Here is a 57255-nt window from a genome sequence, read left to right on the forward strand (position 1 = left end):
TCATATCGTCAGGCCCGCATCAACAGTGGCCTGCTTTTACTCCGCCCCGATGGCCTGGAATCTGACCGCCGTTGACACCCATCACATCGCGCGGACGGAATGCCCTAAGAGTTGCGGCGTTTTGTGCGCGATTGCGCCACCCAGATAGCCGAGACCAATCGGCTCCTTTCGCGCCACGTCACCCCCACACCCCTCTTGCTCCCCCGCTCCCGTCCGCTATGGCGCTCCGCATGGGTCGGCTTATCCGCATCGTCAGGGGCTTGGGGGTCGCGCTGTTGTTCGCGGTGGTGGCGCTGTGCCTGGCGATCACCATCGTTCCGCCCTTCCTCGACCGCATCTATTATGACGGGCCGGTCAGCCGCCATTATGATGGCACGCATTTCTTCAATCCCGATGGCGCGATCGACGTGCCTGCGCCGCCCGGCACCAGTCGGCAGGGGTTCATCCTGCGCTGGCTGCTGGGCGATGACGATCGACCGCAATGGCCGGTCGGAATTGCGGTCAAGCCCGCCAAGCCTGCGCCCTTCGCCGCGCCGCGCGGCATGGTGGCGACCTGGGTCGGGCATGCGAGCGTGCTGGTGCAGGCGGCGGGGCTGAACATATTGACCGATCCGATCTGGTCGGATCATGCCAGCCCCCTGCCCCCCTTTGGCCCCAAGCGGGTGGCCGAGCCGGGCATCCGCTTCGATGATCTGCCCAAGATCGACCTGATCGTCATCAGCCATAATCATTACGACCATCTCGACCTGCCGACGCTCAAGCGCCTATGGGAACGGGACAAGCCCAAGATCGTCACCAGCCTTGGCAATGACGCGCTGCTCCGCGCGCATGGCATTCCGGCGACTGCGCTCGATTGGGGCCAGTCGGTCAGCGGCGCGGCGCTCAACGGGCTGGCGCCGGGCGCGGTAATCCAGTGCGGCAATTACGAACATTGCCCCGATTATCGCGTCCATGTGACCCGCAACCATCATTGGAGCAGCCGCTGGGGCAGCGACCGCAACCGGGCGCTGTGGTCGAGCTTCGTCATCGCGACGCGGGCGGGCAATATCTTCTTTGCGGGCGACACGGGCGCGGGCGACATGGGCTGGCCGATCGAGGCGGCGCGGATCGGGCCGATCCGGCTGGCGCTGATCCCGATCGGCGCGTTCCGCTTCTGGAAGGGGCAGATGCAGTCGGACGCGCATGTCGGGCCGATCCAGGCGGTGGAGATGTTCAAGCGGCTGGGCGCGTCGACCGCCATCCCCATTCATTGGGGCACGTTCCGCCTGTCCTACGAACAATGGGATACGCCGCCGCGCATGCTGGAACTGGCGCTGCGGTGCCAGGGGATTGCGCGCAAGCGGTTCGCGCCGCTGCGCATCGGGCAATCGCTGCAGGTGCCCGGCATCAGTCCGGTCGAGCGGGTCACGCCCACTTGCGACGAACGGGCGATCCGCCGGCTGGAGTGAGGCGCGGCCTTTCCATTTGCAAAAGGCGGCCGAAATGGGGAGAGCGGGGGCATGAAATCTCTCCCCCTTCCCGCCATCCTGTTCTTCCTGCCGACCGTCGCGCTGGCGCAACCGGCGGCGGGTGATCCGGCTACCATCGTCGTGACCGGCGCGGGGCTGGACCTGCCGCCCGGCACGCCCGCCTATGGATCCGTGGTGATTGATCGCCAGCGCCTGCAGGACAGCGCATCGGGCCGGATCGAAAGCGTGTTGGGCGATGTCGCGGGCTTCCAGCAATTCCGTCGGTCCGACAGCCGGTCGGCTAATCCTTCGGCGCAGGGGGCGACGCTGCGCGCGCTGGGCGGCAATGCGTCGAGCCGGACGCTCGTGCTGCTCGACGGTGTGCCGATGGCGGACCCGTTTTTCGGTTATATCCCGTTCAGCGCGCTGGTGCCTGATCGCCTCTCGGTGGTGCGGGTGACGCGCGGCGGCGGCATCGGCGCGTTCGGCGCAGGCGCAGTGGCAGGGACGATCGAACTGGCGAGCGCGACGCGCGACCAGTTGCCTGGCTTTGCCGCCAGCGCCTTCTATGGCAGCCGCGATTCGACCGAGCTGTCCGCCAGCGTCACGCCAGACCTTGGCAGCGGCTATGTCTCGCTGTCGGGGCGGTGGGACCGGGGCGACGGGTTCCAGACCACGCCCAGGGACCAGCGTGTCGCCGCGACCGTGCCCGCCGCCTATGATGGCTGGTCCACCAACCTGCGCGCGGTCGCGCCGGTCTCCGCCACGTCGGAGGTGCAATTTCGCGCCACCCTGTTCGAGGATAAGCGGACGCTGCGCTTTGCCGGGGCCGACAATAGCAGCCAGGGGCAGGACGCCAGCATCCGCTATATCGATCGCGGCCGGTGGCAGGTCGATGCGCTCGCCTATGTGCAGGTGCGCAATTTCTCGAACATCGTCATCTCCTCCTCCACCTTCCGCCGGACGTTGGACCAGCGCAACACGCCCTCGACCGGGATCGGCGGCAAGATCGAGCTGCGCCCGCCGGTGGGGGACGCGCATGTGCTGCGCGTGGGCGTCGACAGCCGCTTTGCCAGCGGCGACATGTTCGAGGACGCCTATAATGCGAACAGCGCCAGCAATCCCGCGACTTTCCGTCGCCATGCCGGGGGCCAGCAATGGACGCGCGGGATTTTCGTGGAGGATGACTGGACGCCAGCCGGGCCGGACGGGCGGCTGGTGCTGACCGGCGGCGTGCGGGCCGACCGCTGGTCGATCAGCGACGGTTTCTACCGGCAGGTCAGCGCGACCAGCGGCGTCGGCACGTCGAGCGACTATGCCGATCGGTCGGACTGGGAAGTGTCGGGCCGGGCGGGTGCGCTCTATCGGGCGAGCGACGTGATCGCGCTGCGCGGCGCGGCCTATAGCGGCTTCCGCCTGCCGACGCTCAACGAACTCTATCGCCCCTTCGTGGTCTTTCCGATCACGACGCAGGCCAATGACGCGCTGACGCCGGAAAAGCTGAAAGGCGCGGAGGTCGGCATCGACCTGACCCCGGCACCGGGCATCAGCCTGTCGGCGACCGGCTTCATCAACCGGCTGGACGATGCGGTCGCCAATGTGACGCTGACCGCCACCACGCGCCAGCGCCGCAATATCGACCGGATCGTCGCCAAGGGGGTGGAATTGACGGCGGACGCGACGCTGGGCACCATGCGCCTGTCGGCCTCCTATGCCTATAGCCGCAGCCGCGTGCATGCGCCGGGCGAGGCGTTCGATGGCCTCACCCCGGCGCAAAGCCCGCGCCATGCCGCCAGCGCGACCATCGCCTACAGCCCGGCGCAGGGGCCGACGCTGTCGACCACGCTGCGCTATGTCGCGAAACAATATGAGGATGATCTGCAAAGCGACGTCCTGCCGCGTGCGATCACCGTCGATGCCATCGCGCGGCTGCCGCTGGCGGGCGGCGTGACGCTGGTGGCGCGGGGCGAAAATCTGCTGGACGAGACGGTCGTGACGCGCAATGCGGGCGGATCGATGGATCTGGGCACGCCACGCACTTTATGGATCGGCGTCAGCTTCGGCGGTTAGAAACGGATCAGAGCGGAGGACGGGCCTTATGGCGATCGCTTATCTGAACGGTGCCTTCTTGCCGCTGGACGAGGCGCGCATTTCGCCGCTCGATCGCGGCTTCCTCTTCGCCGATGGCGTCTATGAGGTCGCGGCGGTGATCGACGGGCGGCTGGTGGACAGCGCCAGCCATCTCGCGCGACTGGAGCGCTCAGCGGACGCGCTCGGCATCCGCCTGCCCGTGTCGCTGGCGCAGGTGGAGGCGGTGCAGAAGCAACTGATCGCGCGCAACGGCGTGAGCGAGGGGCTGGTCTATCTCCAACTCACGCGCGGGGCGGAGGCAGGCCGCGATTTTCTCGCCGCGCCCGATATCGAACCCACGCTTTTCCTGTTCGTTGCGGACAAGCCGGTGCTGGACGTGCCCGCCGCCCGCACCGGCATCAGCGTCGCCACCATGGCCGACCTGCGCTGGGCGCGGCGCGACATCAAGAGCGTCGGGCTGCTCGCCCAGGTCATGGCCAAACAGGCCGCGCGCGACGCAGGCGCGCAGGAGGCGTGGATGGTGGAAGATGGCTTCGTCACCGAAGGCGCATCCTCGACCGCCTTCATCGTCACTGACCAAGGCATCGTCACCCGCCCCTATAGCCAGGCGGTGCTGGCGGGTTGCACCGGCGCGGCACTGACCGCCTTGGCGCAGGAAAGCGGCATCGCGGTGGTGCATCGACCCTTCACCGTGGCGGAGGCCCTTGCCGCGCGGGAGGCGTTCATCGCCAGCGCCTCGACCCTGTGCCAATCAGTGGTGCGGATCGACGGACAGAGGATCGGCGACGGCACCCCCGGCCCGGTCGCGATGCGGCTGCGCGCGCTCTACATCGCCTTCGCGCGCGCCACCGCCGCCTGACAAATGACTCCATAATGGAGGGATAGGGCGGCACGCCCACCCGTCCCGCCAGATCGGCGCGAACATGGTGGAAAAACACCCGCCCAGGGCCGGTATCCCGCCCCTTTGCACCAGATTATCGTCACTATGGCGACAGATGCGGCTGCTTTGATCCGTTCTTGCTTTATTCCCAGGAACGAAGCTAGAACGGAGCGGGGCAACAATGGAAGATTTTTCCTACAACATGGGCAGGGCGGATCCTTTGCGGCGCGATCATCGGGCAGGCCTGCTCGTCATCGCTGACCGAATCGATGTGGCGGACCTGACGCCGGTGGCCGATGCCGCCGGGTTGCGGCTGCTGGGCGTCGCGCCGCTCGCCGATGCCTCGGCCCGGCTGGATGGCCAGTTGCAGTGCGATGTGCTGCTGCTTTTCTGTCCCGCAGCGACCCCCGCGCTGGAATCCCTCTTGGCGCAAGTGGAGGCGCAGGCGGTCGGGCAGGGCATGGCCGTCATCCTGGTCGCGGGATGGGAGACGATCGATCTGGCCTTTGCGGCCGCCCACGGATCGCACACCCAATTGCTGTGCGATCCCGACCATAGCGACCTGGCCGCGGCCCTGGTGACCGCAGGCGAAGAACGCCCTGCCCCCGGTCAGGTCCATGACCGGGATCAGGACAGTAGCCGGCTGGAACAGTTAAGCGCGGAGGTCAGCCGCCTCGCCCGCACGCTCGACGCGCTGACGCAGCGGTCCCACTTTGCCGCGCCCTCCTTCGACCCCGGCCCGCGCATTGCCGACCGGCCGAGCGACTATATCGGCATGCCCGCGCTCGCGCCGATCGGTGCCGCCGCGCCCAAAGCCTATGCCCAGACGCCAACACTCAGCGCGACGCAGGTGCGCGACCTCCTGCGCGCGCGCCGTATCCGTGCCGACTTCCTGCCCGGCGACCTGTTCGCCGACCCCGCCTGGGACATGCTGCTCGACCTGCTCGCCGCCCGGCTGGAACAGGAGCGCGTTTCCGTTTCCAGCCTGTGCATCGCCGCCGCCGTGCCGCCGACCACGGCGCTGCGCTGGATTCGCACCCTGACCGCCAAGGGTCTGGTGGAACGACAGGCCGACCCGCAGGATGGCCGCCGCATCTTCATCGCGCTGGCGCAGGACGCCGCCGACGCGATGATCCGCTGGTTCGGGGCCAGCCGCCGCCTGCTGGCGAGTTGACGATCACGACGTTTTCACAGGCCATCGCCTATTGAATTGCTTGCACTGGCTTTCACTAACTGATCCAATGGCAAGGCGAGCAGGGATCGTCATACAGACGTGTGCATGATAGAAATATATCCGTATGGGCGTTATATCACTATGTATAAATTTTCATTTTATAGACAAAACAATATTTCTATCACAATAGTTTAATTTAATTAAACTTATGATCTCACAGGGGAAAATCTATGCTTGAATTAGTAAGGAAACTTTTCCTATCCACGTGCGAACATGTCATGGAAGTATACCCATTCGGAGAAATTGACGTCGGGCAAATTCCAAGTGGCGGCACCCCCAAAGTTGTCGATGGAGCAGATTATCGCCGTGCCACAAATAAGGGGGCTGTCATCGCACTCGATTCTTCCGCCATATGTTTGCGCGGGTTAAACAAAACCGCAGCAGTAGGCTCCGAAAGTGTTATTTCTGTCGGAGCAAATAGCATATTAGAAAACTGCACTTTTACAATTAATGGTGATAATTCTGCAATTATAATTGGAGAAAACTGCCGCTTACGTGGCTTGATGATTAAAGTTAGTTTTTCAAATTCCGTAGTTGTGATCGGTTCTCATACGACATGGGAAGGTGGCGTGATATTTTCGGAGAGTGGTAATATTGTTGCCATTGGAAACGATTGCATGGCATCGAGTGGAGTTATGATACGAACGACTGATGGCCATGCCATCTTCGATGCAAAGACACGAAAGCCACTCAACATGGCTAAAGATGTATTTGTTGGACATCATGTCTGGCTTGGCAATAGTTCGCGCATTCACAAAGGAGCAAAAATAGGGTCCGGGACTGTTCTAGGACAGTCTTCGATTGCATCGGCTGCATTGAAGAGCAATGCAATTTATGCGGGCGCACCTGCTCGAAAAATTCGGGACGATATTGCTTGGTCCCGCAGCGCAAACTATGCTGATATTCCTGCTATGTACATACCCGACATGCCATAACTTGCGCCTTTCGTCACCACAGTAATACAGCACAATGGTCGCTGCCTGTAAGTAAGAGAATCCCCCATCGTTCCTGAGCCAGGACTATGTCGAGATGCTCGATACGCGCATGTTCTGGTTGCTGTCGTTTTGTTCGGCGCGCCCTGTTGACGAATGAAAAAACTCGCGTAGAAGCGCAAAATTCCCTGAGGGGGCGATTAGCTCAGTTGGTAGAGCGTCTCGTTTACACCGAGAATGTCGGCGGTTCGAGCCCGTCATCGCCCACCAGTTTTGCCGAACAGAAACCGTCCGGGGGACGGTTTCCGGCAAAACTCCCGAACAGTCATGCTGCGAGGTCGCCACCAATCCAAACCGCCTGCGTAACGTTCATCGCGCAGCAAGTATGGATGCGGCATCTATTTCCCATGCCCAATCCCATCTTCCTCGGCAGCACTCTCGCGCCTGCCCTGCTGATGCTGTCGCCGCTCGCGGTGATGGCGGCCAAGGATTGCACCGACTGGCAACCCGCCGTCAAGGCCCGGAAAGGCGACGCCTCGACCCCATGCAAGGCACCACCGCTACCTTTGATGTAGCGGCATATTGCGGCGCAGCGTCCGCACTGCTAATTCCCCCGATCATGATCCAGCCGCCAGAAATCCTCCGAGTCTCCAAAACCCGCGTTTCTTGTGACGGATCGGGCGACATTCCCGCCGCGCTCGGCCATCCGCGCGTCTTTCTGGAGATTGACGAACATGGCTATGTCGATTGCGGCTATTGCGACCGGCGCTTCGTGCTGATCGGCGGCGTGGCCGACACGGCGGACATTGGCGACAAGCCCGACATCGCATCCGGGGCAAGCCTCTAACTTTTCCGTTGGGCTTGGGTGATGCCGTCCCTATATCGGATGGCATGACCGATATTTCCGCGCACTTTACCGACGCCCGTGGCCTGCTCTATCGTCCGGGCCTGCTTGACCCCGATGGCGCCCGCCGCCTGACCGCCGATGCGCTCAAAAGCTGCGACGATGGCGAACTCTACCTGCAATATCGCGCCAGCGAGAGTTTCGGCTTCGATGACGGGCGGCTGAAGACCGCCGATTATTCGACCGATGCCGGTTTCGGCCTGCGCGGCGTGTCGGGCGAAATGACCGGCTTTGCTCATGCCAACGACATCAGCGAAGCGGCGATCCGCAAGGCGGCGCAGACGCTGACCCTGCTCGATCCCGCCGCCGCGCCGCCCGCCCCACCACCGCAGCGCACCAACCGCCATCTCTATACCGACGCCAATCCGCTGGAGATCGTCCCCTTCGCCGAAAAGGTGACGCTGTGCGCCGCGATCGACGCCGCCGCCCGCGCCCGCGATCCGCGCGTCGCGCAGGTGTCGGTCAATCTGGCAGGCAGCTGGTCGGTGGTCGAAATCGTCCGCGCCGACGGCTTTACCGCCACCGACATCCGCCCGCTCGTGCGCCTCAACGTCTCGGTGATCCTCGAAGACAATGGCCGCCGCGAAACCGGCAGCTTTGGCATTGGCGGACGCTATCTCTACGATCAGGTCATGGACCCGGTCGTGTGGAGCCGCGCGATCGACGAAGCGCTGGCCCAGGCGCGCGTCAATATGCGCTCGGTCGCTGCGCCTGCGGGCGAGATGACCGTGCTGCTCGGCCCCGGCTGGCCCGGCGTGCTGGTGCATGAAGCCATCGGTCATGGTCTGGAGGGCGATTTCAACCGCAAGGGCACCAGCGCCTTTTCCGGCCGCATTGGCGAGCGCGTCGCTGCGCCCGGCGTCACTGTCGTTGATGACGGCGCGATCGCCGACCGCCGCGGGTCGCTGTCGATCGACGATGAAGGCACGCCGACGCGCGAAAATATCCTGATCGAGGATGGCATCTTGCGCGGCTACATGCAGGACCGGCTCAATGCCCGGCTGATGGGGGTCGAACCCACCGGCAACGGCCGCCGCGAAAGCTATGCCCATGGCCCCATGCCGCGCATGACCAACACCTTCATCAAGGGCGGCAATGACGATCCCGAAGAGCTGCTGTCGCGCATGAAGACCGGCATCTTCGCCAAGAGCTTTGGCGGGGGGCAGGTCGACATCGTGTCGGGCAAGTTCGTCTTCTCCTGCACCGAGGCCTATAAGGTCGAGAATGGCAAGCTGGGCGACCCGATCAAGGGCGCGACGCTGATCGGCGATGGCCCCACGGCGCTGACCAAGGTGGTCGGCATCGGCAACGACTGGGCGCTGGACGAGGGTATCGGCATGTGCGGCAAGGGCGGGCAGAGCGTGCCCGCGGGCGTTGGCCAGCCGACATTGTTGATGCAGGGGCTGACGGTGGGCGGCACGGCGACCTGATCGCCGTAAGCGGTCTATGGTGGAACCGGATCGGCCGCTCGTCTGTATAGGTCGGTATGAACATGCTCACCGACAGCCATGATGCCGTGACCGCCGACTGGGCCGCGGCCCTGCTCGACTTCTGGTTCAACGAGGTCGGCGAGACCGGATGGTGGGATAAAGACCCCGCGTTGGACCAGCGCTGCATCGCCCGTTTCGGCGATCTGTGGCAGGAAAAGCAGGGCTTGCCACCCGAAGCCTTCCTTGATCGCGCCGATGAGGCCTTGGCCGCGATCCTGTTGTTCGACCAACTGCCCCGCAACATGTTCCGCGATACCGCCCAGGCCTTCGCCAGCGATGGATTGGCCCGCGATGTCGCGCGCGGCGCAATCGCCCATGGCTACGACATCCAGATCGGCGGGACCGGGCGGCTCCTCTTCTACATGCCCTTCATGCATAGCGAAGCGCTGGAAGATCAAGAGATGGCGCTCACCCTGTTTGAAGGCGCCGGCGATGACCATTGGCTCGGCTTTGCGCGTGATCACCACGCGGTCATCGCCCGTTTCGGCCGTTTCCCGCACCGCAACGCCGCCCTAGGCCGCACGACGCTGCCCGATGAAGAGGCAGCTATCGCGGAAGGCGGCCAATGGTAGGCTGATGCTGCCTGTTTTTTGAGCAGGCGCGCGCCGCTGCTCAATTTTTCGGCGCTGCTTCTCGTCGCGCCGCAGGCTAAGCCCGTATTAACGCGCCATTAGCAAATTGGCACGCCTCTTGCTGAGTAAGTCCCCGCACACCAGTAACAGGGGGCGACATGAAACTTGTCATGGCTATCATCAAGCCGTTCAAGCTCGACGATGTTCGCGAGGCACTATCCTCGCTCGGCATCGCAGGCATGACGGTCAGCGAAGTGAAGGGCTTTGGTCGCCAAAAGGGGCAGACCGAAATTTACCGCGGCGCGGAATATTCCACCAACATGGTTCCCAAGATCAAGGTCGAGGTCGTTTGCGACGACGACCTGGCACCGCGCGTCGTGGAAGCGACGCAGGCAGCGGCCAATTCGGGTGCCATCGGCGATGGCAAGATCTTCGTCCTCGATGTCGGTCAGGCCGTGCGCATCCGCACCGGCGAGACCGGCGAAACCGCGCTGTAAGAAGGGGGAAATGATGACCTTTTCCAAGAAACTTTGCGGGATGGCGGGGGCAGCGGGGCTGTCGCTCTTCGCCGCCCTGCCTGCCTGGGCGCAGGAAGCCGCCGAAGCGGCACCCGCCGCCGCCGTCCCCAATCCCGGCAACAACGCCTGGATGATGACCTCGACCGTCCTGGTTCTGCTCATGATCCTGCCCGGCCTAGCGCTGTTCTACGGCGGCCTGACCCGGTCGAAAAATATGCTGGCGACGATGACGCAGATCGGCGCGGCCGCCTGCCTCGCCATGCTCATCTGGGTCATGTACGGCTATGGTCTGGCCTTTGGCCCTGAAGGCAATGCCTTCATTTCATGGGGCAAATGGTTCCTGGCTGGTGTCACCACCGACAGCACGGCGGCCACCTTCTCCGACGAAGTCATCTCCGAATATGTGTTCATCAGCTTCCAGATGACCTTTGCCGCCATCACGGCTGCGCTGGTCCTGGGTTCTGTGGTCGAGCGCATGAAATTTTCGGCGGTCATGCTGTTCACCGCCATCTGGCTGACGATCGTCTACTTCCCGATCGCGCACATGGTTTGGGCGGGCGGCGGTCTGCTGTTCGAAATGGGCGCGCTGGACTTTGCCGGCGGCACCGTGGTTCACATCAACGCTGGCGTGTCCGCTCTGGTCGCCTGCCTCATCCTGGGCAAGCGTATCGGCTACCCCAAGGAGCCGATGGCACCGCACAGCATGACGATGACGATGATCGGCACCGGCATGCTCTGGGTTGGCTGGTTCGGCTTCAACGCGGGTTCCGAACTGGAAGCCGACGGCACGGCCGCGCTCGCCATGATCAACACCTTCGTCGCCACCGCGTCGGGTGCGTTGTTCTGGATGCTCGCTGAAAAGGCGAATGGCCACAAAGCGTCGGCTCTCGGCTTCTGCTCCGGCGTGATCGCCGGTCTGGTCGCCGTCACCCCGGCTGCGGGCAATTCCGGCCCCTTCGGTGCCATCGTGCTTGGTGCCCTCGCTTCGATCATCTGCTTCTACTTCGTGTCGGTCATCAAGCCGAAGCTCGGCTATGACGACAGCCTGGACGCCTTCGGCATCCATGGTGTGGGCGGCATCGTCGGCGCCATCGGCACCGGCATCGTCTACCAGCCCTTCCTGGGTGGCCCCGGCGACGGTTCGACCGCCATGGGTGCCCAGGTGATGACGCAGATCATCGCTGTGCTGGTCTCCATTGTGTGGGCCACAGTCGGCACCGCCATCGCCATCTTCATTGCCAAGGCCGTCACTGGTCTGCGGGTCAGCGAAGAAGTTGAGCAGCAGGGTCTCGACCTCGGCGAGCACGGCGAGCGCGCCTACAATATGTAAGTTTGGCAGGGCGGGCCGCCCGACCGGGACATGGCCCGCCCGCCCCACCTTGTTCCTCCTGCGAACAGCCCTGGGGCCGGTGCGAAAGCATCGGCCCTTTTTTTCGGGCTGCAATCAGGCGGTCGGGCGCGTCCATAAATGCGCGGGCCGGGGCGCATCGGCAGGCCAACGCCTGGCGCGACCGATCACCTGCATGCCCGCCCGCGCAAGCCAGCCCAATTTCGCCGCCTTGGTCGTGATTACGCGCCCGTCCCAGGCCTGTTCGCCCCGGCGCGCGACTTCGCGGGCGATGTCGCCATAGATGCCCGCCGCCGCCAGCACCGCCCAGGCCGCTCGTGGCGGCAGCGCGCCAGTGCCATGACGCGCGCTGTCCTCATAGGCCGCCGCCATGTCCGCCATGCGCCGCGCCAATATGGCCAGGCGGGGCCGGACCCAGGGCTTCATATGTTCGCCGGGCGGCATATCCATTTCGGCCAGCCACTCCTGCGGCAGGTAGCAGCGGTCGGCGGCCTCATCCTCGCTGATGTCGCGGGCGATATTGGCGAGCTGGAACGCAAGGCCCAGGTCGCAGGCCCGGTCGAGCGTCGCCTGATCATCGGGATCGACCCCCATTAGCACGGCCATCATGCAGCCAACCGCGCCCGCGACATGATAGCAATAGCGCAGCATATCGTCCTGGCTGCGCGGCCGCCATTCGCGCGCATCGAGCGCAAAGCCCTCGATCAGATCATGGGCATAGCGGGCGGGAATGGCGCATTCGCGCATCACCACGCCAAAGCCGTCAAAGGCCGGATCGCCAGTCGGTTCGCCGCGCAGCGCGCTATCGGTCATCACCCGGATGGTCGACAGCCGCGCCTGCCCGTCCACAACGCCCTGCAATGTCCCGCCATGGTCCTGCCCATCGGCGATATCGTCGCATTTGCGGCACCAGGCATAGAGCAGCCAGGCGCGCTCGCGGGTTTGCGGATCGAACAGGGTCGATGCCATGGCAAAGGATTTGGAGCCGCGCGCAATGCTCTGTCTGGCATGGGCGACGAGCGCGGGGCGGTCGAATATGGGCAGGTCGGTCATGTCATCGCCATGCCCTGCCCGCCTGCCCAAGTCATCCCCTATCCCTAAGCTTGCGCTACAGTATGATGACCTGAGGTTCATTCTCGTCGTCATTGCGAGCGGGGCGAAGCAATCCATTAAGATGCCTATGGATTGCTTCGCTGCGCTCGCAATGACGATTCAACTTCAAGTCATTCGGCCCTAAAGGATCAGAGCCGACCCGCCTTCATCGCGAAGATGGTCTCGTGCGGCTGATAGGCGGCCAGCGCATCCAGCAATTCGTCGATCCCCTCGGCATGGATCAAAATCCCAGCATGTTGCGGCCGGATGAAGCCCGCTGCCACCATCTCCCGGTTGAAGCCGATCAACTGGTCATAAAAGCCTGCGACATTGAGCAACCCGACCGGCTTTTGATGATAGCCAAGCTGTGCCCAACTGATCGCCTCCCACAATTCGTCCATCGTGCCGACCCCGCCGGGCAGCGTGATGAAGCCGTCCGACAGGTCGGTGAAGAGCTGCTTGCGCTGGTGCATCGTCTGGACGACGTGCAACTCCGTGCAGCCGCGATGGGCGACTTCCGCGCCGACCAGGGCTTCGGGGATCACCCCGATCACCTCGCCGCCCGCCTCCAGCGCCGCATCGGCGACCGCGCCCATCAGGCCCAGCCGCCCGCCGCCATAGACGACGCCGATGCCCCGCTCCGCCAGCGTTCGGCCCACCATGCGCGCCGCGTCGATATAGGTCAGGTCGGCCGGCGTCGCCGAACCGCAATAGACCGCCAGTTTCTTCATCGTCTCTAACCCAGATCTTCCAGCATCAGCGCGGCGGTTGCCTTGGCGCTGCCCACCACGCCGGGGATGCCCGCGCCGGGATGGGTGCCGGCCCCTACCAGATAGAGATTGGGAATGACATCGTCGCGATTATGCGCCCGGAACCAGGCGCTCTGCGTCAGCAACGGCTCCAGGCTGAAGGCGCTGCCCAGATGCGCGTTGAGGTCACGGCCGAAATCGGTCGGCGCATAATGGAATTGCGTGACGATGCGCGAGCGGATGTCGGGGATCAACCGATGCTGGATCTCGTCCAAGATGCGCTCGGCATAGGCTGGCGCAAACTGGTCCCAGTCGATCGGCAGCTTGCCCATATGCGGCACCGGGGCGAGCGCATAGAAGGTCGAATGGCCTTCGGGCGCCATCGACGGATCGGTGACGGTCGGGTGGTGCAGATAGAGCGAGAAATCCTCCGGCAGCACGCCATGATCGTAAATGTCGGTGAGCAATCCTTCATAGCGTGGCCCGAACAGGATCATATGATGCGGGATGCCGGGCCAACTGCCCTTGATGCCGAAATGCAGCACGAACAGGCTGGGCGACCAGCGCTTGCTGGCAAGCTTCTGCCCCTGCTTTTCCCCACGCGGATGATGGCCCAGCAGGTCGCGATAGCTGTGCATCAGGTCGGCATTGCTGGCAACGGCATCCGCCTCCCCGCGCCAGCCCGACGCGGTGTGGACGGCGGTGACCTTGTCGCCATAGGTTTCGATGCGCGTGACCTTGTCGCCCAGCCGCAACGTGCCGCCCAGCCGCTCGAAATGAGTCGCCATCCCCTCGACCAGCTTGTTGGTGCCGCCCTTGGCGAACCAGACGCCACCATCCTTTTCCAGCTTGTGGATCAGGGCATAGATGGCACTGGTCTTCATCGGATTGCCGCCGACCAGCAGCGTGTGGAAGGACAGCGCCTCGCGCAGCTTCTCATTCTTCACATAGGAAGACACGACCGAATAGACCGACCGCCACGCCTGATAGCGAGCCAGCGCCGGAGCGGCCTTGATCATCGAGGCGAAGTCGAGGAACGCGACCGATCCGAGCTTGCGATAGCCTTCTTCGAACACGCCCGCGGCATAATCGAGGAAGCGCTCATAGCCCGCGACATCGCCCGGATCGAGCTTGGCGATCTCGGCGCGCAGCGACACTTCGTCATTGCTATAGTCGAAATTGGTGCCGTCGCGCCAGTTGAGCCGATAGAAGGGGCTGACTGGCATCAACGTCACGTCCTGCGCCATGTCATGGCCGGACAGGCGCCACAACTCGTTCAGGCAATCGGGGTCGGTGATGACCGTCGGCCCGGCGTCGAAGGTGAAGCCATCCTTCTGCCACATATAGGCCCGGCCGCCGGGGCGATCGCGCGCCTCGACCAGCGTGGTGTCGATACCTGCGGATTGCAGGCGGATGGCCAGCGCCAGGCCGCCAAAGCCCGCGCCGATGATTATCGCTTTCCTGGTCATCAGGCGGGCGGATTCAGCAATGTTCGCATGGCATCCCTTATGGGCACGGGGGGGCGTCCGCACAAGATGCGGACACGGTCAGTAATGGTGGAACGTCCGGCGTAGAAACGCTGGATGAGAGGCGCGCGCAGGCCATAGAAGCGCGCGAAGATACGCCAGCGCTGATCGGGCACTGCCGCACCGAACAGCATCTTGCCAAGCAGTCGATAATAGCCGCCGCTGCGCCAATGTGCCGCCGCATGGGCGCGCGTGACGGTCGCCAACTGGTCAAGCGGCTGATCGACCAGCCAGGTCGCGAAACGCACCGCGTCGGGCAGCGAATAGCCGGTCATCGGCTGAAACAGCCCGGCCCGCACACCCGCGCGCGCGACCGGATCATCCTTGGGCCAGTAGCGATCGAAATCGCCGCCATGAACCACGGGCAACACCCCTTGTTCGCGGTGGATCAGCGTGCCGGTCCAGCCCTTGTCACTGGCATAGGCGGCGATGCGTGCGTCGATGGCGGGCACGTCCAGGTCGGGCGTGTCGCTATAATAAGTATCCTCGACGAAGATGGTGTGGTCGTCCCAGGGCAGCAGATAGACGAAGCGATAGCCGTCCATCTGCTCGACCGTCGCATCCATGATCACCGGCCGGTCAATGCCATGCGGCGCATCGAGCCGCAGCGCATGGCCGACGAATTTCTGCCAGCCACAGCGCAGCGGCGACAGGTCGGCCGCGCCGCGCGCATCGATCACAGCCCCCGCGTCGATCTCCCGTTCGTCGGTCAGGCGGACGATGGTCGGCGTGACGGCGGCGACGCTCGCGCCGGTCATCGTCACATCGCCCAGCGTCGCGCGGACGTGGGCGTCGAGCCGGGGCGAGGCGATGCTGTTATAGGGCGTATCAAGACGGCGATGATGGCCGGGAAAGCGGACCTCATGCCCCCGTTCCCAGCGATGGGTAACAAGCGGATCAATGAGCCAGCGGTCCTGCGCGGCCACGTCGCCATCGAAAAAGGACCAGATATGATTGCCGCCAATCTCTGCGCCGCTTTCGATCAACCGAATGCGGACATCGGGCCGCTTTGCCGCGAAGGCAAGCGCGATCAGGCTGCCGGACAGGCCGCCGCCAAGGATCGCCAGATCGCAGTCCAACCGGTTCGTCATCGCTTCCTGTTAGGCGAGGGGGGCTGGCAAAGCCATGGCCGAAGTGGAGGCAAGCTATGGTTTTTGGGGCAGGTGATGGGCCTTGTCGCGACCGCGCCTATAGTATAGGGGGCTACCCTATGCATATCGTAGCGGATCGAGACAAATTACTGGCGCGGGTGCGCCGGATCGCGGGGCAGGTCGCTGCCGTCGAGCGTCAATTGACGGGCGACGCGGGCTGCTCGGAAACATTGCAACTGGTCGCCTCCGTGCGCGGCGCGGTCGGCAGCCTGATGGAGGAACTGATCGAGCAGCATATGCGCGAACATGTCGCCTGCCCCGGCCTGTCCGACGAAGCGCGCGCGGCGGCCGCCGAAGAAATGCTGGCGTTGATCCGCCGCTACGGGAAATGACGATGCACGACGATCACTCTCACGGCACCGGGCACGGCCACGCCCATCACGACCACGCGCCATCGCCTGCCAGCAAGGATGGCGAGGACAGCCATTATTTCGACCATATCTATCTGTCCGACGGACATGATAAAAATGCCAAACGGACGCTGTGGGTCGTCTGGCTGACTGCCGCGACGATGGTGGTGGAGATCGTCGCGGGCTGGATGACCGGCTCTATGGCGCTGCTGGCCGATGGTTTTCACATGGCGACCCATGCCGGCGCGCTCGCCGTGGCGGCGGCGGCCTATGGCTATGCGCGGCGGCATGCGCGCAACCCGCGCTTCACCTTCGGCACGGGCAAGGTCGGCGACCTGTCGGGCTTCGCCTCCGCACTGCTGCTCGGCGTCATGGCGCTGTTCATCGCGATCGAATCGGGGATGCGCTTCCTGGAGCCGGTACAGGTCGCGTTCGGCGAAGCGACGCTGGTGGCGATCGTCGGCCTCATCATCAACATCATCAGCGCGTTTTTGCTGGGGCATGACCATAGCCATGATCACGGACATGGCGACGACCATCAGCACGGCCATGCCGACAACAACCTGCGCGCCGCCTATGTCCATGTGCTGACCGACGCGCTGACATCGGTGCTGGCGATCGCCGCGCTGCTCGCCGGGCGCTATCTCGGCTGGTGGTGGCTCGACCCGGCGGTCGGCATATTGGGGTCGATCGTCATCGCGCGCTGGGCCTGGGGCCTGATGAAGGACACCGCCGCCATCCTGCTCGACACCGCCGAACCAGCGCTGACGGCCAAGGTCCGCGCGCTGGCGGAAGCCGAAGGCGCCACCATCCGCGACCTCCACGTCTGGCGCATCGGCCCCCACGCCCACGCCGTCATCCTCAGCCTCGCCCCCGGCGCGAACGGCCCGGCCGTCCGCGCACGCCTCAACGCGCTCCCCCGCATGGCGCATGTAACGGTGGAGTGCGGGTAGGCCTCGCCGCCCCTTCTCCCCAGCGGGGAGAAGGATAGGAGCCTTGGTGCCAAAGGCACCTAGGCGCAGTTGGAAGAGGGGGCTCGACGCTGATGTAGCGCGCTATTGGGGATCAAAACTGATGGTCGAGAGGATCGACTGAATTTCCGCCCGCGTGCCATTGGCTTCGTCCTGCCGCGTCCCTGCACCGATCATGAAAAAATAGCTGCCCTTTGGAATGATCCACAGTTCGGATGTCGTGGGCAGAGATACATCGGCGGTTTTGAGCGTATAAGTAAAACGCGCATAGCTGCCTGCCTGTCCCGCAATCACTGTTTCCATCGGGGCCTGCTCTATCGTCATGTCCGGAAACACTCGGAGCATGGCAGGCAGCACAACCTGCAATATGTCACTCGCGGATCGACCCGCCAAAGCGCCGAGCGGACGAATGTTGATTTTGAAACTGGGATTGAGGTCAGGATAGGGTTCAACATATTTGCTGAACGCGATTACGGGGGCGTTGCCATATCGGGCAGCCGCCTCCTGAAATTCCTTATCATCAGGCCCCACTCGACGCAGATTGTCGAGATTGGCCTCGGCGCTCAGATGATGCCAGCCCTCCGGTTTGACGACTTCGATCCCGATTGTCCGATTGGTGATCTTTTCTACGGTCTGCCCCTGGGCAGCTTGACCCAGACCCAGCAAAAGTAAAGCAAACAAAAAGCGTTTCACAATCCAGCCCCTCTCACTGCCCCTTCACCGCATCCATGATCTGCCGCACCGGCGCGATGTCATAGCCGGCCGCCGCTGCCTGCGCCGCCAGCACGTCGCCATCGTCACCGGCGCGCGCGCGGGTCAGTGCCCAGAGCAAGGTGCTGCGCGTGCCCGACCGGCAATAAGCGAGCATCTTGCCGCCTGCCTCCGTCTGTTCCAACGCGCTCGCCATCCCGTCCAATTGCCATGGTGCAAAACCGCCATGCGCCACCGGCACCGCGACATAGGCGATGCCCGCCGCCTTGGCCGCAGCTTCGATCTCCGCGCCATTGACCTGTCCCGGCTCCTCGTCGTCGGGGCGGTTGTTGACGATGATCGTCACGCCCTGCGCCTTGGCGTCGGCCACCTGATCCAGCGTGATCTGCGGCGAAACAAGGATGCGGTCGGTCAATTTGCGGAACATGGGGCTTCTCCTTTGGCACAGGCCATGCTCCGCCGCAAAAAGGGATTCAAGGATAAACCCTCAAACCGTTCAGGCTGAGCTTGTCGAAGCCCTGTCCTTACTTGCAAAGAAGTACGGCCCTTCGACAAGCTCAGGGCGAACGGAAGGGAGATATGGATTCTACAGAAACGGCCGAATCGCCGCCAGAAAGGCATCGCCCCAGGCATCCAGCTTCTTCTGCCCCACGCCGCTGATCGTGCCCAGATCGCGGATCGAGGACGGCCGCTGTTCGGCCATTTCACGCAGCGTCGAATCATGGAAGATCACATAGGGCGGCACGCCCGCCTCCTGCGCCAGTTCGCGGCGGCAGGCGCGCAGCGCGTCGAACAGCGGATCGCCGACCGGGTTCGCATCGGCCCCGTTGCGGGCATTGCGGGACCGCCGCTCGCGTTTGGGCGGCACCAGGATGCGGACTTCTTCCTCCCCGCGCAGGATGGGCCGCGCATTGGGACCAAGCATCAGCCCGCCATGCTCGGTGGTCTCCAGCGCGTCGCGCACCAGCAGCGCGCGCGACACGGGACGCAGCAGCACGACCTCGTCCCCCGACACGATGCCATGGACCGAAATCTTGTCATGGCCGCGCTCGCGCACCTTGTCGTTGGGCGCGCCGGTCAGCACCGCCTCGATATGGCCGGACCCGAAACTCTGGCCGGTGCGATAGACGGCGGACAGATATTTGCGCGCCGTCTCGGTCGCGTCGATGCTGGCGGGCGGCGAGAGGCAATTGTCGCAATTGCCGCAGGTGGCGGGCGGATTTTCGCCGAAATGGCGCAGCAATATGGCGCGGCGGCAGGTCGCCGTCTCGACCAGCGCGCCCAGCGCCGCGATCCGCGTGCGCTCGCCCTGCTGGCGGCTCTGCTCCAATTCCGTGATCCGCTGCCGGGCGCGGGCGAAATCCTCCGCCCCCCAGAACAGATGCGCGACCGCCGGTTCGCCGTCGCGGCCCGCGCGGCCCGATTCCTGATAATAGCCCTCGATCGACTTGGGCAGGCCCGCATGCGCGACGAAGCGCACGTCGGGCTTGTCGATCCCCATGCCGAACGCAACGGTGGCGACCATCACCATATCCTCGCTGGCGATGAAGGCGGACTGGTTGGCGGCGCGCACCTTGGGGTCGAGCCCGGCATGGTAGGCGCGCACGGCGCGACCACCCCGCCCCAGCGTTTCAGCGAGCTTCTCGGTCGCGGCGCGGGTCTGGGCATAGACGATGCCGGGACCGGGATTGGCAGCGACCAGATCGGCCAGTTGCCGCGTGAGGCCATCGCGCGGATGGACCGCATAGCGGATATTGGGCCGGTCGAAGCCCGATATGATGAGGCCATCGTCGGGAATGCCGAGCTGAACCAATATATCCTTGCGCGTATGCGCGTCGGCGGTGGCGGTCAGCGCCAGCCGGGGGACATCGGGAAATTCGTCGAGCAGCGGGCGCAGCAGGCGATAGTCGGGGCGGAAATCATGCCCCCATTCGGACACGCAATGGGCTTCGTCGATCGCGAACAGCGCGACCCTGGCCGATCGCAGCAGGTTGCGAAACCCCTCCTGGCTGGCACGTTCCGGCGCGACATAGAGCAGGTCGAGATCGCCATTGCGCAACCGGTCCTGCGTCTCGCGCCAGTCGGCATCGACGCTGGTCAGGCTGGCGGCGCGAATGCCGACCGCGGTGGCGGCACGCAGCTGGTCATGCATCAGCGCGATCAGTGGCGAGACGACGACGCAGCAGCCGTCGAGCGCGACCGAGGGCAATTGATAGCAAAGCGACTTGCCCGCGCCGGTCGGCATGATCGCCAGCGTCGGCTGGCCCACCATGACGCGCGCGACCACCTGTTCCTGCACCCCGCGAAAGCGGGTGAAGCCGAATATGTCGTGAAGAAGCGTGGGAATGTCGGGCCGCATGACGCGGCCTTAGCGGGGGAAAGCGCGGGGGGCCAGCCTTGCCGCCGCTTAAGGGACGGGATCGAGCAGGCAGCCCCAGCCGGGGCGATAGCGGGCGGTGCGCGTGGCAACCAAGGGCACACGCGCTTCGACCGCCTTGTCTTCGGGCCGGTCCGTCAAGGTAACGAGCGCCATGCCCGGTTCCTTGTCGTCCTCGCAACTGCCCATCGCCCGTCCTTCGACATAGCGGCACGAACAGGCGAGGCGCGCGCCATAGGCGGTGCCCAGTTCTGCCTGACCGCGCACACCGCTCCAATGCCAGCCAAGCACGGCCAGCAGCGACAGGATAAGCACAAGGGCAAGATAAATGATCGTCCGGCGGCCCGGCATATTCCCGACTCGGTTGGGGATGGCTAAGGGCGCGGCTTATGAAGATCGAATGGAACAGCGTAAAGCGGCTTGGCCTTGGCGCCGCCCTGGTGGCCCTTGTCGGCGCGGGCGGGCTGTGGAGCGTGCGCGCGGCCGACCCGCAGCCGCTCTACCAGGTGGCGCGCGACGCGGTAGTGGGTGAGGCGGCGCTGCGGGCGGCGATCGACCCCTTGTTCGAGGACGCCGCGATGGGCGACACCCGCGCGCTGCTGGTGATGCGCGATGGTGAAATCGTCGCGGAACGCTATGCGCAGGGTTTCGGGCCGGACACGAAATTGCTGTCCTGGTCGATCGCCAAGAGCGTGACGGCCGTTCTGGTCGGGCTGATGGTGGCGGACGGACGGCTGGCGATCGACGCGCCGGTGCCGGTGGCAGCATGGAGCCAGCCGGGCGACCCGCGCGGCAAGATCACGCTGCGCCAATTGCTCCAGATGACCAGCGGCCTCGATCATGTCGAGGATGGCGAACCGATCCAGAGCGGTGACACGGTGCGGATGCTCTTCACCAACGGCGCGCAGGACATGCGCGCCTATGCCGAGGCCAAGCCGCTGGGGCAGGCACCGGGCGCGCACTTCGCTTATTCGACCGGCAACAGCATCATCCTGTCCGACCTGATGACGCGGATGCTGACCAACAGCAGCGATCCCGACGTGCGGCGGCGGGCGATGGCGATGTTCATCGACGGCCGGTTGAAGGCACCCGGCAAATTGCCCAGCCTGACGCCCGAATATGACGCGGCGGGCACGATGATCGGCGGCAGCATGATGCACATGACCGCGCGCGATTATGGCCGCTTTGGCGAATTGCTGCGGCGGCAGGGGCGCGGCCCCAGCGGGCATCAGATATTGCCGGAAAAATGGGTCGACTTCATGCGCACGCCATCGAAACGCAACCCGGCCTATGGCGCGCATCTCTGGCTCAACCGCGAAGGCAGCGAAAGCGCGCTGATGCCGGGCTTCGCCCCCGCCAGCCTGTTCGGCTGCGTCGGGCATAATGGCCAATATATTCTCGTGTCGCCCAGTCAGCGGCTGACCGTGGTGCGGATCGGCATGTCACCGCACAAGGAACAACGGGTCGCAGTGAAAGCGGCGCTGGCGCGCGTGATCGGCCTGTTTCCGGGCTAGAGGTGGAAGCGGCCCTCGATCACGGTGCGGCACTGGCCGGTCAGGATCACCCGGTCGCCATCCAAGGTGCAGCCAAGCCGACCGCCACGGGCCGACGCCTGAAACGCGCCGAGCGTCGTCTTGCCCAGGCGCTTGGCCCAGAAGGGGGTGAGCAGGCCATGGGCGGACCCCGTGACGGGATCTTCATCCACGCCGCCGCCCGGCACGAAGACGCGGCTGACGATGTCGCTATCCTCACCCGGCGCGGTGGCGATGAGCATCACGTCGCCCTGCGCCTTCAAGGCCGCATAGTCCGGCGCGAGCGCGCGCACGGCAGCGGCATCGGGGAAGAGGAACAGGCTGTAACCACCATCGCGCCAATGCGACTCGACTGGAGTGCCCCCCAGCCCTGCCGCCAGTTCCGGCAAAGCACGCGGCGCCATATCCCAGGCTGGAAGCGACAGCACATAGTCATCGCCTGCGCGCGATACGGTCAATATGCCTGCATGCCGCGTACGAAAGCGAACCACATCCCCCTGCCCCATCAGTACATGGCCGCTGGCCAGGGTCGCATGACCGCACAATTTCACTTCGACGGTGGGCGTGAACCAGCGCAGCGCATGGTCCGCCTCCGGGTCATCGGGCGTTGCCAGCGTGAAGGCGGTCTCGGACAGATTATTCTCTGCCGCAATGGCCTGCAGCGTGGCGTCGTCGAGCCAGGCATCAAGCGGCATCACGGCGGCCGGATTGCCGGTGAAGGGGGCATCGGCAAAAGCATCGACCTGGGTGAAGGGCAGGCTGGTCATGGAACGGTTCCTTGTCGTTTGCCACGATCTGGCGGATGGGCGGGCCTGCGAACAGAGCCAACCCAACCGGATTGGCGCTTAGCCCAGCAGCACCAGCGCGCTGCACACCGCAACGCCCACGACGATGTTGATCGGCACGCCGATCCGCACGAAATCGGCGAACCGATAATCGCCCGCAGCATAGACGAGCGCATTGGTCTGATAGCCGATCGGCGTCGCAAAACAGGCCGATGCGCCGATCATCAGCGCGACGATGAGCGGGCGGGGATCGACGCCCAGTTGCTGCGCGATCGCGATCGTGATGGGCGTCAAGAGGGCGGCGACCGCATTGTTGCTGAGCAGTTCAGAGAGGATCAGAGCAAAGAAATAGATGAGAAACACCAGCGACCAGACGGGCGCGCTTTGCAGCAGCGGCGTGATCCAGCCGACCATCAAAGCGACGCTGCCCGCCTGTTCGAGCGCCAGCCCAACCGCGAGCATGGCGAAGATCAACACCAGCACATCGCCATCCACCGCCCCCCAGGCTTCTTCGGGATCAATGCAGCGCGTGATGAGGATGAGGCCAACCGCAATGACTGCGGCAAGGCCAATGCCCACGACATTGAGGGCGGACAGGATGACGACACCTGCCATCGCCACCATGGCGATCCACGCCTTTTTACGCCGGAAAGCGCGGACCCGACTGACATCGACGCCGATCAGGTGGGGATTATCGCGCAGCGATCGCATGGCATCGTCGCTGCCAGCGATCAACAGGCGATCCGCGCCGCGCACGCGCGTTTCGGGCAGGTCTGGTCCAGGCAAGTGCCGAGCGCGGTGAATACCAATAATCCGTACCCGCAGCGCATGGAGAAAGGGAATATCCATCAGCCGCTCGCCGATGGACGGGTGGCTGGGCGACACCATGGCTTCGACAACGCGGCCTTCCTGGCCAGATGTACGCGAGTCGGCGGCGATGCCGAGTTCAAACTGGTCCGATTCGCGCAGCGTCATGATCGCTGCACCATCGGCCCGGACGATCAGCCGATCGCCAGCATGTAGTTCTTCTTCCACCAGGTCGCGGCGACGGATGTCCCCACCCCGCTTGATGCCCAACAGCTTGACGGTCCGGCCAAACATGCCGAGCGAGCCGACCGCGCGACCGATGAGGTCGCTGTCCTGGGGCACCACCAATTCGGTCAAATAATCCTGCACATTGCCGCCATTTTCTCCAGCGATGCTCGGCGCGTCGCTGGGCAGCAGGAAAGACAGACAAATCAGGGCGATGACACCAGCAATCGTTCCCGCCAGACCATAGAGGGTGATATCAAAAATGCCAAAGGGGGCCATGCCCTGATCCGCGGCAATGCCCGCCACAATCAGATTGGTCGATGTGCCGACCAAGGTCAGGCAACCGCCCAGCACCGCAACCGTGTTCATCGGGATCAACAATTTCTTGACCGGATAGCCCGTTGCCTGCGCCAGCTTGAACATGATCGGGATCAGCAGCACGACCACGGGTGTATTATTGAGGAAGGCCGAGAGGATGATCGTGCCGATCGCCACTTCGGCAAGGGCGAGCCGGGGACGCCGTTCGGCCCGCGTCATGATGATATCGGCCACACGACTGATGACACCCGTGCGGATCAGCGCGCCAGAAAGGATGAACATCGCTCCGACGGTCAGGGGCGCACTGTTGGAAAAGACCGAAAAAAGCGCCTTCTCATCCAGCATGCCGAGCAGCGCGAAGGCACAGGCACCGACAACGGCGATGACCGTAGGCGAATAGCGTTCGCGCACGAAGGCGATGAACATGGCGGCCAGAACCACCAACCCGATTTCGGCCCGATACACGCCCAGCAGCGCGGTGATGAAATGCATAATGCCCCTGGTCCCCCACAAGATCAGCGCTGGCCGCTGATCTTGCCGGGCTGAAACGAAATGGGCCAGCCATGGTTGCATGACTGGCCCGTATCGCGGCGGTGAGGGGACGTTTTGACCGTCGATCCGCGCAATGCGTGGTGACGCTCCCCAGGCTTACGCTCTGCCGCTTGCCCGTCGAACGAGCGATAGCGTCATCCTATCGCAACAAAAGTGAGTCGTCTCCGTCTTTTACAGTCGGTCCGGCGCGTCATTCCCCGCATTGGGCGCGGTGGAGCAATTTCTGGTCGGCCAGCACCAGCGCCATCATCGCCTCGACCACGGGCACGCCGCGAATGCCGACACAGGGATCGTGGCGACCCTTGGTGATGATGTCGGACGCTGCGCCATCGCGCGTCACCGTCTCGACTGGAATCAAGATCGAGCTGGTAGGCTTGAAGGCGACGCGCAGCTTGATCGGCTGGCCGGTGGCGATGCCGCCTGCAATGCCACCTGCATGATTGGCAAGGAAGGTCGGTCCATCGGGGCCGGGGCGCATCGGGTCGGCATTCTGCTCACCGCGCAGGTTCGCGGCGGCAAATCCGTCGCCAATCTCGACGCCCTTGACCGCATTGATGCTCATCATCGCGGCGGCCAATTCGCTGTCGAGCTTGGCATAGAGCGGCGCGCCCCAACCGGCCGGAACGCCGCTGGCGACACATTCCACGATGGCACCAAGCGACGAGCCATCGCGTCGAGCATCGTCCACCAGCTTTTCCCAGCGTGTGGCGGCCTCCGCATCCGGGCAGAAGAAAGGATTTTGCCCGATCTGCGCCGCGTCGAAATTAGCATAGTCGATCGCATTGCCGCCGATCGCGCTGACATAAGCGAAGATATCCACATCGGGAATGACCGCGCGCGCGACCGCGCCCGCCGCGACCCGCGAGGCGGTTTCGCGCGCGGACGAACGCCCGCCGCCGCGATAATCGCGAAAGCCATATTTGGCGTCATAGGCATAGTCGGCATGGCCGGGGCGATAGGCCTTGGCGACGTCCGAATAATCCTTGGATCGCTGGTCGGTATTCTCGATCATCAAGCTGATCGGCGTACCCGTCGTCCGTCCCTCGAACACCCCTGACAGGATCCGAACCTCATCCGCCTCGCGGCGCTGGGTGGTGAATTTGGACGTGCCGGGTTTGCGCAGATCGAGCCAGGGCTGAATGTCCGCCTCGCTGAGCGGCAAGCCCGGCGGGCAGCCGTCCACGACCGCGCCAATCGCCGGACCATGGCTCTCGCCCCAGGTGGTGAAGCGGAACATGCGACCAAAGCTGTTGACGCTCATTTATCGAGCGCGATGTCCGGGGCGTCTTCGGCTTTCATGCCAATGACGTTGTAGCCCGCATCGACATGGTGGATTTCGCCGGTCACACCGCTGGCGAGGTCCGACAGCAGATACAGGCCAGCGCCGCCGACATCCTCGATCGTCACATTACGGCGCAGCGGAGCGTTCAGTTCGTTCCACTTGAGAATATAACGGAAATCGCCAATGCCGCTTGCTGCCAGCGTCTTGATCGGACCGGCAGAGATTGCATTCACGCGAATATTTTCTGGTCCAAGGTCCATCGCCAGATATTTGACGCTGGTTTCCAGCGCCGCCTTGGCCACGCCCATGACGTTATAATGGGGGATGACCTTTTCCGCGCCATAATAGCTCAGCGTCAGGATGCTGCCGCCGTTCGGCATGAGCGCGCGGGCACGACGTGTGACTGCCACGAAACTGTAAGCGGATACGTTCATGGTCATCAGGAAATTGTCGAGGCTGGTATCGACATAGAGGCCGCGCAGTTCATTCTTGTCCGAAAAGCCGATCGCGTGCACGACGAAATCGAGCGTTCCCCAACGCGCCTCGATTTCCGCGAAGGCGGCGTCGAGCTTGTCCATGTCGGTGACATCGCAATCAATCAGGAAGTCAGAACCAACTTGGCTTGCCAAGGGGCGGACCCGCTTGGCCAGCGCATCGCCCTGATAGGAGAAAGCCAGTTCAGCGCCCTGTTCATGCAAGGATTTGGCGATGCCCCACGCCAACGACTTGTCGTTCGCCAAGCCCATGATGAGGCCGCGTTTACCCGCCATCAAGCCGTTCATATCGTCGTTCCATTCCCTTGGTCTTCAGGCGATCCGGTCAATTCCTCTTCGGGAAACTCCGCCAGCGCCGCGTTCAGTTCCGCGCCAATTACCACGCCAAGCCCGACTAGGAAGAAAAAAATGAGCGTGATCATCACGCCTGCCAAGCTGCCATAGGTCCGGTCATAGCCACCCAGCAGTGACAATGTCGGCGGCAAAAGCAGTGTTGTGCCATACCACCATAGCGAGGTTGCGATCGCGCCGGGCCATTTGGGAAATCGACGATCCTTGTACATGGTCGGTGTCAGCGACACGAACAGGGACCAAAGGGCTACACAAACGATGCCCATTGGCACGAGTTTTGCCGACGCGACCAAGGCGATGGCATCATCGGCCCAAGGGAGGAGATGATTGAGAAACTGATCGATGCCGGTAATCACAACCTGCAGCGAGAAGGCGAACATCACCGCCACCACACTGGCCAAGGTGATGCCAACCGCGCTCAGCCGGTAATGCCAGAAGGATCTGGTGCTTTTTGTGCCATAGGCGCGGCGTAATATGTCGCGGATGGTTTCAATGAGACTGCCCACGGTCCACAGGCCGACGAGGCCACCCAGCCACAGCAGCGGCCCGGAACGGGCATTGAGAACATCGCTGATCGGTTGGCGCACAACATCCGCGACGCCGGGCGGAACCGTTGTGAGGAAAGCATTGACCGCAGCCAAGCCATCCTGCGTTCGGCCAAAGATGCTGAACACCGCCGCCGCTACGATGAAGAAGGGGAACAGCGTCATTAAAGAGAGATAGGCAAGATTGCCCGCATGGATGAAACCATCACTGTAGGTGCCAACAGCGACGCGCTTCATCACCTCAAATGGCTGCGATCCTGGCCGCATGCGCTTGAGCTGTCTGTGAAAATGCGCGCGGGTACGAGATGCCGTGTAGCGGCGTGATTCAGGCGTATAGGGCGAATTCATCGGCATCCGCCACCCAACGCCTCAGACGCCGAGATGGGCGCGCACGGGTCGACTGTCCCGCCAGCCTTCGACCAAGGCGAGGAGGGCAGGGTCATCGGCAGGCACGTCGATCTGGAGCGTCACAAGCTGATCGCCACGAGTACCGTCCCTGCCCGTAAACCCCTTGCCACGCAGCCGAAGCGTCTTGCCCGACGTAGCGCCTGCCGGCACACCCAGCATCACTGCACCATCGACGGTCGGCACCTTGACCTTGCCGCCCTTTACAGCCTCGTCCAGCGTGATGGGCAAATTGAGCAGCACATTGTCGCCATCGCGCGTGAAGTAGGCATGGGGCTTCACTTCAATCGTGACGATCGCATCGCCAGCCCCGCCGGGGCCGGGTTGCCCCTTGCCCGACAGACGCATCTGCGTGCCCGTTTCGACGCCCGCCGGAAGTTTGAGGTCGATGGTCTTACCATCCTGAAGCGTTATCCGCTGGGGGGCGAGGGTGGCGGCATCGGTGAATTGCACCGCCAGCCGATAGGCGACGTTCGCACCCTTGGCAGGAGGGGCCTGACGACCGAAGCCGCCGCCTCCCGCGCGGCGACCGGCACCGCCGAACAGCCCTTCGAAGATGTCACTGAAATCTGCGCCACCCTGATCAAATCCGCCGCCGGGCTGACCACGGAAGCCACCTCCGCCCCCTGCCCCGCCAAAGCCGAACGGCGCGGTCGGATTACCATCACCGTCAATCTCGCCGCGATCAAACCGGGCGCGCTTGTCCTTGTCAGACAACAGATCATAGGCGTTGGTCGCTGCCGAGAATTTCTCCGAAGCCTTGGGATTATCCTTATTCTTGTCGGGATGCAGTTCCTTGGCCAGCTTGCGATAGGCCGACTTGATCTCTGCCTCGGTCGCGCCGCGCGCAACGCCAAGGATGGAATAGGGATCAGCCATCAATGCTCTGGTGCCTCTTGTTCTGGTGACGGATAGTGCGTCTCTATGTGGCGAAAGGGGGGCGTTCGTTCAAGTTGCGCAATTGCCCGTATCGACACTATCCCCCGGTGCCCCTAGACAAGGCGGCATGATGGATCCCTTTGCCTTGTTCGACGACTGGTATAGTCAGGCGCGCGAAACCGAAATCAACGACAGCAACGCCATGGCCCTGGCAACTGCCGATGCGCGCGGTCATCCGTCCGTCCGCATGGTTTTGCTGAAAGGTCATGGACCGGATGGCTTTATCTTCTACACGAATTTCGAGGGACGCAAAGCGGGGGAACTGATCGTCAACCCCCATGCCGCCCTGCTCTTCCACTGGAAATCCATGCGGCGACAGATACGGATCGAAGGGGCTGTCGGCCCGGTCGATGATGCCACGGCCGATGCCTATTTCGCCACGCGCAGCCGCGATAGCCAATTGGGTGCCTGGGCATCCGACCAGTCCCGCCCCCTGCCCTCGCGCGAAATATTCATGGCTCGTTTCGAAGAAGCCAATGCCCGGTTCGAAGGCCGCCCGGTGCCGCGTCCGCCGCATTGGTCGGGCTTTCGACTAGTGCCCGACCGCATCGAATTCTGGCAGGATCGCGAACATCGCCTGCACGAACGCCGTCTGTTCACACGGGACGATACGGGCTGGAGCGAAGGTTTGCTCTACCCCTGACATCCACCAATTGCACCGTTTGGGACGAAGCAAGGCGCGGAAAGCTGTGCCTGGTTCGTCTATCTCCCATGTGAGGACGCACGCCGATTGCGGGTGGCCGATGTGCCTGTTAGGTGTCGCCTGACGGTTGTAATAATATTGCGAGCTGTGCCCGCGCGGCTCATGAGGGATTAGATGCGCAACAGACTGACGGCCTTCATCCTCACTGGCATGGTCCTGGGGGTGATCGTAGGGTTCGCCGCGAACCTGTGGGTGGGCGGCGACGAAGCGCTCGCCAAACAGGTGGCGGGCTATTTCCATCTGCTTGCCGACATCTTCCTTCACCTCATCAAGATGATCATAGCGCCGCTGGTCTTTTCAACCCTGGTCGCAGGCATTGCCCATATGGGCGACAGTGCGGCCTTGGGACGGATCGGCGGGCGGGCGCTCGCCTGGTTCATCATAGCCAGCCTGATCTCGCTGACCTTGGGCCTGATTTTCGTCAATTTCTTCGCGCCCGGAGAAGGACTCAATCTGGTCCGCAATGGAGCCGAATCCGGCGTCAATACCGAATCGCTGAACTTCCGTGACTTCATTCTGCATGTTTTCCCGACCTCCATGGTCGGCGCGATGGCGGAAAATTCGATTCTCCAGATCGTTGTCTTTTCCCTGTTCGTGGGCGTTGCCCTGACCGCCATTGGCGAAAAGGGCAAACCCATCGTCACGGTGGTCGAATCCCTGGTCGAATTGATGTTGCAAGTGACCGGCTATGTGATGCGCGTGGCTCCCTTCGCCGTATTTGGTGCGCTGGCGTCGGTGATTACGACCCAAGGTTTGGGCGTCTTGATCACATTCGGGGAACTGATCGGCGAATTCTACATCGCTCTGGGTGCCTTGTGGCTGCTGCTGTTCGCGGCGGGTTCTGTGTTCCTCGGCAAGCGGATGTTCACGCTGATCCGCTATGTGCGCGAACCGATCCTGATCGCCTTTTCCACCGCCTCGTCTGAAGCGGCCTATCCCAAGATGCTGGAGCAGCTCGACAGATTTGGCGTCCCGCGCCGTATATACAGCTTCGTCCTGCCGCTGGGCTACAGCTTCAACCTCGACGGGTCGATGATGTATGCGACCTTTGCGACGATCTTCATCGCGCAGGCCTATGGTATCGACCTGCCGATCGCGACGCAGATCACCATATTGCTGGTGCTGATGGTGACCAGCAAAGGCATCGCCGCCGTACCGCGGGCGTCGCTGGTGGTGGTTGCCGCGACGCTGGGCCAGTTCGACCTGCCAGTCGAAGGGGTCGCCTTCATCCTGGCCGTCGATCATTTCATGGACATGGGCCGCACTGCGACCAACGTGCTGGGCAATGCCATCGCCACGTCGGTCATCACCAAATGGGAAGGCATGCTGGAGATCGAGGAGCCGATCGATGTGCCTCATCCCAAGGCCCCGGCTCATACTGCGGCGCATGGCCGCGCTGGCCTAGAACTGGCGTCTGACATGGTGGACGATCCTAAGAAGGGCTAGGCCCCTCTCGCTTTCCGTCCCGAAGTTCACGCCGTCTTGGGCGTTGAATAACGTGCCCCGCTAGGTTGCAGCCGGATTTGTGCGGTCAATGGCACCGCTGTCGAGCAACGGCGCGGCATCCATGTCTTGCGCGCCCAGGATCACGCTCAATTTCTCCAGCGAGGCGAGGATCATCGCCTGTTCCCACGCGGGTAGCGAAGAAAACCGCTCCGTAAATTGCGATTGCAAAAGATCGGGCGCGCAGGCCAGAGCTTCCAGCCCGGCCGCCGTGGCATTGAGCATGATCTGCCGCTTGTCGCGCTCGCTGCGTTCGCGCGTTACGAGACCGGAGAGAACCAGCCGATCGACGACGTTGGTGATCGTTGCCTGACTGAATTTCAACGCCGCCGCGATCATGCTGGGCGTTGCCTGATGCCGGCCCCCAATTTCGCGTAACACCAGCATTTGGGATGGGGTCAATCCCGTTGTCGAGGCCAGCTTGCGGCTGCCGATCTCGGTCGCGCGGAGAATGCGGCGAAGCGCCTGGAGAGTGGGGTTCGAAAGGTCGGATTCCATGGCCGATAGCTATCCGTTTGCGCGGTGCCATGCCAATGTCATTTTCCTTTATATAATGAAGGATAATGCAAGGTCGAAACGGCGGAGGGAGAAGGCATTGCGGCCAAAGGGTTGAATATTTCGCACTCATATGTATATATTGCGCCGCAGCAACAGAGGCGAAAGGATTCGTCCACATGAAATATGCTTTGGGAGACTAATTATTTTTGATCGTAAGACCGATGCGACATGTTTGTCGCCACGGAATTTTGCGTCCTGTGAGAATGAAATTGGACGAAATATGAATTTTCGTATGCCGGTAGCGCAGGACGGCCCTGCCATCACCGCGCTGATCGCCGCCTGCCCGCCACTCGATGGCAATTCGGCCTATTGCAACCTGCTGCAATGCACGCATTTCGCCGATAGCTGCATCGTCGCCGAACGCGACGGCCAGATCGTTGGCTGGGTATCGGGCTATCGCTTACCCGCCGACCGCGGTCGTTTCTTCATATGGCAGGTCGCCGTTGCTGCGGCGGCTCGCGGTGAAAGGCTGGCGCAGCGCATGATCGCCGCCTTGCTGGACCGCCCATCGGCTACCGGCGTCACGCACCTGATCACCACAGTGACCCCGGACAATGCCGCCTCGTGGGCACTGTTCGCAGGAATCGCCCGGCGTCTGGGCGCTGAGCTGACCAAGGCCCCGCTGTTCGAGCGCGACGCGCATTTCGCCGGCGCACATGAGACCGAGTGGCAAGCGACGATCGGCCCGTTCGCCCTGCCTTCCAAAGCCAGCCTGTAATTATTCGGAGACTTTCCCCCATGACCATGACCCCCAAACCGACCCAGACTATTCCCGATACCGGCATTTACGAGCGTCGGGAATCGATCGTGCGCAGCTATGCCCGGTCGATGCCGCGCCAGTTTCATCGCGCCGAAAATGTGTGGATGCATGATAATCAGGGGGGTCGTTATCTCGACTTTCTATCGGGCTGCTCGACGCTGAATTACGGGCATAACCACCCGATCCTCAAACAGGCGCTGCTCGACTATATCATGGCCGACGGCATTACCCATGGCCTGGACCTGCATACCGATGCCAAAGCGGCCTTTCTGGAAAGTTTCGAGGAGGTGATCCTCCAGCCGCGCAAGCTGAATTATCGCGCGATGTTCACGGGCCCGACCGGCACCAATGCGGTGGAAGCCGCGATCAAACTGGCGCGCAAGATTACCGGCCGCGAAATGGTGATCGCCTTCACCAACGGCTTCCACGGCATGACATTGGGCGCACTGGCCTGCACCGGCAATGCCGCCAAGCGCGGTGGTGCGGGCGTGCCGCTCAGTCATGTCAGCCATGAACCCTATGACGGCTATCATGGTCCCGACGTCGATACCGCCGACCTTTTGGAACAGCGGCTTTCGGACCCGTCCAGCGGCCTGGATGCGCCCGCCGCCATATTGGTGGAAACCGTGCAGGGCGAAGGCGGTCTGAACGCTGCGTCGCCAGCCTGGCTACGCAAGATCGCCGATATCGCCAAGCGGCATGGCGCGCTGATGATCGTCGATGATATTCAGGCCGGTTGCGGCCGCACCGGCGGCTTTTTTAGCTTCGAGGATATGGGCTTCACGCCCGACATCGTCACGCTGGCCAAGTCGCTGTCGGGCATGGGCCTGCCCTTCGCGCTCACGCTGTTCCGCGCTGAACTCGACCAATGGTCGCCCGGCGAGCATAATGGCACTTTCCGCGGCAACAACCATGCCTTCGTCACGGCAACGGCCGCGCTCCGCCATTTCTGGAGCAATGACAGCTTCGCCGCCGATGTGCGCCGTTGCGGCGCGCTGCTGGAAAGCCGCCTCGACAAGATGGCCCGCGAACATGGGCTGACCACGCGCGGGCGCGGCATGATGCGCGGCATCGACGTCGGGTCGGGCGAGATTGCGTCCGTCATCACCGCCGCCTGCTTCGCGCGCGGCCTCATCATCGAAACGAGCGGCCCCCATGACGAAATCGTCAAGGTGCTCGCCCCGCTCATCATCGACGACGCCGTCCTTTCGGCCGGTCTCGACATATTGGAAACCAGCGTGCGCGAGACGCTTGCTGCCTCCTTTGGCGTGGCGGCGGAATAAGGAGATATCGCATGATCGTCCGTAAACTGACCGACATTCGCAAGTCCGACCATAACGTCAAATCCGACGGCTGGGAAAGCGCCCGCCTGCTGCTCAAGGATGACGGCATGGGTTTCTCCTACCATGTCACCACCATGTACGCCGGCAAAGAGCTGAAGATGCATTATCAAAATCATCTCGAAGCCGTGTTGGTACTCAAGGGCAAGGGTACGATCGAGGATTTGGGCACGGGGGAAACCCACCAGTTGGCCGCAGGCACCATGTATGCGCTCAACGATCATGACCGCCATATCGTGCGCCCCGAAACCGATATCCTAACCGTCTGCGTCTTCAACCCGCCGGTTACCGGCCGCGAAGTGCATGATGAGAATGGCGCCTATCCCGCAGAGGCCGACATGGTCCGCACAGCCGAACTGACGTCTTGAAATCATAAAGAAAGGGGGAGTCCCATGACAGACATCTACCCATCCCGCCAAGCGGCGGAACCGCAATTCCTGCCCCGTCTCGATCCGGTCGTCCATGGCGACTGGAGCGACGCGGCCCCGCTCTCCCAAGCGCAAGCCGCGCAATTCGACCGCGACGGCTATCTGGTGCTGGAGGATCTCTTCTCCGCGCAGGAAGTCGCCTTCCTGCAACAGGAGGCTGGTTCCCTGCTGGCCGATCCCGATGCGCTGGATGGCGACACCGTGATCACCGAACCGGGTGGCGGCGAAATCCGCTCGATCTTCGAAATTCACAGCCAGAGCCGCGTCATGCAACGGCTGGCAGCCGACGCCCGGCTCGCCGACGTCGCCCGCTTCCTGTTGAATGACGAAGTCTATCTTCACCAGTCCCGCCTCAACTATAAGCCGGGGTTCCAGGGCAAGGAATTCTACTGGCATTCGGATTTCGAGACCTGGCATGTGGAAGACGGGATGCCGCGCATGCGCGCCCTGTCCATGTCGGTCCTGCTGGCGGATAACACCCCGCATAACGGCCCGTTGATGCTGATCCCCGGATCGCACCGCAGCTTTCTGACCTGCGTGGGTGAAACGCCCGACGACCATTATAAGATGTCGCTCAAGAAGCAGGAATATGGCGTTCCCGACGAGGACAGCCTCGCTGAACTTGCCTATGAGCAGGGCATCGTCGCGCCGACCGGCAAGCCGGGCACGGTCATCCTGTTCGATTGCAACCTGATGCACGGGTCGAACGGCAATATCACGCCCTTTCCCCGCGCCAACGCTTTCATGGTTTACAATGCCATGTCCAATCAACTGATCGCGCCCTTCGGCCCCGCGACGCCGCGCCCGTCCTTCATCGCGGCACGGGAGGCGGAAGCGATCAGGGTCTGTCATGGCGATCTGGTTGCGGAGGTGATGGCATGAGCGGCCTGCATAGCGTCGAGAAGATCGGTGGCACGTCGATGGCGGCCACGGCCAGCCTGTTCGACAATGTCCTGATCGCAGGCCGCAGCGGTGACGATCTTTACAACCGCATCTTCGTCGTATCCGCCTATGCGGGCATGACCGACCTGCTGCTGGAGCATAAGAAATCCGGTGTGCCGGGCGTCTATGGCCGCTTCATCGCCGATGATGGGGCGGACGGCTGGCTTGAGGCGATGGCCAAGGTGCGCGGGGCGATGCACGATCGCAATGGCGAGATGTTCGCGCGCACCGCCAGCCTGGAGGAGGCGAACGCCTTTGTCGATCTGCGGATCGCGGCGGTGCAGGATTGCCTTGCGGATCTCGGCCGGTTGCGCAGCCACGGGCGCTTCTGCGTCAAGGAACAGTTGCTGACGGTACGCGAATTGCTGGCGGGGCTTGGCGAAGCGCATAGCGCGCACAGCACTGCGCTGTTGTTGCGCGATCGTGGAATCAACGCGACGTTCGTCGATCTGACGCTGTGGGACCAGGATGATTTGCGCAGCCTGGACGAGCGGATCGTGGAGGCGCTGGCGCCTATCGACCTGCGCCATACGATGCCGATCGTCACGGGCTATGCCGGATGCCGCGAAGGCATGGTGCGGCGCTATGCGCGGGGCTATTCGGAAATGACCTTCTCGCGGATCGCCGTGCTGACCCATGCGCGCGAAGCGATCATCCACAAGGAATTTCACCTGTCGAGCGCCGACCCCCGCCTGGTCGGGGAAGCCGCCGCGCGCAAGATCGGCCGCACCAATTATGACGTGGCCGACCAGCTCGCCAATCTGGGCATGGAAGCGATCCATCCCCGTGCGGGTCGCGGTCTGCGCCAGACGAGCATTCCCTTGCGCGTCCGCAACACATTCGATCGGGAAGATGAAGGGACGCTGATCTGCGGCGATTATGTGTCCGATACGCCGCGCGTCGAAATCATTACCGGCGTGCGATCAATGCAGGCGCTGCAGTTCTTCGAGCAGGATATGGTTGGCGAGAAGGGCTATGACGCCGCGATATTGGAGGTGCTGACCCGACATGGCGCTTGGATCGTCAGCAAATCCTCCAACGCCAATACGATCACCCACTATCTGTCGATCGACACGGCGACGGTGAAGCGGATCATGGCCGACCTGCAATCGCTCTATCCCGATGCCGCCATCTCCGCGCAGCCCGTGGCCATGGTATCGGTGATCGGCAGCGACATATCGCGGCCGGGACTGGTGCCCGATGCGCTGGACGCGCTGGCTAAAGCGAATATCGACATGATCGCGATGCAGCATCAGATCCGCAACGTGGACATTCAGTTCATCATTGATTGCGCGAATTTCGATACGGCCGTGCGTGTCCTGCACCGGCGGCTGATCGAGGATGTGGCCGATCAGGGCGAAGGGCGTCGGGCGGCCTGAGCCGCCTTTCTCTCCATGTTGTCATCGATACTTCCGGTTCGCAGCCTGTTGGCCGCCATCTTCATGCTGATGGCGGGCAGCGGCTTCCTGTCCACCCTGATCAGCCTGCGGCTGGAACGGGGGGGCAGTGGCACGCTGATGATCGGCGCTGTGGCGACCGCCTATTTCGCCGGGCTGACCGTCGGCGCGCTGCGCGCTGCGCCTGTCGTACAGCGAGTCGGACATATCCGCGCCTTTGCCGCCTTCGTGTCGCTGCTGTCGGCCAGCACGCTGGCTTATGCACTGTTCCAGAATGTGCTGTTCTGGGCCTCGCTGCGGTTCATCGATGGGCTGTGCGTCGCGGGCGTGTTCATATGCCTGGAAAGCTGGCTGAACGAGCGGGCGGAACCGGACACGCGGGGCAGCATTTTGGCGGGCTATATGATCGCCCTCTATTCCGGGCAGGCATTGGGCCAGTTTCTGCTCAATTTCGGGCGCACCCCGTCCATCCCCTTCCTGATCGCCTCCATCCTCATTTCGCTGGCGGTCATCCCGGTCGTCCTCACCCGCATCGCCGCGCCGCTGCCGGGGCAGAATGCCCCTTGTACGATGCGGCAATTATACGCTTCGTCCCCGCTGGGTTTCATCGGTGCGATGACGACCGGGCTGATGCTGGGCGCTTTCTATGGCCTCGCCGCCGTGCATGTTCGCCGGCTTGGATTGGACCTGTCCCAGACTGCCAGTTTCATGAGCATCGTCATCCTGGGCGGGGTCGCGCTGCAATGGCCGTTGGGGCGGCTGTCGGATCGGTTCGATCGCCGCCGGGTCATCGTCACCAGCTTCGGCGCGACGATGGCCGTCTGCCTCGCGCTGACCATTGTCGACGGCATGGGCCTGGCTTTGCTGACGCTGGGGGGCCTGTTCGGTGGCCTCAGCTTCGCGCTCTATCCGCTCTGCGTCGCGCATACCAATGACCGGCTGGACCCGGCCGCTCGTGTCGCCGCCAGCGGCGCGCTGGTGCTGCTCTATTCGATCGGCGCAGCATTGGGCCCGACTGGCGCGGCGGCAGCGATGACGCTGTTCGGCGCGAGCGGACTGTTCCTCTTCATCGCCGCCGTTGCGGGCGGCACATTGGTCTTCGGCCTATGGCGGCAGGCATCGTCCCTGCCAGTGCCGGGCGACGACCAGCAAAGCTATCAGATCCTGCCCCGCACCACGCCAGTGGCCGCGATGCTCGATCCTCATGCCCCGGAACAGAGTGCGCCCGACGAAGGCGAACCGGCCAACCGATCGCCGCTCCCCCTTTCAGGATAGAACCATGCCCGCGCCCCATCCTACTGCTCCGCTCCAACCCGCCGTCGATCGGACCACCTTGCGCCGGGCGATCGGTGCGTCTGCCATGGGCAATGCGACCGAATGGTTCGACTATGGCATCTATGCCTATGGCGTGACCTATATCTCCGCCGCACTGTTTCCCGGCAATACGGAGGAGGCGGTGCTGTTCGCGCTGGCGACCTTCGCCATTTCCTTTCTGGTGCGACCTTTGGGTGGCTTGTTTTGGGGGCCGCTGGGCGACCGGATGGGGCGCAAGTCCGTATTGGCGCTCACCATATTGATGATGTCGGGTGCGACAGTGTGCGTCGGCCTGATCCCCGATTATGCCACGATCGGCTTCTGGGCACCGACGTTGCTGATCCTGTTGCGGATGGTGCAGGGCTTTTCCACCGGCGGCGAATATGGCGGCGCGGCAACGTTCATGGCCGAATATGCGCCCGACCACAAACGCGGCTTTTGCGGCAGTTTCCTGGAATTCGGGACATTGGCGGGCTTTTCGCTGGGCGCGCTGCTGATGCTCGGCTTCTCGCTGATGCTGGGCGACGCCACCATGTATGACTGGGGCTGGCGTGTTCCCTTCCTGGTGGCTGGTCCCATGGGTCTGGTCGGCATGTATCTGCGATCGAAGATGGAGGACACGCCGGTCTTTCTCGAAGCCGCACTGGCTGCGCAGGGCGTGAAGACGGTATCGCCGACGCTCGGTTCGCTGGTAACGGGCTATTGGCGCACCCTATTGGTGATGGGCGGGCTAGTCACTGCACTCAACATCGTCAACTATACGCTCTTGAGTTACATGCCGACCTATTTGCAGCGTCGGCTGGGCCTGTCCGCCAATGAAGCGTTGATCGTGCCGATCATCGGCATGATGTTCATGATGGTCCTGCTGCCCTTCGCCGGGGCGCTTTCCGACCGGGTCGGCCGCAAGCCGCTGTGGCGCTTCTCGCTCATCGGTCTGTTCCTGCTGGTGGTGCCGGCCTATCTGCTGATGGCGACGGGTTTTGTTGGGGCCGTGGTCGGTTTTGCCCTGTTGGGTATGCTCTATGTACCTCAACTCGCGACGATATCGGCCACTTTCCCGGCCTTGTTCCCGACGTCCGTCCGCTTTGCAGGCTTTGCCATCGCCTATAATGTCGCGACGTCCATCTTCGGCGGCACGGCTCCCGCGATCGGCAGCAGCCTCATTGGCCTGACTGGCAATGAATTGATGCCTGCCTATTATATGATGCTGGCCTGTATTGTGGGGCTGATCGCCTTACGCTTCATGCCCGAAACCGCCGGCCTGTCACTGCGCGATGAAAACCATCCTGCAAGGACACAATGATCGCACAGACGCAGCGTCAGGACCAATGGATGCCGGACATCCTCATGCGCCTATGCTAAGGGCTAAGGAAACTGCGGATGTAGGTAAGATTCCGCATGCAGATCCGAAAAGCTATCATTTATTCGGAACCATGCATTGGGAGTAACTGCGCTGACCGATCCAAAGCCCGTTTGGCACGCCCTGTCAGAAGATGAGACGCTTTCCCTGTTGCAAGGCCGTCGATCTGGCCTGCAACAGGACGAAGCGCAGCGAAGGTTGGCCGAATTCGGTCCCAACAGCCTGCCGCCTCCCGCTACGGTGCATCCTGTGCTGCGGTTCCTGGCGCAGTTCAACAGCGCGCTCATCTATTTCCTGCTCGCGGCGGCGGGCGCAGCGCTTCTGCTGGGCCATGTCGTCGATGCGGCCGTCATCGCAGCGGTTGTGATCGCCAATGCGATCGTCGGCTTCGTTCAAGAGGGGAAGGCTGAACGGGCGCTGGGCGCGATCCGCGATCTGATTGCCCCGCACGCCACGGTATTGCGGGATGGCGCGCGCCAGACGATCGATGTCCCGGACCTGGTTCCGGGTGACATCGTCATCCTTGAGGCGGGCGACCGTGTGCCCGCCGATATGCGTATCCTTCGCGCGCGCGGGCTGAAGATCGACGAAGCCCTGCTGACCGGCGAGTCGGTCACGTCCGAAAAGCATGAGCCGCCGGTTGCCGCCGAGGCGGCGCTGGGCGATCGTCACAACATGGCTTTTTCGGGTACGATGGTGACGATGGGCCAGGCGACGGCGGTCGTCGTCGCCACGGGCGCGCAGACCCAGATCGGCCATATCAGCGGGTTGCTGGGCGGCGTCGAAACGCTCACGACGCCATTGCTGCGACAGATCAACCACTTCGCAAGCCGCTTTACCTGGGCCATGTTGGGGGCCGCCGTCCTGCTGTTCGTCTTTGCCGTGCTGGTGCGGGGGTTCGCCTGGGACGATGCCCTGATCGCCGTCGTCGCCGTCGCGGTGGGCGTGATACCCGAAGGATTGCCTGCGGTCATCACGATCACGCTGGCGATCGGGGTCCAGCGGATGGCGGGGCGCAAGGCGGTGATCCGCAAGTTGCCGGCCGTCGAAACGCTGGGTGCGACGTCGGTCATCTGCACCGACAAGACCGGAACCCTGACCCGCAACGAGATGACCGTCCGGCATATCTTCATTGAGCGCCACCAACTGTTGGTGGCAGGATCGGGCTATGCCCCCCACGGTGCGCTGACCGCCGAGAATCACGACGATGATGCGGCCGCGATCGCGGACGCAAGCGCCATCATCCGTTGCGGCCTCCTGTGCAACGATGCGCAATTGCGCGAAGCGACCGGCGACTGGCATGTCGAAGGTGATCCTATGGAGGGCGCGCTGGCGGCGCTGGCGATGAAAGCGGGTTTCAGTCCCGATCATGCCCGTGGCGAATGGGCACGGCTGGATGAGATACCGTTCGACGCCGCCTATCGCTTCATGGCGACCCTGCATCGCAGCCCAGAAGGCGAAGCGATCGCCTTCATCAAGGGCGCGCCCGAAGCCTTGTTGGCGATGGTGCCGGACATGGCCTCCAGTGCGAACTGGGATGATCAGATCGCCACTGCCGCGGCGGCGGGCGAGCGCGTGCTGGGTTTCGCAACCAAGAAGCTGGCGCATGGCAGCGAACGGATGGCTTTCTCCGACCTTGAAACGGGCGTCGAATTTCTCGGCCTGATGGGCTTTATTGATCCGCCGCGCGAGGAAGCGGTGCGCGCGATCGCAGAGTGCCGTTCGGCCGGTATCGACGTGAAGATGATCACTGGCGATCATGTCGCGACCGCCCTGGCGATCGCCCGGCAACTGGACCTGGCCGATGATCCCAGGGCCATGACCGGCGCCGATCTCGACCCCCTGTCCGACGCGCAATTGCAGGACATGGTCCCGCATATCGCCGTCTTCGCCCGGACCAGCCCGGAGCATAAGCTGCGCATCGTCCGGGCGCTTCAGGCGAACGGGGCCATCGTCGCGATGACAGGCGATGGGGTGAATGACGCGCCCTCGCTCAAACAGGCCGATGTGGGAACTGCCATGGGCCTCAAGGGCACGGAGGCCGCGCGTGAAGCGTCGGAGATGGTGCTTCTGGACGATAATTTCGCGTCCATCGTAGCGGCCGTCCATGAAGGGCGGACGGTCTATGACAATATCCGCAAAGTCATTTCCTGGACGCTGCCGACCAATGGCGGCGAATCCGTGGCCGTCATCCTCGCGATCCTGGTCGGCTTTGCCCTGCCAATGACAGCGACCCATATCCTGTGGATCAATCTTGTCACCGCTGTCAGTCTGGGCCTCGTCCTGGCTTTCGAGCCGGCCGAACCCGGTGTCATGCAACGGCCACCCCGCGCCGCCGATGCGCCACTTTTGTCGCCTTTTCTGCTGTGGCGGGTGATCGTCGTGTCGATCCTCTTTGCAAGTGCCACGCTCGGCGTCTTCTTCTTTACACTGGGCGAAGGGCGCAGCATCGAGGTTGCCCGCACCATGGCCGTCAACATGCTGGTCGTCGCGGAAATATTCTATCTGTTCAACGTCCGGTTCCTGCACATGGGTTCGCTGACATGGCGGGGCGTTCTGGGAACGCGGTCCGTCCTGATTGCCATTGTCGCGGTCGTGACCGCGCAGCTTGCCTTCACCTATCTGCCTGTCCTGAACCGCCTGTTCGACAGTCGGCCGCTCACCCTGCGCGATGGCGGCCTGATCATCCTGATCGGCATCGGTCTGTTTCTGCTGCTCGAAGGCGAAAAGCTGCTGATGCGCCGCCTGGGCTGGTTCAAGGAATTGCGAGCCTGAGAGGCAGCCCCTTCGGTCATCAGCGGCTCGGCCAGCTAAAAAGCTGTGGCAGGATATATCCATGGCGAGCGCAAAGCCCTCCGCGCTGCAATCCGTGACCCGTCCCGGCGGCGGCACCCTGCCCGACGCCGGGGCTTTGCCCTCTGCGGAACGCAGGCTGTGAAGTGTGCGAAGTTCACACCGTCGCAGGGCCCGGATTTGCGCGGTTGTGGGATCGTGGCGGCACTTTGCACAAGCGACATGGCTTGTGTGGGTGGTCGTGCGTTCGAGGTCTGTCCACGCAGGCCGCGGAGCGGGCTGCGCTGCAACAGCGTCGGCGCGTCAGCGCCGTCCGCATGACTGGCGCTTAACTTCGCATATTTCCCGCTGATTGCGACATTTTGATGTGGGAACGGGACATTTTGTTTCACGCGGAGGCGCGGGGACGCGGAGGGGGACGGCGCGGGCGCGCTGTTGGGCAAGGGGGCGGACGATGGGAAGGAGCCGAAGGCGAGGATAGCAGGGATGGCCGATGTAGGACAGGGGCGACGATGGCGGTGAGCGAGTGGGTCTACCCCTGCGCCCCGGATGTGATCCGGGGGGGGGGCGGCCCTTTTATCTCCCCCTACCGCCCATCATAGCCTGGAGAGCAAACGGCACCCCCTCTACACCCTGCAACTTCAAAGACTTGATACGGCAACGGCACCGCCTGTCTTGCAGGCAGTGCCGATCGGAGGGCAAGATTTCGATGTGCAGACAACGGCTTACACCACAGGGGGAGCCAATGCTTTTATCTTGCTTTCGTCCTAATAGCTTACCACCTGCGCAACACCGCCATTATCACGCAGTTCTTCCAACACTTCGCGAAGCGTGGAGATCAGGTCTCGCCCCGTAGAGGTCACAAAATAGTTGGACAGATCGGTGATGGTATCCGCGATGTTATCGCCCCAAGGGGGTATCTTACCACGGTCCTCAATATCCCAGATAACCTTGCTTGCGGGAAGGCTCGTCAGTTCCCGACCGACCTGATCTAGCTCATGCAATGCTGTCCCTGCATCGGACTGCGCAAGCTCACCAGCGTACAGCTTGTTCATCAGAGCCGGGAACCTAGTTCCCCAACCTTTTGGCTCAAGATTTCCAGCAATGGTCGAGAAAAATGCATTGAAGAAATCGGACGTGCCGATCTCATCCGTTATGCTTCCTAGCTTAATCCCAACCGCCACTTCGTTACCTCACGATATTAATGTTGCTGGGCTGAACTGCCCCATTCGAACGCTGAACTATGCGGCTTATTATCGCATTCAAATCAGTTCTCGATACATTTTGTCCACGAACATCGATATACACATTTTGCGCGGTTCCGGGAGGCAGATTTCGCGCACGATCAACCGCTTGACCTGACACATTTCGTACCAGATTGCTGCGTCCACGAGCAGTTTCAACGCTGTAATTCTTGACCTCGATGCTGCTCCCCGGATTGTAATATTCGGGGCGGGCACTGCCTTTGGTGCCGTAAGGAACTTCAACGCCATCCTTAAATGACACCTGTGCGCGGTAGCCTTGGCCTTCGATTCTCGCGCCAACGTCAAGTTCCGAAGCTCGCCAAGATGGCCGCAAAGGCACTGCACTTTCTGCGGCTAAGCGACGGGGCATCCCAGCTCGTGCAGCAGCAATACCATCAATCGCTGCGACGGTGCCAGCAATTGCCAACTGTGTTTTGGGAGATGCTCCCAACTGGCGAGAAAGACCAAAGGCAATTCCTGCAAAGCCTGGCTGCAGCGTTAATTCCATTACTTGATCGGAATTGAAATCAGTCGCCACTCTTGGATTGGTGAAAGCATAAAGGTGCTTTGGTAGTTCAGGCCGTTGATCGGATCATAGCTCTGGTCGAAGTCGGCGTGCGCGATGCCGGTGGTTGCGCCATTGCGGAACGGCCCGGTGCCGCCCAGCGAGATGTGCTGATTGATGGAGGCCACATAATCGACATCGCTGGTGCCGTTGTTGGAGATGTCGCCCACGCGCAGGCCGTTAAAGTAGAAATGCAGTTCGCGCGGATCGCCGGTCGAAAGCCTGTCGACCTCGTCACGCTCGTGATAGATGCCCGCCGCGTCGGTGCGATGGCGGCCTGATCGTCCTGGTCGGTATCGGCCTGTTTCTGCTGCTCGAAGGCGAAAAGCTGCTGATGCGCCGCCTGGGCTGGTTCAGGGAATTGCGAGCCTGACGGGCAGGTCCCCAGGTCAGGCCTATATATCAGGCGTGCAGATGCTGTCCGTTGTCGACCGGGATCACCGTTCCGGTAATGCGCTTTGCCGCGTCGCTGACGAGGAAGGCGGCCAGGTTGCCGACATCGCTCACTTCCACAAGTTCGCCCTTCGGCGCCAGTGCTGCGGCCCGTTCGAGCAGGGCATCGAACCGATCAATGCCACTGGCCGCGCGGGTGGCGATCGGTCCGGGCGAGATGGCATGCGCGCGGATGCCGTTGGGGGCCAGTTCGGCCGCAAGATAGCGGGTGGCGCTTTCAAGTGCGGCCTTGACTGGACCCATCAGATTATAATGGTCAACGACTCTTTCGGAGCCATAGAAGGTCACGCAGAGCAGGCAGCCCCCTTCGGTCATCAGCGGTTCGGCCAGCTTCGCCATGCGCAGAAAGCTGTGGCAGGATACGTCCATGGCGAGGGCAAAGCCCTCCGCGCTGCAATCGGTGACCCGTCCGTGCAGGTCGTCCTTTGGCGCGAAGGCGATGGAGTGCAGGAGGAAGTCCAGCCCGCCCCAGCGTTCGCGAACCTGATCGAATAATCGCTCCAGATCGCCCGGCACGCGGACGTCGCACGGCGCGGTCCATTCCATGCCATCACGTTCGGTGACCGGCAGAACCCAGTCCTGCGCCTTTTCATTGAGATAGGTGGCGGCCAGCCGCGCGCCACATTGTGCGAACGCCGCCGCGCAACCCGCCGCGATGCTCTGTTCGTTGGCGATCCCGATGATCAGGCCGCGTTTCCCGCGAAGGTCGACAAGGGGGTTCATGCGGCGTCTCCAAGCAAAAGGTTCATTATGTGCAGGGCGATCATACGCTCTTCGTCGGTGGGGATGACCCGCACCGTTACTTGGCTGCCCGGCGTGCTGATGACGGGCTGATTCGCGCTGTTGGCGCTTTCGTCCAGTTCGATGCCCAGCCATGCAAGCTGTCGGCAAATCCGGCTGCGGATGTCGGCATGATGTTCGCCGATACCGGCGGTGAAGACGATGCCGTCCAGCCCGCCCAGCGATGCGGCCAGCGCCCCGGCTTCCTTGGCGGCGCGCCACGCGAACAGGCTGATCGCCTCTTCGGCGTGCGGATCGGCGCTGTCCGACAGGGTGCGCATGTCGCTCGACAGGCCGGAGACGCCGAACAGGCCGGACTGGCGGTAGAGCATATCCTCCACCGCCTGCGCGCTCATGCCCCTATGCGTCTGGAGGTGCAGCACGACGCCGGGGTCGATCGCGCCGCAGCGCGTCCCCATCATCAGCCCGTCGAGCGCGGTGAAGCCCATGGTCGTGTCGATACTGCGCCCATCGCGGATCGCGCAGAGGCTGGCGCCATTGCCGAGATGCGCGGCTATGACCCTGCCCCTGGCCAAGGCCGGATCGATTTGCGTCAGGCGATGGACGATATATTCGTAGGACAGGCCATGGAAACCATAGCGCCTGATGCCCTGATCATGCAGCGCGCGCGGCAAAGCGAGGCGCGATGCGATCTCCGGCTTGTCATGGTGGAAAGCGGTATCGAAACAGGCGACCTGCGGGATATCGGGCCGGAGGATGGCAATGGCGCGGATCGCCGCCAAATTGTGTGGCTGGTGCAGCGGAGCGAGCGCGCACAGGGCATCAAGCTTGTCGAGCAACGCCCGGTCCACCAGCCGGGGTGCCGCAAATTCCATGCCGCCATGAACGACGCGGTGGCCGATGCCGATCACCTCCCGCCCTTCAAGATGCGTGGTTGCCCAGTCGATCAGATAGTCGAGCAGTTCAGCATGGCTGAGCGCCGCGCCGTCCCTCCAGTCATGATCGTGGATCACGCCGCCGTCCGCCGTGCGGATGGCGATGCGCGGGGCGATGCCGATCCGCTCGATCTTGCCGCCCGCCGATAGCGTGGGAGAGCGCCCGTCCTCCAGCGTGAACAGCGCGAACTTGATGCTCGACGAGCCGGAATTGATGCTGACGACCGCTTTCATGCAGGCGCGCCCTCCGGCAGGCCCGGCGCGGCCTTGGTCGCCGCCACGGCGAGCAGGACCGCCACGGCGCAGGAGGCCAGCCGGGTGCGCAGGCTGTCGGCGCGACTGGTCAGGATGATCGGCACCCGCGCGCCCAGCACGACCCCTGCGGCATCCGCACCGCCCAGGAAGGTCAGTTGCTTGGCCAGCATATTACCCGCCTCGATATTGGGCACGACCAATATGTCCGCACGGCCCGCGACGGGCGAGACGATGCCCTTTTCCCGCGCGGCCGCTTCGCTGACGGCATTGTCGAACGCCAGCGGGCCATCGAGCAGCCCGCCGGTGATCTGGCCCCGGTCGGCCATCTTGCACAAGGCCGCGGCATCGAGCGTAGATGGCATGGATGCGGTCACCGTCTCGACCGCAGACAGGATCGCCACCTTGGGTTCGGGCTGGCCCAGGACATGGGCGAGGTCGATCGCGTTGCGGATGATGTCGGCCTTGTCCTCCAGCGTGGGGGCGATGTTGATCGCTGCGTCGGTGATGATCAGGGGATTGGGATGGCCCGGAACATCCATGACATAGGCATGGCTGATCCGCCGTTCGGTGCGCAGCCCGGTTGCGCGGGACACGATCGCGCCCATCAGTTCATCGGTGTGCAGCGATCCCTTCATCAACAGCCGGGCTTCGCCGGAGCGTACCAGTTCGACCGCCTTCGCGGCGGAGTCATGGCTATGGATGCTCGGCACGATGCGGAAGGCGCTAATGTCCTTCCCGGCTTCCTCGGCCGCCTGACGGATGCGGGCCTCTGGACCGACCAGGATCGGCACGATCAGCCCCGCCTCTGCCGCTTCGACCGCAGCGGCAAGGGCGGCCGCCGAGCAGGGATGCGCCACCGCCGTCGTCACGGGATGGCCCGACGCCGCCTCGATCAGACGGTTATAGCCATCATGATCGGACAGCCGGATGTCGGGCAGGGCAATGCGCGGACGGCGGATCTTGTCGGTCGGGGCCTTCACCTCCGCCTCGCCCGTGATGACCGTCTCGCCATTCTGGTTCACGCAGCGACAGTCGAGCAGCACGATGCTGCGGTCCGGCTGCATGTCCGTGACGGTTACGGAGGCAGTTATATGATCGCCGACGCCCACCGGACGCAGGAACCGCAGCGACTGGCCCAGATAGATGGTGCCTGGCCCCGGTAACTCGGTGCCCAGCACGGCCGACAACAGGCCCGCCCCCCACATGCCATGGGCGATGATGCGGCGGAAAAAGTCCGTCTCGGCAAATTCGCTGTCGAGATGGGCCGGGTTCACATCGCCCGACACCAGCGCGAACAACTGAATATCCTTGAGCGACAGCGTGCGGGTGACGCTGGCGGTATCGCCAACCTTGATTTCGGCGAAGGTCCGGTTCTCGATCATCTCGACATCAGTCATGGATTATTTCTCCAGAACATAGAGGCCCGGCGCATCGCCAAGCGTCGGATAGCCCTTATCGGGCGCGCCCATCGATGGCGGCGGCTGGGGTTCGCCCGAACGGGCGTCCAGCCAGGCCTCCCATTCGGGCCACCATGAGCCTTCCTTGCGCGGGGCGACCGCAAACCATTCATCCGGCGCAAGGGCGGCACCATCGGCCTCTCGCGTCAGGACATGATAGCGTCGTTTGGCATGGCCCGGTTCGGACACGATACCGGCATTATGCCCGCCGCTGGTCAGGACGAACGTGGTTTCGGCCCCTGTCAGCAAATGGATTTTATGCACCGATCGCCAGGGCGCGACATGATCCCGCTCGGTACCGACCACGAACAAAGGCGCGCGGATCGCGGACAGGGCAATGGTGCGGCCATCGACGGTAAATTTCCCTTCCGCCAGTTCATCATTGAGGAACAGGCGGGTCAGATATTCGCTGTGCATCGCATGGGGCATGCGCGTGCCGTCGGCATTCCAGGCCATGAGGTCGTTCATCGGCGGGCGTTCGCCCATCAGATAGGTCTGGAGTATCTGCGACCAGACGAGGTCGTTGGACCGCAATATCTGAAATGCGCCGCCCATCTGCGCGCTGTCGAGATAGCCGCGCGTCGACATCAGATTCTTGAGCATGGCCAATTGCGATTCGTCGATGAAGAGGCCGAGTTCGCCCGGTTCGCTGAACTCCGTCTGCGCCGCCAGCAGCGTGATGCTGGCCAGCCGCTCATCCCCGTCGCGCGCCATGGCGGCGGCGGCAATGGCCAGCAACGTGCCCCCCAGGCAATAGCCCACGCCATGAATCTTCGCGCTGCCGGTGATGGCACCGACGGCATCCAGCGCGGCCATCGCGCCCAGGCGACGATAGGCGTCGAGGTCGAGATTGCGATCTTCGCTGGTGGGATTGTGCCAGGAGATCATGAACACGGTATAGCCCTGGCCCGTCAGCCAGCGGACCAGCGAATTTTCCGGCGACAGGTCGAGAATATAATATTTCATGATCCAGGCGGGCATGATCAGGATCGGTTCGGGGCGGACCTGCTCGGTCGTCGGCGCATATTGGATCAGTTCGATCAGATGATTGCGCCAAACGACCTTGCCTGGGGCCGTGGCCACGGTTTCGCCGACCCGGAACGCTTCGGCACCCACCGGCGGCTCGCCCCGCGTCTGGCGCTGCATGTCCTGCGCCATGTGATTCATGCCATCGATCAGGCATTTGCCGCCCGTTTCCACGATCTTGCGCTGCAGAACCGGATTGGTGGCGAGGAAATTGGTGGGGGCGAACATGTCCAGCATCTGTCGCGCCGCAAAGGACGTCTGCGCTTCGTGCGCCTTGGAGACGCCTCCAATGCCGGTCGTCGCGGCATGCCACCATTGCTGGTTGAGTAGAAAGGCCTGGGTGAGGAAATTGAAGGGCGGCTTTTGCCAGGCAGGATCGGAAAAGCGCCGGTCCTGAGGCAGCGGCTCAATGGCAGGAGCCGCGTCCGGGTTGCCAGCGCTACGTCCCATATAATCGAACAGGCGGAGATATTTTCGACCCATTTTCGCGGCAAGCTGCATCTGCTTGCCGGGCGAGGAGGCAAGGTGCAGCGCCCAGTCGGCGCTGGCCAGGAACATCGTCGCTGGAGAAAGGCCATGCGTCGCCTGCGCGATCATCGCACCGGCCGCCTGGTCGATGGAGTCTGCAATACCATCGAGCGGATCATAGCCTGGCTTACGGCTGTCATATGTCATCAAAATGGTTCCAATTGCGAGCTGTGGCCAAACCCTGTTCAAGCGATATCGCGTTGAACCAAAGCGGGATTTCTGGTGCTGTATCGACAGATGATCTGCTTGCTTCCAGGAAGCGTCGCACCGATCGCGCGTCTGAAGGTCGGGTAGAAGGAAAACATGCGGGAACGCCATCCGTAGATACCGCAGAAATCGGCGAGCATTTGTACGCAACAGGGCCGACGCTGATACCATAACAGGTTGAAGGTCTGCGAACCATGGATATTGGCAAAGGCAGCGTAGTTTGGCGATCTTCACCCGCGCTTCGCGCTTGTTGGCACCTTTCAAAAAAGGCGCAACTAAATATCCGGCCGTCACGAACCAGTCACGTGATTGGCATCAACATGTTACATTAGGCGGCCATTGGCAGCGATTATGGCTCGCGCACATGCATCGGTCAGCCCGAAGGCTTCGGACGGTCAGGACATGCGCGTTTTGCTGTTTCTGAAAGGCTTCGGGCCTGGTGGCGTCGAACGCATAGCGTTGCGGTTGAGCGATGGTTTGTATCGAGCCGGACGCGATCTGACCGTCCTCGTCGCAGAGGCCGCAGGAGCAATAGGCAATCCATCGGCCGTGACATGCCATGTGGCACGGTTCTGGCCTGTCATCGGCAGACGCTGGCCAATCATGCGTCTGGTCTATGCCTTGTGGCGCGAGATGGGTCGTGCGCCACCTGCCATACTTTTTTGTCCAGGAAACGCTTATACGATCGTTGCCGTCATCCTGAAACTTCTGCTGGGCCAGTCCTGTCCGCCGATTGTCGCGAAGGTCAGCAACGACTTGCAGCGCCCCGACCTGCCGCGCGCTCTTCGTCCGCTCTATCGGTTCTGGCTATGGATACAGGGCCGGATGATCGACCATTTCGCCATATTGTCGGTTCCTATGGGAGAGGAAGTCATGGCGCTTATGCGCGTCGGGCCAGACCGCATCCATATCGTACCCAATCCGGTTCTGGACGATGCCGATATCGGGCCGGACCAAGAGCGGCACCGCCCCCGTCGTGCGGGTCGCCACTTCGTTGCGATTGGCCGGCTGGAGCGGCAGAAAAATTATCCGGCGATGCTGCGCGCCTTCGCTATCGGGGCGCGCCATGATGATCGGTTGACCATTTTCGGCGAGGGTAGCGAACGGGAGGCACTGACCGCACTTGCCGCATCGTTGGATATTGGCGACCGGGTCGATATGCCCGGCCACTGTCCGGAGGTCTGCGCACGTCTGAGCGACCATGATATTCTCCTCCTGTCGTCAGCCTATGAGGGCCTGCCCGGCGCGGTCATCGAAGCGCTGGCGGCTGGATTGTGGGTCATTGCGACCCGTTGCAGCGTCAGCATGCCCGACCTTCTAGACCATGGCGCATTGGGCCGATTGACGGAATGCGGCGACGAAAGCGGCTTCGCTCTGGCCATCCGGACGGCGGAGCCGGGGCAACAAGATCGCGCGCGCGCGGCGCGCAAGGCGAGCCATTATACGCTGGAAGCTGCAGTCCCCGCCTATACCGCGCTGTTCGATCAGGTCATCGCCCAGCGACAGGCGCGCAGCCATGGTGCGCGCGCGCCTTCCTCTCTTCGTTCAGCGACAAGTATGAGGCCCGTATGAGCACCGCCGATCTTGCGTCCACGCGCCTGATGGATACATCGTCCCTGATCGACGGTGCGGCCGCACGCGACTTGTATGTTCCAGCCCCGCTGGTCAAATCGGGTCGCAACTGGGTTGCCTGGTTCGGTCCGGTGATTTCGCTGGCGCTGCTGGCCGCCGTGTTCCTGCAACGCGGCAGCGTCGATATTCCTGCGTTACTGGGACTTGTCCCCCGCACCCCGCTATTTTGGGGTCTGTTCCTCCTGACCTATAGTCTGACGCCGCTGTTCGACTGGTTGATATTCCACCGGCTCTGGTCGATCCCGGCGGGAGGGCTGGCTGCGCTGTTCCGCAAGCGGCTCAGCAACGAACTTCTGCTGGGTTATGTGGGAGACGTTTATTTCTACACCTGGGCGCGACGGCATGTGCGAATGGAAGGGTCCCCCTTCGGCGCGGTGAAGGATTCGGCGATCCTGTCCGGTGTCATGGGCAATGTCGTGACGCTCGTGATGCTGGCCCTGACCTTTCCGCTGCTGTCGTCCCTGCCGCTCGCGATCGACGGGCGCACGCTGGGCGTTTCGCTTGGCATATTGGTGCTGACCTCGGTCGTGCCGATGCTGCTGGGTCGCCGCATCTTCGGATTGCCACCGGCGGAGCGTCGCATGGTGGCCGGGGTGCATTTCCTGCGGATCGTCGCCAATCTGCTATTCTATGCGCTGCTGTGGCATTTGATGCTCCCAGACGTCGCGATCAGTTGGTGGGTCATGCTCTCGACGGTCCGCCTCGTCCTGTCGCGCCTGCCGCTGGTGCCGAACAAGGATGTGCTGTTTGCCGGGGTGGCCACCTTTCTCGTAGGACGCGAGGGGGAAATTGCCGAGATTTTGGGACTGCTCGCCAGCCTCCTGCTTGCCACCCATTTACTGGTCGGCCTGTTGCTGGGTGCCAGCGGCGTCATCCGGCGGAGGATGGCCCCATGATCGCCTTACCTCTGCTGTCTTCCGCCCTGCTGCTATCGACCGGCTTTATTCCGTCCACCCCTGAGCTGGGTAAGGCGGAAGCGCGGTGCCGTGCCAATGAAAGCGGCCCTGCGCTCCTGATCGACATTGTCGGGCTCAAGGATCGCAAGGGTAATCTGAAGCTTGAAGTCTATCCCGCGAACGATGCCGACTTCCTGCAGGATGACAATATATTGATCGCGCAGGGCAAGGTCTTTCGCCGGGTCGAGGTGCCGGTACCAGCCAGCGATCCCGCGACGCTGTGCGTCCGGGTGCCCGGCCCCGGCCGCTATGCCGTCAGTGTGCTGCACGACCGGGATGGCAATCGTAAGTTCGGCCTCTCGGTCGATGGCGTCGGTTTTGGCAGCAATCCCAAGCTCGGCCTGGGGAAGCCCAAGGCCTTGGCGGCATCTATCGTGGCCGGGTCCGGGCTGACGCGCGAACGCATCATCATGAACTATCGCCGGGGCCTGATGTCCTTTGGCCCTTTGACAGCAAGGCCGTAAACTATGCGCATTGTCGATGTCTGCGCCTTTTATTCCGACCGGGGCGGCGGGGTGAAAACCTATGTCCGGCACAAGATGCTGGCGGGGCCGAAAGAAGGGCATGAGGTCATCATCCTGGCCCCGGCGGCGGAGGCGGGGGTCGAGGTCATCAATGACCATGCCCGGATCGAATTTGTCCGCGCGCGCCGCTTTCCGCTCGATGGCCGCTATCATTATTTCCATGACGAGGCGGCCTTGCATGCCCGGCTCGACGCCCTGCGCCCGGATCTGGTCGAGGCGTCCACGCCCTGGGCCAGCGCCACGATGGTCGCGAATTGGCGGGGTTCGGCCCCGCGCAGCCTCATCATGCATGCCGATCCGCTAGGCAATTATGCCTATCGCTGGTTTCGCGCGCTGGCCCCGCGCCCGGTGATCGACCGGGGTTTCGACTGGTTCTGGCGGCATTTGCGGCGGATGGATGCCCGGTTCGATCATATCGTCTGTGCGAGCGACGATCTGGCCGCGCGGCTGGTGGCAGGCGGTCTGCATCATGTCGTGACCAACCATATGGGGGTGCAGCCGGGCATATTCAGTCCTACGCTTCGCGATCCTGATCTGCGCCGCCGCATGCTGGCGTCTTGCGGCCTGCCGGAGGACGCGGTGCTGTTGCTCGGCGCGGGCCGTCATGCGCCGGAAAAGCGCTGGCCGATGATTATCGACGCGGCCACCGCGAGCGGCTTTGCCCGCCCCATCGGGCTGGTGATCGCGGGGGACGGACGCGCGCGCGCCAGCGTGCAGCGCGCAGCGGCGGGCAATCCCCACGTCCGCCTGATCGCTCCGATCACGGATCGGGCGGCCTTTGCGACGCTGCTCGCCAGCGCGGACGCGCTGGTTCATGGCAGCGAGTCCGAAACATTCTGCATGATCGCCGCTGAGGCGCGCGCCAGCGGCATCCCTATGTTCCTGCCCGACAGCGGTGCCGCGGCAGACCATCTGGTCCCCGGTGCCGGTTATCATTATGCCGCCGCGCAAGGCGCGAGCCTGGTCGAGCAACTCAATCATTTTGTCGCTGATGGGCCAGCCAAGCACCTGTCCGTCGCGCGGGCGGCGGCGGCGGGTACGCGGACGATGGACGCGCATTTTTCAGACCTGTTCGCGCTCTACGCAATACATGGTCGCGCCATGGCAGCGTGACAGTTCGGCGTCATTTGCGTGACGCGCCTGCCGCGAAAGTTTAACCGCACTGCCGCCTGAGCGACATTAGGACGACTCATAGTCTCGCTATCCCTCCGACCAAACGGGGGGCCGTCATCATGTACCGACCAATTCGCGCTCTGGTGTTTGCCGGGCTTGTCGCGCTTGCCGCCGCCGGATCAACCCGGAACGGCGATCGCGCCACCCAGCAATGGGATGGGGCCGAAGCCGTTGCAGCCGACAGCCAGTTGTCGGTCATGACCTATAATGTCAAAGGGCTGCCCTGGCCGATCGCATCGGATCGCAGCGAAGCGCTCAGCGCGATCGCCGATCGGCTCGCATCCTTGCGCCAGTCGGGCCGCCAACCGCATATCATCCTGTTGCAGGAAGCCTTCACGCCCGAAGCCATGCAGATTGCCGCCCGTGCAGGCTATCGCCATATCGCGAACGGGCCGGACGCAGCGCAGCGTTCCGACGCGACAGCAAATGGCGCGGACCAGTGGCACATGGCGCAGGCGCGATGGGATCGCGGCGAAGCGGTCGGCAAGCAATTGGGCAGCGGCCTGCAAATCCTGTCCGACTATCCCATAACGCGGGTCGATCGGCTGGCCTTCCCCGATTTCGCCTGCGCAGGCTTTGATTGTCTGGCCAATAAAGGCGTGCTGATCGCGCATCTGAACGTGCCGGGGTTTGACCGGCCGGTCAGCATCGTCAACACCCACCTCAATGCCCGCAAGGCCGCCGGCGTATCGGTCGATCGCTCCTATCGCGCCTTTGCGCGGCAGGTCGATCTGATGACCCGGTTCGTCGCCAAAAATGTGCCCGCCGATCAGCCGCTGATCCTGGGCGGGGACATGAACATCGGGCAGGATGCGTATCGGGCCAATGCCTTCTTCACCCGTTTCGCGGAAGCTGGCATGGCTTTCGTCCATCCTGACCGTGATGGCGCGAAACAGGCCCTGACCCATTCCGCCTGGCACGATGAGGCGATGCGGCGCGATCTGGCCTTCACCAGAGCGCGAGCAAAGGATTGGCTCTTCGCAAGGGGGAGCGGACAGCGCTCGCTCAAGGTGGTGGCGGGGCAAGTGCCGTTCGGATCCGAACCCGATGGCAAACCCCTGTCCGATCATTTTGGCTATGTCGTCAATTATAGCCGGAGCCATGAGGTCGACCTGGTGCAAACCGACCGCACGGGCGCTTCGTCATGAAGCGGGCGATGCTGTCGTTCCTGAGCCTGGTCGGCACCTGTCCGGTTGCGCAGGCGCAAGACCTTGCCCTGGAAACAGGCATTCGCTTCTCACTGAAACGGCCGTCCAGCCTGTCCCCGCTCGCCTACGCGCCGCAAACTTATCGCGTTTCCCAACCACGTATGGAAGCGGCGAACCCGGTCAATGCCGATGATCGCGACCAGGATATCCAGATCCGGTTCCACAAGTCGACACAGCGCCTGCTTCGCACCGGCGCTGCGATGCCGCTCGACCCGCACATGCTGTCTCGTAGCCGGATGACCCGCTATGTGATGGAGGACCGTTGGCTGATCGGCGATCAGGTCACCGCCACCATGGGCTGGCACGGCATCAAGATAAGCAACCGAAACGCCAATGTCACCGTCGGTCCGGGCCGCGATCGTTTGCGTACGCGGGACTGGTTTCTGCCGCACGCAAATCTCGTCCTGCAAACAGGACAGGCGTTGCGCCTGAGCCTCGATTATGCAGAGAAGCTGCGGGCATACAGCGAAACGGGCATAAGTGGGCCGATGGGGCTGGATCATGACACATATCTGCAGTTGCGCCGGACGTTGAAACCGGAAACGCAAAGCCGCGTGCAGATGCAGGCCGACTGGACGGCCACCCCCGCCCTCAACCTGTCCCTGGCGCTGCATGGCGGCAGGCTTGACGATCAGTTGCGCTTCACCGGGCGCGGCACCTTGCCCGTCAATAGCGGGTCTGCGCGGATCGAAGGCGCGATCCTGGCGGTGCACCATCAGGCAACCCCGCAATGGCAATGGTCGGTGCGCTACAGCGGCGCGCGGGTGCGCGTGTCGGGCGGTGCCATGGTGCACGAACATAGCCTGTCGGTGGGGACGACCTGGCAGAATGGTCCCTGGCGCGCGGCCCTTGCCCTCGCACGCAACAGCGCGCCAGCATTGCCCGTCCACGACCAGCGGGCCATGCGGATCGAGGCGGGCGTCGATTATGCGTTGGCTGAGATTGGCGGACGACCGCTGACCATGTCCCTCCATATGAGCGACCCGGATCGCCTGATGAGCGGGGCGTTCGCGCGCGATGATCTGTCGGGTTCCCTGCGCGCCAGCGATCAGGCGCGGGCTGTGATGGCAAGCGCGCGACTTGGCTGGTAAGGCCTTTCCTATTCCAGTGCGGATCATCCTCCTTCTGCTGCTATGTGCGGTCATGATGCTGGCCGTGGCGGCGTTCCACCCGATTGATCATGACGAAGGACAATATGTCGGCGCGGTCGCGATGATGCGCCTTGGCCTGCCCTATCGCGACTTCGCCTATCTCCAGACGCCGCTGCAACCGCTGCTGCTCGCGCCGCTGGCCTGGATCGCGGAGGGTTGGTTGTTCCCGGCGCTGCGCGCGGTCAATGCGCTGCTCGTTGTCGCGGCGACGGCCTGCATATGGCTGGCGGCGCGGCGGGCGGGCGCGTCACTCCATGCTGCCGCGATCGCGGCTGGCACCTTGTTGTTCAGCCATATGCTGCTGTTTGCCGGCAGCGTGGCCCGCAATGATGCGCTGCCACTGGTGTTGATGACGGCGGGTATGGCCGCAATGATGGCCCTGATCCAGAAAGACCGTACGCGGTGGACGGCATTGGTGGCTGGGCTGTTGCTGGGGGCGGCCGCATCTGCGAAGATCAGCTATGGCCTGCCTGCCGCTGCGGCCGGTCTGTTCGCGCTGCTGCACTGGCGGATGCTGGGCGTGGAGAAGGTGGCCCTGCTGGCGCTGGGCGGCATTTTGGGTGGTTTGCCGACCATAGGCGTGGCGATACTGGCCCCCGAAACGGCCTGGTTCGGGATTATAGAATATAGCTTGAAGGCTCCGTTCGAGTGGCGGACCTGGACCGGGCAGACATCCATGCTGGAGGTGCCGCTGAGCCTGGTTCGGCTTGCCCGCTATCTGGCGCAGGGCTGCGGCTTGATCGCGCTGGTTGCCGTTGCTCTGGTCGCGACGCGGCGACGCACCCCGGTCGAACGGCTTCTGGATATGATGATCATGGCCGGTCTGATCGCTGCCTGGCTGCCGCGACCCATTTATGTCCAATATCTAGGGCCTTTGCTCCCCCCGCTCCTGCTGCGCTTTGCACTGTTGACCGACGCGCCTTTCTGGCAGCGGCGTGCAGGTCGTGCCCTGATCGCGGTGGGCCTTGTCGCGGGCATCACCCAAAGCGCGATAGAAGCAGGCCGCAATATGCTGGCGGGCCACAGCCCGGTGCATATGGTCATGCGCGATGCCGACGCGATGGACCGCATTGCAGCATCCGCCAAGCTGTCAGGGGCCATTGTCACCCTTTCGCCGGAGCGGGTCGTCGATGTGGCGCTGCCGCTCGACCGCCGTTTCGTTACCGGGCCCTTTCTCTTGCGAACACGGCATATTCTAACGCCCGAACAGGCACGTGCCTTCCATGCGAGCACGTCGCAAACGCTCGCCGCCGATCTGAGCGAAGCGCCCCCTGCCGCCATACTGACAGGAAGCGAAGGTCGGCCCAAGGCGGCATTTCCCCGCGGGCTGGATGGGTTGCTGATCGCTTGGGCGCGATCGAACGGCTATCGCCCCGTCTCTCTCCCTTCGGGCCGCCACACGCTCTTTCTGGCTCCGCCATCCTCTACCCAAAGAGGCGAAAAGCGATCGTAAATATTTTTGCCGCGCAAGAGTCCTATTGCTGGTTTAGATTTAGCGGTCCTCTCTATCGGAAGCCGTCATG

54 protein-coding genes and 1 tRNA gene (1 of these 55 only partly in view) are annotated in these 57255 nt (G+C 63.1%); 33 read left to right on the plus strand and 22 right to left on the minus strand.

Annotated features, from left to right (window positions below):
- Positions 1 to 230 precede the first annotated feature (230 nt).
- The 12 genes from V2I08_RS12535 (at position 231) to V2I08_RS12590 (ending at position 11399) form a co-directional block, all read left to right on the plus strand.
- Positions 231 to 1448, plus strand: coding sequence for an MBL fold metallo-hydrolase (locus V2I08_RS12535; protein WP_349635411.1), 1218 nt, complete (start codon positions 231 to 233; stop codon positions 1446 to 1448).
- A gap of 51 nt (positions 1449 to 1499) precedes the next feature.
- Positions 1500 to 3518, plus strand: coding sequence for a TonB-dependent receptor domain-containing protein (locus V2I08_RS12540; RefSeq protein ID WP_349635412.1), 2019 nt, complete (start codon positions 1500 to 1502; stop codon positions 3516 to 3518).
- Positions 3519 to 3546: 28 nt separating this feature from the next.
- The gene (locus tag V2I08_RS12545; protein ID WP_349635413.1) at positions 3547 to 4398 is read left to right on the plus strand and encodes a D-amino-acid transaminase; all 852 of its coding nucleotides are present in this window, start codon (positions 3547 to 3549) and stop codon (positions 4396 to 4398) included.
- A 202-nt stretch (positions 4399 to 4600) separates the two neighbouring features.
- Positions 4601 to 5593 carry a MarR family transcriptional regulator gene (locus tag V2I08_RS12550; protein WP_349635414.1) on the plus strand — a complete coding sequence of 331 codons (993 nt, stop codon included), beginning with the start codon at positions 4601 to 4603 and terminating at the stop codon, positions 5591 to 5593.
- Positions 5594 to 5823: 230 nt separating this feature from the next.
- Entirely contained in the window at positions 5824 to 6588 is a 765-nt protein-coding gene (locus V2I08_RS12555; RefSeq protein ID WP_349635415.1) for a hypothetical protein, read from the plus strand.
- Positions 6589 to 6779: 191 nt separating this feature from the next.
- A tRNA-Val gene (locus tag V2I08_RS12560) sits at positions 6780 to 6855 on the plus strand.
- A gap of 137 nt (positions 6856 to 6992) precedes the next feature.
- Positions 6993 to 7160 carry a hypothetical protein gene (locus V2I08_RS12565; protein WP_349635416.1) on the plus strand — a complete coding sequence of 56 codons (168 nt, stop codon included), beginning with the start codon at positions 6993 to 6995 and terminating at the stop codon, positions 7158 to 7160.
- Positions 7161 to 7204: 44 nt separating this feature from the next.
- Positions 7205 to 7432: a zinc-finger domain-containing protein gene (locus V2I08_RS12570; protein ID WP_349635417.1), complete on the plus strand. Its 228-nt coding sequence runs from the start codon at positions 7205 to 7207 to the stop codon at positions 7430 to 7432.
- Between the two features lie 44 nt (positions 7433 to 7476).
- On the plus strand, positions 7477 to 8919 hold the full coding sequence (gene tldD, locus V2I08_RS12575) for a metalloprotease TldD (protein WP_349635418.1): 1443 nt from the start codon (positions 7477 to 7479) through the stop codon (positions 8917 to 8919).
- Positions 8920 to 8975: 56 nt separating this feature from the next.
- Entirely contained in the window at positions 8976 to 9551 is a 576-nt protein-coding gene (locus V2I08_RS12580; protein ID WP_349635419.1) for a DUF924 family protein, read from the plus strand.
- Between the two features lie 158 nt (positions 9552 to 9709).
- Positions 9710 to 10048, plus strand: coding sequence for a P-II family nitrogen regulator (locus V2I08_RS12585; protein ID WP_037476545.1), 339 nt, complete (start codon positions 9710 to 9712; stop codon positions 10046 to 10048).
- Positions 10049 to 10061: 13 nt separating this feature from the next.
- Complete coding sequence (locus V2I08_RS12590; RefSeq protein WP_349635466.1) at positions 10062 to 11399, plus strand: ammonium transporter; 1338 nt, start codon at positions 10062 to 10064, stop codon at positions 11397 to 11399.
- Positions 11400 to 11513: 114 nt separating this feature from the next.
- On the opposite strand, the gene V2I08_RS12595 is transcribed toward V2I08_RS12590, so the two are convergent.
- The 4 genes from V2I08_RS12595 to crtY all read right to left on the minus strand — a co-directional run bounded on the left by V2I08_RS12595 (position 11514) and on the right by crtY (position 15875).
- Positions 11514 to 12470, minus strand: a complete 957-nt coding sequence (locus V2I08_RS12595) for a phytoene/squalene synthase family protein (protein WP_349635420.1) — start codon at positions 12468 to 12470, stop codon at positions 11514 to 11516.
- Between the two features lie 188 nt (positions 12471 to 12658).
- Entirely contained in the window at positions 12659 to 13240 is a 582-nt protein-coding gene (locus V2I08_RS12600; protein WP_349635421.1) for a TIGR00730 family Rossman fold protein, read from the minus strand.
- A 5-nt stretch (positions 13241 to 13245) separates the two neighbouring features.
- Positions 13246 to 14727 carry a phytoene desaturase gene (locus V2I08_RS12605; RefSeq protein WP_349635422.1) on the minus strand — a complete coding sequence of 494 codons (1482 nt, stop codon included), beginning with the start codon at positions 14725 to 14727 and terminating at the stop codon, positions 13246 to 13248.
- Positions 14727 to 15875, minus strand: coding sequence for a lycopene beta-cyclase CrtY (gene crtY / locus V2I08_RS12610; RefSeq protein ID WP_349635423.1), 1149 nt, complete (start codon positions 15873 to 15875; stop codon positions 14727 to 14729). Before crtY ends, V2I08_RS12605 begins: the two co-directional genes overlap by 1 nt.
- 119 nt (positions 15876 to 15994) lie before the next feature.
- On the opposite strand from crtY, the gene V2I08_RS12615 reads away from it, so the two are divergent.
- Positions 15995 to 16267 carry a metal/formaldehyde-sensitive transcriptional repressor gene (locus tag V2I08_RS12615; protein ID WP_310220989.1) on the plus strand — a complete coding sequence of 91 codons (273 nt, stop codon included), beginning with the start codon at positions 15995 to 15997 and terminating at the stop codon, positions 16265 to 16267.
- On the plus strand, positions 16264 to 17238 hold the full coding sequence (gene dmeF, locus V2I08_RS12620) for a CDF family Co(II)/Ni(II) efflux transporter DmeF (RefSeq protein ID WP_349635424.1): 975 nt from the start codon (positions 16264 to 16266) through the stop codon (positions 17236 to 17238). Before V2I08_RS12615 ends, dmeF begins: the two co-directional genes overlap by 4 nt.
- 102 nt (positions 17239 to 17340) lie before the next feature.
- Here dmeF and V2I08_RS12625 read toward each other — a convergent pair whose 3' ends face one another.
- The 4 genes from V2I08_RS12625 to V2I08_RS12640 all read right to left on the minus strand — a co-directional run bounded on the left by V2I08_RS12625 (position 17341) and on the right by V2I08_RS12640 (position 20695).
- A complete protein-coding gene (locus V2I08_RS12625) occupies positions 17341 to 17949 on the minus strand; it encodes a hypothetical protein (RefSeq protein WP_349635425.1) in 609 nt (202 codons plus the stop codon).
- 13 nt (positions 17950 to 17962) lie between these two features.
- Positions 17963 to 18394: a TIGR01244 family sulfur transferase gene (locus V2I08_RS12630; protein ID WP_349635426.1), complete on the minus strand. Its 432-nt coding sequence runs from the start codon at positions 18392 to 18394 to the stop codon at positions 17963 to 17965.
- A 159-nt stretch (positions 18395 to 18553) separates the two neighbouring features.
- Entirely contained in the window at positions 18554 to 20326 is a 1773-nt protein-coding gene (recQ, locus tag V2I08_RS12635; protein ID WP_349635427.1) for a DNA helicase RecQ, read from the minus strand.
- A gap of 48 nt (positions 20327 to 20374) precedes the next feature.
- Positions 20375 to 20695 (minus strand): hypothetical protein, encoded by a 321-nt coding sequence (locus V2I08_RS12640; protein WP_349635428.1) that lies wholly within the window; start codon positions 20693 to 20695, stop codon positions 20375 to 20377.
- Positions 20696 to 20733: 38 nt separating this feature from the next.
- Here V2I08_RS12640 and V2I08_RS12645 point away from each other — a divergent pair, with 38 nt between their 5' ends.
- Complete coding sequence (locus V2I08_RS12645; RefSeq protein WP_349635429.1) at positions 20734 to 21858, plus strand: serine hydrolase; 1125 nt, start codon at positions 20734 to 20736, stop codon at positions 21856 to 21858.
- On the opposite strand, the gene V2I08_RS12650 is transcribed toward V2I08_RS12645, so the two are convergent.
- From V2I08_RS12650 to V2I08_RS12675, 6 genes are all read right to left on the minus strand, one after another.
- Complete coding sequence (locus V2I08_RS12650) at positions 21855 to 22643, minus strand: PhzF family phenazine biosynthesis protein (RefSeq protein WP_349635430.1); 789 nt, start codon at positions 22641 to 22643, stop codon at positions 21855 to 21857. The genes V2I08_RS12645 and V2I08_RS12650 overlap by 4 nt on opposite strands.
- A gap of 78 nt (positions 22644 to 22721) precedes the next feature.
- Positions 22722 to 24503, minus strand: coding sequence for an SLC13 family permease (locus V2I08_RS12655; RefSeq protein WP_349635431.1), 1782 nt, complete (start codon positions 24501 to 24503; stop codon positions 22722 to 22724).
- Positions 24504 to 24753: 250 nt separating this feature from the next.
- Positions 24754 to 25824 (minus strand): chorismate synthase, encoded by a 1071-nt coding sequence (gene aroC / locus V2I08_RS12660; protein ID WP_349635432.1) that lies wholly within the window; start codon positions 25822 to 25824, stop codon positions 24754 to 24756.
- Positions 25821 to 26627 carry an enoyl-ACP reductase FabI gene (gene fabI, locus V2I08_RS12665; RefSeq protein ID WP_349635433.1) on the minus strand — a complete coding sequence of 269 codons (807 nt, stop codon included), beginning with the start codon at positions 26625 to 26627 and terminating at the stop codon, positions 25821 to 25823. The genes aroC and fabI (V2I08_RS12665) overlap by 4 nt, the downstream gene beginning before the upstream one ends.
- A complete protein-coding gene (locus V2I08_RS12670) occupies positions 26624 to 27589 on the minus strand; it encodes a YihY/virulence factor BrkB family protein (RefSeq protein WP_349635434.1) in 966 nt (321 codons plus the stop codon). The genes fabI (V2I08_RS12665) and V2I08_RS12670 overlap by 4 nt, the downstream gene beginning before the upstream one ends.
- A gap of 15 nt (positions 27590 to 27604) precedes the next feature.
- On the minus strand, positions 27605 to 28519 hold the full coding sequence (locus tag V2I08_RS12675; RefSeq protein WP_349635435.1) for a DnaJ C-terminal domain-containing protein: 915 nt from the start codon (positions 28517 to 28519) through the stop codon (positions 27605 to 27607).
- A 127-nt stretch (positions 28520 to 28646) separates the two neighbouring features.
- Between V2I08_RS12675 and pdxH the strand changes: the two genes are divergently transcribed.
- Together pdxH and V2I08_RS12685 are read left to right on the plus strand one after the other, a co-directional pair.
- Complete coding sequence (pdxH, locus tag V2I08_RS12680) at positions 28647 to 29222, plus strand: pyridoxamine 5'-phosphate oxidase (RefSeq protein WP_349635436.1); 576 nt, start codon at positions 28647 to 28649, stop codon at positions 29220 to 29222.
- A gap of 174 nt (positions 29223 to 29396) precedes the next feature.
- Positions 29397 to 30728 carry a dicarboxylate/amino acid:cation symporter gene (locus V2I08_RS12685; RefSeq protein ID WP_349635437.1) on the plus strand — a complete coding sequence of 444 codons (1332 nt, stop codon included), beginning with the start codon at positions 29397 to 29399 and terminating at the stop codon, positions 30726 to 30728.
- 60 nt (positions 30729 to 30788) lie between these two features.
- Here V2I08_RS12685 and V2I08_RS12690 read toward each other — a convergent pair whose 3' ends face one another.
- Complete coding sequence (locus V2I08_RS12690) at positions 30789 to 31283, minus strand: MarR family transcriptional regulator (protein WP_310220962.1); 495 nt, start codon at positions 31281 to 31283, stop codon at positions 30789 to 30791.
- Between the two features lie 280 nt (positions 31284 to 31563).
- Here V2I08_RS12690 and ectA point away from each other — a divergent pair, with 280 nt between their 5' ends.
- From ectA to V2I08_RS12730, 8 genes are all read left to right on the plus strand, one after another.
- The gene (ectA, locus tag V2I08_RS12695) at positions 31564 to 32061 is read left to right on the plus strand and encodes a diaminobutyrate acetyltransferase (protein ID WP_349635438.1); all 498 of its coding nucleotides are present in this window, start codon (positions 31564 to 31566) and stop codon (positions 32059 to 32061) included.
- 20 nt (positions 32062 to 32081) lie between these two features.
- Entirely contained in the window at positions 32082 to 33386 is a 1305-nt protein-coding gene (gene ectB / locus V2I08_RS12700) for a diaminobutyrate--2-oxoglutarate transaminase (RefSeq protein ID WP_349635439.1), read from the plus strand.
- Between the two features lie 11 nt (positions 33387 to 33397).
- The gene (locus tag V2I08_RS12705; protein ID WP_310220956.1) at positions 33398 to 33811 is read left to right on the plus strand and encodes an ectoine synthase; all 414 of its coding nucleotides are present in this window, start codon (positions 33398 to 33400) and stop codon (positions 33809 to 33811) included.
- A 24-nt stretch (positions 33812 to 33835) separates the two neighbouring features.
- The gene (gene thpD / locus V2I08_RS12710) at positions 33836 to 34753 is read left to right on the plus strand and encodes an ectoine hydroxylase (protein ID WP_349635440.1); all 918 of its coding nucleotides are present in this window, start codon (positions 33836 to 33838) and stop codon (positions 34751 to 34753) included.
- On the plus strand, positions 34750 to 36192 hold the full coding sequence (locus V2I08_RS12715; protein WP_349635441.1) for an aspartate kinase: 1443 nt from the start codon (positions 34750 to 34752) through the stop codon (positions 36190 to 36192). The genes thpD and V2I08_RS12715 overlap by 4 nt, the downstream gene beginning before the upstream one ends.
- A 15-nt stretch (positions 36193 to 36207) precedes the next feature.
- Positions 36208 to 37485 carry an MFS transporter gene (locus V2I08_RS12720; protein WP_349635442.1) on the plus strand — a complete coding sequence of 426 codons (1278 nt, stop codon included), beginning with the start codon at positions 36208 to 36210 and terminating at the stop codon, positions 37483 to 37485.
- A gap of 4 nt (positions 37486 to 37489) precedes the next feature.
- Positions 37490 to 38827, plus strand: coding sequence for an MFS transporter (locus V2I08_RS12725; RefSeq protein WP_349635443.1), 1338 nt, complete (start codon positions 37490 to 37492; stop codon positions 38825 to 38827).
- 207 nt (positions 38828 to 39034) lie between these two features.
- On the plus strand, positions 39035 to 41659 hold the full coding sequence (locus V2I08_RS12730; protein ID WP_405053647.1) for an HAD-IC family P-type ATPase: 2625 nt from the start codon (positions 39035 to 39037) through the stop codon (positions 41657 to 41659).
- Between the two features lie 785 nt (positions 41660 to 42444).
- Here V2I08_RS12730 and V2I08_RS12735 read toward each other — a convergent pair.
- The 7 genes from V2I08_RS12735 to V2I08_RS12765 form a co-directional block, all read right to left on the minus strand.
- Positions 42445 to 42861, minus strand: a complete 417-nt coding sequence (locus V2I08_RS12735; RefSeq protein ID WP_349635444.1) for an immunity 70 family protein — start codon at positions 42859 to 42861, stop codon at positions 42445 to 42447.
- A 4-nt stretch (positions 42862 to 42865) separates the two neighbouring features.
- Positions 42866 to 43429 carry a hypothetical protein gene (locus tag V2I08_RS12740; RefSeq protein WP_349635445.1) on the minus strand — a complete coding sequence of 188 codons (564 nt, stop codon included), beginning with the start codon at positions 43427 to 43429 and terminating at the stop codon, positions 42866 to 42868.
- Positions 43429 to 43656: a hypothetical protein gene (locus V2I08_RS12745; protein ID WP_349635446.1), complete on the minus strand. Its 228-nt coding sequence runs from the start codon at positions 43654 to 43656 to the stop codon at positions 43429 to 43431. The genes V2I08_RS12740 and V2I08_RS12745 overlap by 1 nt, the downstream gene beginning before the upstream one ends.
- Positions 43657 to 43888: 232 nt before the next feature.
- A complete protein-coding gene (gene fabI / locus V2I08_RS12750) occupies positions 43889 to 44662 on the minus strand; it encodes an enoyl-ACP reductase FabI (RefSeq protein ID WP_310220942.1) in 774 nt (257 codons plus the stop codon).
- The gene (locus V2I08_RS12755; protein ID WP_349635447.1) at positions 44659 to 45849 is read right to left on the minus strand and encodes an acetate/propionate family kinase; all 1191 of its coding nucleotides are present in this window, start codon (positions 45847 to 45849) and stop codon (positions 44659 to 44661) included. The genes fabI (V2I08_RS12750) and V2I08_RS12755 overlap by 4 nt, the downstream gene beginning before the upstream one ends.
- A complete protein-coding gene (locus tag V2I08_RS12760) occupies positions 45846 to 47267 on the minus strand; it encodes a bifunctional enoyl-CoA hydratase/phosphate acetyltransferase (protein ID WP_349635448.1) in 1422 nt (473 codons plus the stop codon). Before V2I08_RS12760 ends, V2I08_RS12755 begins: the two co-directional genes overlap by 4 nt.
- Before the next feature lie 3 nt (positions 47268 to 47270).
- Complete coding sequence (locus V2I08_RS12765; protein WP_349635449.1) at positions 47271 to 49028, minus strand: alpha/beta fold hydrolase; 1758 nt, start codon at positions 49026 to 49028, stop codon at positions 47271 to 47273.
- A 411-nt stretch (positions 49029 to 49439) separates the two neighbouring features.
- On the opposite strand from V2I08_RS12765, the gene V2I08_RS12770 reads away from it, so the two are divergent.
- The 8 genes from V2I08_RS12770 to V2I08_RS12805 all read left to right on the plus strand — a co-directional run.
- Positions 49440 to 50660 (plus strand): glycosyltransferase, encoded by a 1221-nt coding sequence (locus tag V2I08_RS12770; RefSeq protein ID WP_349635450.1) that lies wholly within the window; start codon positions 49440 to 49442, stop codon positions 50658 to 50660.
- A gap of 29 nt (positions 50661 to 50689) precedes the next feature.
- Positions 50690 to 51616: a hypothetical protein gene (locus V2I08_RS12775; protein WP_349635451.1), complete on the plus strand. Its 927-nt coding sequence runs from the start codon at positions 50690 to 50692 to the stop codon at positions 51614 to 51616.
- The gene (locus V2I08_RS12780; RefSeq protein WP_310220932.1) at positions 51613 to 52140 is read left to right on the plus strand and encodes a DUF2141 domain-containing protein; all 528 of its coding nucleotides are present in this window, start codon (positions 51613 to 51615) and stop codon (positions 52138 to 52140) included. Before V2I08_RS12775 ends, V2I08_RS12780 begins: the two co-directional genes overlap by 4 nt.
- 3 nt (positions 52141 to 52143) lie before the next feature.
- Complete coding sequence (locus tag V2I08_RS12785) at positions 52144 to 53313, plus strand: glycosyltransferase (RefSeq protein WP_349635452.1); 1170 nt, start codon at positions 52144 to 52146, stop codon at positions 53311 to 53313.
- Between the two features lie 119 nt (positions 53314 to 53432).
- Positions 53433 to 54521 (plus strand): endonuclease/exonuclease/phosphatase family protein, encoded by a 1089-nt coding sequence (locus tag V2I08_RS12790; RefSeq protein WP_349635453.1) that lies wholly within the window; start codon positions 53433 to 53435, stop codon positions 54519 to 54521.
- Positions 54518 to 55672 carry a TonB-dependent receptor domain-containing protein gene (locus V2I08_RS12795; protein ID WP_349635454.1) on the plus strand — a complete coding sequence of 385 codons (1155 nt, stop codon included), beginning with the start codon at positions 54518 to 54520 and terminating at the stop codon, positions 55670 to 55672. The genes V2I08_RS12790 and V2I08_RS12795 overlap by 4 nt, the downstream gene beginning before the upstream one ends.
- 16 nt (positions 55673 to 55688) lie before the next feature.
- Positions 55689 to 57185, plus strand: a complete 1497-nt coding sequence (locus V2I08_RS12800; protein ID WP_349635455.1) for a hypothetical protein — start codon at positions 55689 to 55691, stop codon at positions 57183 to 57185.
- Between the two features lie 67 nt (positions 57186 to 57252).
- Positions 57253 to 57255 carry the beginning of a YncE family protein gene (locus V2I08_RS12805; protein WP_405053648.1) on the plus strand. It continues 819 nt past the right edge of the window, so only the first 3 of its 822 coding nucleotides appear in the window; the start codon lies at positions 57253 to 57255; its stop codon lies beyond the right edge, outside the window.

The organism is Sphingobium sp. MK2 (genome assembly GCF_040170545.1).
Taxonomy (GTDB): domain Bacteria; phylum Pseudomonadota; class Alphaproteobacteria; order Sphingomonadales; family Sphingomonadaceae; genus Sphingobium.

Bases quoted from the DNA above. Each gene is read 5' to 3' on its own strand.
- V2I08_RS12535 (WP_349635411.1), top strand. From the start codon at position 231: ATGGGTCGGCTTATCCGCATCGTCAGGGGCTTGGGGGTCGCGCTGTTG.
- V2I08_RS12540 (WP_349635412.1), top strand. From the start codon at position 1,500: ATGAAATCTCTCCCCCTTCCCGCCATCCTGTTCTTCCTGCCGACCGTC.
- V2I08_RS12545 (WP_349635413.1), top strand. From the start codon at position 3,547: ATGGCGATCGCTTATCTGAACGGTGCCTTCTTGCCGCTGGACGAGGCG.
- V2I08_RS12550 (WP_349635414.1), top strand. From the start codon at position 4,601: ATGGAAGATTTTTCCTACAACATGGGCAGGGCGGATCCTTTGCGGCGC.
- V2I08_RS12555 (WP_349635415.1), top strand. From the start codon at position 5,824: ATGCTTGAATTAGTAAGGAAACTTTTCCTATCCACGTGCGAACATGTC.
- V2I08_RS12565 (WP_349635416.1), top strand. From the start codon at position 6,993: ATGCCCAATCCCATCTTCCTCGGCAGCACTCTCGCGCCTGCCCTGCTG.
- V2I08_RS12570 (WP_349635417.1), top strand. From the start codon at position 7,205: ATGATCCAGCCGCCAGAAATCCTCCGAGTCTCCAAAACCCGCGTTTCT.
- tldD (WP_349635418.1), top strand. From the start codon at position 7,477: ATGACCGATATTTCCGCGCACTTTACCGACGCCCGTGGCCTGCTCTAT.
- V2I08_RS12580 (WP_349635419.1), top strand. From the start codon at position 8,976: ATGAACATGCTCACCGACAGCCATGATGCCGTGACCGCCGACTGGGCC.
- V2I08_RS12585 (WP_037476545.1), top strand. From the start codon at position 9,710: ATGAAACTTGTCATGGCTATCATCAAGCCGTTCAAGCTCGACGATGTT.
- V2I08_RS12590 (WP_349635466.1), top strand. From the start codon at position 10,062: ATGACCTTTTCCAAGAAACTTTGCGGGATGGCGGGGGCAGCGGGGCTG.
- V2I08_RS12595 (WP_349635420.1), bottom strand. From the start codon at position 12,470: ATGACCGACCTGCCCATATTCGACCGCCCCGCGCTCGTCGCCCATGCC.
- V2I08_RS12600 (WP_349635421.1), bottom strand. From the start codon at position 13,240: ATGAAGAAACTGGCGGTCTATTGCGGTTCGGCGACGCCGGCCGACCTG.
- V2I08_RS12605 (WP_349635422.1), bottom strand. From the start codon at position 14,727: ATGACCAGGAAAGCGATAATCATCGGCGCGGGCTTTGGCGGCCTGGCG.
- crtY (WP_349635423.1), bottom strand. From the start codon at position 15,875: ATGACGAACCGGTTGGACTGCGATCTGGCGATCCTTGGCGGCGGCCTG.
- V2I08_RS12615 (WP_310220989.1), top strand. From the start codon at position 15,995: ATGCATATCGTAGCGGATCGAGACAAATTACTGGCGCGGGTGCGCCGG.
- dmeF (WP_349635424.1), top strand. From the start codon at position 16,264: ATGACGATGCACGACGATCACTCTCACGGCACCGGGCACGGCCACGCC.
- V2I08_RS12630 (WP_349635426.1), bottom strand. From the start codon at position 18,394: ATGTTCCGCAAATTGACCGACCGCATCCTTGTTTCGCCGCAGATCACG.
- recQ (WP_349635427.1), bottom strand. From the start codon at position 20,326: ATGCGGCCCGACATTCCCACGCTTCTTCACGACATATTCGGCTTCACC.
- V2I08_RS12640 (WP_349635428.1), bottom strand. From the start codon at position 20,695: ATGCCGGGCCGCCGGACGATCATTTATCTTGCCCTTGTGCTTATCCTG.
- V2I08_RS12645 (WP_349635429.1), top strand. From the start codon at position 20,734: ATGAAGATCGAATGGAACAGCGTAAAGCGGCTTGGCCTTGGCGCCGCC.
- V2I08_RS12650 (WP_349635430.1), bottom strand. From the start codon at position 22,643: ATGACCAGCCTGCCCTTCACCCAGGTCGATGCTTTTGCCGATGCCCCC.
- V2I08_RS12655 (WP_349635431.1), bottom strand. From the start codon at position 24,503: ATGCATTTCATCACCGCGCTGCTGGGCGTGTATCGGGCCGAAATCGGG.
- aroC (WP_349635432.1), bottom strand. From the start codon at position 25,824: ATGAGCGTCAACAGCTTTGGTCGCATGTTCCGCTTCACCACCTGGGGC.
- fabI (WP_349635433.1), bottom strand. From the start codon at position 26,627: ATGAACGGCTTGATGGCGGGTAAACGCGGCCTCATCATGGGCTTGGCG.
- V2I08_RS12670 (WP_349635434.1), bottom strand. From the start codon at position 27,589: ATGCCGATGAATTCGCCCTATACGCCTGAATCACGCCGCTACACGGCA.
- V2I08_RS12675 (WP_349635435.1), bottom strand. From the start codon at position 28,519: ATGGCTGATCCCTATTCCATCCTTGGCGTTGCGCGCGGCGCGACCGAG.
- pdxH (WP_349635436.1), top strand. From the start codon at position 28,647: ATGATGGATCCCTTTGCCTTGTTCGACGACTGGTATAGTCAGGCGCGC.
- V2I08_RS12685 (WP_349635437.1), top strand. From the start codon at position 29,397: ATGCGCAACAGACTGACGGCCTTCATCCTCACTGGCATGGTCCTGGGG.
- V2I08_RS12690 (WP_310220962.1), bottom strand. From the start codon at position 31,283: ATGGAATCCGACCTTTCGAACCCCACTCTCCAGGCGCTTCGCCGCATT.
- ectA (WP_349635438.1), top strand. From the start codon at position 31,564: ATGAATTTTCGTATGCCGGTAGCGCAGGACGGCCCTGCCATCACCGCG.
- ectB (WP_349635439.1), top strand. From the start codon at position 32,082: ATGACCATGACCCCCAAACCGACCCAGACTATTCCCGATACCGGCATT.
- V2I08_RS12705 (WP_310220956.1), top strand. From the start codon at position 33,398: ATGATCGTCCGTAAACTGACCGACATTCGCAAGTCCGACCATAACGTC.
- thpD (WP_349635440.1), top strand. From the start codon at position 33,836: ATGACAGACATCTACCCATCCCGCCAAGCGGCGGAACCGCAATTCCTG.
- V2I08_RS12715 (WP_349635441.1), top strand. From the start codon at position 34,750: ATGAGCGGCCTGCATAGCGTCGAGAAGATCGGTGGCACGTCGATGGCG.
- V2I08_RS12720 (WP_349635442.1), top strand. From the start codon at position 36,208: ATGTTGTCATCGATACTTCCGGTTCGCAGCCTGTTGGCCGCCATCTTC.
- V2I08_RS12725 (WP_349635443.1), top strand. From the start codon at position 37,490: ATGCCCGCGCCCCATCCTACTGCTCCGCTCCAACCCGCCGTCGATCGG.
- V2I08_RS12740 (WP_349635445.1), bottom strand. From the start codon at position 43,429: ATGGAATTAACGCTGCAGCCAGGCTTTGCAGGAATTGCCTTTGGTCTT.
- fabI (WP_310220942.1), bottom strand. From the start codon at position 44,662: ATGAACCCCCTTGTCGACCTTCGCGGGAAACGCGGCCTGATCATCGGG.
- V2I08_RS12755 (WP_349635447.1), bottom strand. From the start codon at position 45,849: ATGAAAGCGGTCGTCAGCATCAATTCCGGCTCGTCGAGCATCAAGTTC.
- V2I08_RS12760 (WP_349635448.1), bottom strand. From the start codon at position 47,267: ATGACTGATGTCGAGATGATCGAGAACCGGACCTTCGCCGAAATCAAG.
- V2I08_RS12765 (WP_349635449.1), bottom strand. From the start codon at position 49,028: ATGACATATGACAGCCGTAAGCCAGGCTATGATCCGCTCGATGGTATT.
- V2I08_RS12770 (WP_349635450.1), top strand. From the start codon at position 49,440: ATGGCTCGCGCACATGCATCGGTCAGCCCGAAGGCTTCGGACGGTCAG.
- V2I08_RS12775 (WP_349635451.1), top strand. From the start codon at position 50,690: ATGGATACATCGTCCCTGATCGACGGTGCGGCCGCACGCGACTTGTAT.
- V2I08_RS12780 (WP_310220932.1), top strand. From the start codon at position 51,613: ATGATCGCCTTACCTCTGCTGTCTTCCGCCCTGCTGCTATCGACCGGC.
- V2I08_RS12785 (WP_349635452.1), top strand. From the start codon at position 52,144: ATGCGCATTGTCGATGTCTGCGCCTTTTATTCCGACCGGGGCGGCGGG.
- V2I08_RS12790 (WP_349635453.1), top strand. From the start codon at position 53,433: ATGTACCGACCAATTCGCGCTCTGGTGTTTGCCGGGCTTGTCGCGCTT.
- V2I08_RS12795 (WP_349635454.1), top strand. From the start codon at position 54,518: ATGAAGCGGGCGATGCTGTCGTTCCTGAGCCTGGTCGGCACCTGTCCG.